The following is a 45,685-nucleotide window of genomic DNA, read 5'->3' as shown; positions in this document are numbered from 1 at the left end:
GACCTGACCGAAGGCACCTTGACCGTTGGCCGCGATGGCAACTGGACCTTCGAGGCCAATAACAACCTCGACCAGGCAGAGAGCCCATCGGTCAACTTCACTATCGAGACCGTCGATAGCGATGGTGATACCGCCTCCGATAGCCACACCGTCACCATTACCGATGGCACTGGTCCGACGGTCACCGTCACCGACAGCGATCCGGCGACCACCAACGCCGCCGTGTCCCTGGATGATGCCGACACCGAAGGCGACGCTTCCTCTACCGACGTAGCTAGCCTGACCTTTACTGCGGGCAGTGATGCCATTGCCTCCATCGGTTTTGGCAGCACAGATAATATTGATGTGGATGGCCTGAATGGCACCCTGACCTGGACCCTGAACTCCGCCGGTCAGCTGGAAGGGCGCACTGAAGCCGGTGGCGAACCGGCCATCACCCTGACGCTGAACAACAACGGCTCGGTTACGGCTGGCCAGTCCGCGGTAGTGACCGTGACCGCCACCCTGGCCGACAGCCTGGTCCACGCCGATGGCGTCGATGCACTGACCATCAGCGGGATCACCGTGGTCGGCACCGACACCGACGGCAGCAGCACCGAGGCAAGCGTCTCGGTCAGCGTCGCCGACGATCAGCCGACGCTGCAGATTGGCGACTCCACTGAGCCGGGTACCGCGACAGTCGTGGAAGGCCAGAGTGTCAATGGCAGCTGGACCACCGATGCCGGTGCTGATGGCGCCACCGTTACCGTCAGCGTGGGCAGCGAGACGCTGACGTTGGGCGACGCCGACAACGACGTCGTGACCTTCAATACCGCCGAGGGCGTGTTGACCGTTGGCCGCGATGGCAGCTGGACCTTCGAGGCGAACAACAACCTCGACCAGGCAGAGAACCCGTCGATCAACTTCACCATCGAGACCGTCGATAGCGATGGTGACACCGCTTCCGATAGCCACACCGTTACCATCACCGACGGCACTGGCCCGACGGTCACCGTCACCGACAGCGATCCGGCGAGCACCAACGCCGCCGTGTCCCTGGATGATGCTGACACTGAAGGCGACGCTTCCTCTACCGACGTAGCCAGCCTGACCTTTACCGCGGGCAGTGATGCGATTGCCAGTATCGGCTTTGGCGATACCGGAGCCATCAGCGTCGACGGTCTGGATGGCACCCTGACCTGGACCCTGAACTCCGCCGGTCAGCTGGAAGGGCGCACCGAGGCCGGTGGCGAACCCGCCATCACCCTGACGCTGAATAACAATGGCTCGGTCACGGCTGGCCAGTCCGCGGTAGTGACCGTGACCGCCACCCTGGCCGACAGCTTGGCCCACGCCGATGGCGTTGATGCACTGACCATCAGCGGGATCACCGTGGTTGGTGCTGATACCGACGGCACCAGCACCGAGGCAAGCGTCTCGGTCAGCGTGGCCGACGATCAGCCGACGCTGCAGATCGGCGACTCCACTGAGCCTGGCACCGCGACAGTGGTAGAAGGCCAGAGTGTCAATGGCAGCTGGACCACCGATGCCGGTGCCGATGGTGCCACCGTGACCGTGTCCGTGGGTAGCGAGACGCTGACGCTGGGCGACGCCGACACCGACGTCGTGACCTTTAATACCGCCGAAGGCGTGTTGACCGTCGGCCGCGATGGCAACTGGACCTTCGAGGCGAACAACAACCTCGACCAGGCCGAGAGCCCGTCGGTCAACTTCACCATCGAGACCGTCGATAGCGATGGTGATACCGCCTCCGACAGCCACACCGTCACCATCACCGACGGTACTGGCCCGACGGTTACTGTCACTGACAGCGATCCGGCGGCCAGCAATGCCGCTGTGTCCCTGGATGATGCTGACACTGAAGGCGCCGCTTCCTCTACAGACGTGGCCAGCCTGACCTTTACGGCGGGCAGTGATGCCATTGCCAGCATTGGCTTTGGCGATACCGGCGCGATCAGCGTTGATGGCCTTAATGGCACCCTGACCTGGACCCTGAACTCCGCCGGTCAGCTGGAAGGGCGTACCGAAGCCGGTGGCGAACCGGCCATCACCCTGACGCTGAACAACAACGGCTCAGTCACGGCTGGCCAGTCCGCGGTAGTGACCGTGACGGCCACGCTGGCCGACAGCCTGGTCCACGCTGATGGCGTTGATGCACTGACCATCAGCGGAATCACCGTGGTCGGTACCGACACCGACGGTAGCAGCACGTCCGCTAGTGTGGGCGTGACGGTGGCCGACGATCAGCCGACTCTGCAGATCGGCGACTCCACTGAACCTGGCACCGCGACAGTGGTGGAAGGCCAGAGCGTCAATGGCAGCTGGACCACCGATGCTGGTGCCGATGGCGCCACTGTTACGGTGACCGTGGGCAACGAGACACTGACACTGGGCGACGCCGACACCGACGTCGTGACCTTCGACCTGACCGAAGGCACCCTGACCGTTGGCCGCGATGGCAGCTGGACCTTCGAGGCCAGTGCCAACCAGGTACAGAACAGCGCCGGTACTCCGGCGATCGACTTCACCATCGAGACCGTCGATAGCGATGGTGATATCGCCTCCGATAGCCACACCGTCACCATCACCGACGGCACTGGCCCGACGGTCACTGTCACCGACAGCGATCCGGCGACCACCAACGCCGCCGTGTCCCTGGATGATGCCGACACCGAAGGCGACGCTTCCTCTACGGACGTGGCCAGCCTGACCTTTACTGCGGGCAGTGATGCCATTGCCTCCATCGGTTTTGGCAGCACAGATAATATTGATGTGGATGGCCTGAATGGCACCCTGATCTGGACCCTGAACTCCGCCGGTCAGCTGGAAGGGCGCACCGAAGCCGGTGGCGAACCGGCCATCACCCTGACGCTGAACAACAACGGCTCGGTCACGGCTGGCCAGTCCGCGGTAGTGACCGTGACCGCGACTCTGGCGGACAGCCTGGTCCACGCCGATGGCGTTGATGCACTGACCATCAGCGGCATCACCGTGGTCGGCACCGACACCGACGGCACCAGTGCGTCTGCCAATGTGGGCGTGACGGTGGCGGACGATCAGCCGACGCTGCAGATTGGCGATACCTCTGAGCCGGGTACCGCGACAGTGGTGGAAGGCCAGAGCGTCAACGGCAGCTGGACCACCGATGCCGGTGCCGATGGTGCCACCGTTACGGTGACCGTGGGTGGAAATTCACTGGCTCTGGGTACCGCAGCAGATGCCACGGTGTCCTTCGACCTGACCGAGGGCACCCTGACCGTTGGTCGTGATGGCAGCTGGACCTTCGAGGCCAGTGCCAACCAGGTACAGAACAGCGCCGGTACTCCGTCGATCGACTTCACCATCGAGACCGTCGATAGCGATGGTGACACCGCCTCCGATAGCCACACCGTTACCATCACCGACGGCACTGGCCCGACGGTTACTGTCACCAGTGGGGACGATGATCCGGCAACCGAGAGCCTGGATCTTACGCTGGACGAAGTGGGTACCATCGGCGGCGCAGAGCAGGACTCTGGCGTGCTGACCTTCACTGCAGGCAGCGACAACCTGACCAGTTTCAGGTTTGCCAATATTGCAACAGACGGCAGCGTGTCAGGCATTACCACCGCTGGGCTGGAGCCAGGGCAGACGCTAGTATGGACAGCGAATGCGAATGGCCAGCTCGAAGGCCGCCTGGGTGGTAGCACTGCTGTCGCGGTGACCCTGTCCCTTGCTGCTCCAGCGTCAGTGGAAGCGGGTGAGGACGGTATCGTGCGGGTTACCGCTGAACTCAGCGAGGCCCTCCCGCATGAGGTGGCCGATGCGCTGGCGAACTCGCTTTCTATTAGCGGCATCGGAGTTGTTGCGACCGAGGCTGACGGTGACAGTGCCACGGCCCAGGTGACCGTCAACGTCGTTGATTCTGCACCGCAGGCCGTAGCCGACGTTAACGCCATCACCGAAGACACGGCCTCCGTCTCTGGCAACGTCATTGACGGTGCTGCAGATGATGCCGGTGCCGACACCCTGGGAGCTGATAGCACCACGGTCACCGCGGTGACCAGCGGCAACGCCAGCGGTAACACCGCCACCACCAATGCGGCTGGTGAGCTGGTGATCCAGGGCGAGTACGGCACCCTGACCATCGCGCCCAATGGCAGCTACAGCTACGCGTTGGACAACACCAACCCGTCGGTCCAGGGGCTGGACGGCAGCGAGTCGGTGACCGAGGTGTTCACCTACACCCTGACCGACGCCGACAGCGACGCCAGCAGCACCACTCTGACCCTGACCATCAACGGCCAGGAAGATGACCTGCCCACCATTACCGTGACCGACAGTGACGGTAACGTGACCGGCGCCGACAACAGCGTGGAGGAGGACAGCGGCGAGACCGTGACCGGCACCTTCACCGTGGGCGGCAGTGCGGGTGTGGCCAGCGTGACCATCGGCGGTGTGGAGCTGGTGGGAGCGGACTTCACCACTCCGGTGAGCATCCCCAACACCGGTGGACAGGGGACCCTTACCATCACCGGCTTTAACGCCGCGACAGGCGAGTTCAGCTACAGCTACACCGAGACCGGGGGGCCGGCCGAGCACAACGCGGCCAACGACAATATCGTCGACAGCTTCGCGATTGTGGTGACCGACAACGAAGGCGATACCGCCAGCGATAGCCTGGATATCCAGATACTGGATACCGCGCCGCAGGCTGTGGCCGACGTGAACGCCATCACCGAAGACACCGCCTCCGTGTCGGGCAACGTCATTGACGGCGCTGCAGATGATGCCGGTGCCGACACCCTGGGCGCCGATGCCACCACGGTCACCGCGGTGACCAGCGACAACGCAAGCGGCAACACCGCCACCACCAATGCGGATGGTGAGCTGGTGATTCAGGGCGAGTACGGCACCCTGACCATCGCACCCGATGGCAGCTACAGCTACGCGCTGGATAACACCAACCCGGCGGTACAGGGGCTGGACGGCAGCGAGTCGGTCACCGAGGTGTTCACCTACACCCTGACCGACGCCGACAGCGACGCCAGCAGCACCACTCTGACCCTGACCATCAACGGCCAGGAAGATGACCTGCCCACCATCACCGTGACCGACAGCGACGGGAACGTGACCGGCGCCGACAACAGCGTGGAAGAGGACAGCGGCGATACCGTCACCGGCACCTTCACCGTGGGCGGCAGTGCGGGTGTGGCCAGCGTGACCATCGGCGGTGTGGAGCTGGTGGGAGCGGACTTCACTACTCCGGTGAGCATCCCCAATACCGGTGGCCAGGGCAGCCTGACTATCACCGGCTTCGATGCCGCGACGGGCGAGTTCAGCTACAGCTACACCGAGACCGGCGGCCCAGCCGAGCACAACGCGGCCAACGACAATATCGTCGACAGCTTCGCGATCGTGGTGACCGACAACGAAGGCGACACCGCCAGCGACAGCCTGGATATCCAGATCCTGGATACCGCACCGCAGGCCGTGGCTGACGTTGACGCCATCACCGAAGACACGGCGTCCGTCTCCGGCAACGTGGTTGACGGAACTGCAGATGATGCCGGTGCGGACACCCTGGGAGCCGATGCCACCACGGTCACCGCGGTGACCAGCGACAACGCCAGCGGCAACACCGCCACCACCAATGCGGCTGGTGAGCTGGTGATCCAGGGCGAGTACGGCACCCTGACCATCGCACCCGATGGCAGCTATAGCTACGCGCTGGATAACGCCAACCCGGCCGTCCAGGGGCTGGACGGCAGCGAGTCGGTGACCGAGGTGTTTACCTACACGCTGACCGACGCGGATAGCGACGCCAGTAGCACCACTCTGACCCTGACCATCAACGGCCAGGAAGATGACCTGCCCACCATCACCGTGACCGACAGCGACGGGAACGTGACCGGCGCCGACAACAGCGTGGAAGAGGATAGCGGTGAGACCGTCACCGGCACCTTCACCGTGGGCGGCAGTGCGGGTGTGGCCAGCGTGACCATCGGCGGTGTGGAGCTGGTGGGAGCGGACTTCACTACTCCGGTGAGCATCCCCAATACCGGTGGCCAGGGAACCCTGACTATCACCGGCTTCGATGCCGCGACAGGCGAGTTCAGCTACAGCTACACCGAGACCGGCGGCCCAGCCGAGCACAACGCGGCCAACGACAATATCGTCGACAGCTTCGCGATCGTGGTGACCGACAACGAAGGTGATACCGCCAGCGACAGCCTGGATATCCAGATCCTGGATACCGCGCCTGTTGCTGCCGATGATCGCGTCGACGGTGTGCAGTCCTCGCAGGTTGTGTCGAAAGACGCCACCGAAGGGCTGCTGTCCAATGATGATCAGGGAGCGGATGGCGCCAGAGTGACGGCGGTAGACCTTTCCTCGCTGCAAGGTAGCCTCGAGTGGAACGCCGACGGCAGCTTCGTCTACACCGCGACGGAGTCAGGCAGCTACACCGAAGTGGTGCGCTACACCATTACGGACGCCGATGGTGATACCAGCGAAGCTACGCTGACCATCCAGGTTGAGAATGGTGTGCCGAGCACCCAGCCCAGCAACGTGCAGGTCAATGAAGCAGGCCTGGACGGCGGCTCCCAGGCGGGGAATGGCTCGGCGACGGTCACCGGGCAGCTGGTCGCGACGGATCCCCAGAGCGACACGCTGACCTTCAAGGCGGAGACCATCAAAGGGGAGTACGGAGACATCGTGATCCGTGCCGATGGCTCATTCACCTACACCTTGACCAAGCCAGTGACGTCCTCCGACAACCCGGTGGACGATGCAGAGAGCTTCACCTACACCGTCACCGACAGCCAGGGCAACTCGGCAACCGGTACCATCACCGTAGATGTGATTGATGACGTACCGCAGGCCGTCAATGACACACCGGCCGCGCTGCAGTCAGGCACATCGCTGACGACCACGGCCGACAATGGCCTGCTGGCCAACGACGTGCAGGGCGCAGATGGTGCCGAGGTGGTGTCGATCGATACCAGCGGACTGCGTGGCGAGCTGACGTGGAATGCCGACGGTAGCTATACCTACACCGCGGAAGCCAACGCCAGCTATGAAGAAGTGGTGACCTACGTGATTCGTGACGCCGACGGCGACACGAGTCAGACCAACGTCAAGTTTGTGGTGACGGATGGTTCCCCGACCGCCAATCAAGCAACAGCAACGGTCAGCGAGGCCGGTCTTGCCGCTGGTAGCGACGCCGGCAGCGGCAGTCACAGCGTTTCCGGGCAGCTGAGTGCAACCGATGCCCAGGGAGATGACCTGAGCTACACCGAAGCGCGGATCGAGGGGGATCATGGCGTACTGGTGATCAGCAGCGATGGTTCCTTTACCTATACGTTGAGCAGCGCTGTGACCGGGAGCCAGGCGGACAATGGCGGCAACACGCTGACCGCCCAGGAGACCTTCAACTACAGCGTGACCGATGCCCACGGCAATACCGCCAGTGCCAGCATCAGCATCAACATTGTGGATGACGTGCCGCAGGCGGTGGATGACACGGCCGCCACGGCTGAGGACACCGCGGTCACCGTTGATGTGCTGGCCAATGACATTGGCGGAGCCGATGGTGCTGTGCTGCAGTCGGCTGCACTGGCGCCTGGACACGAGTCTGCCGGTCGGGTGACGGTGAACAGTAGCACCGGAGAACTGACCTTCATGCCAGGACCTGGGGTCGAGGGAACCGTCGTCATACGCTACACCATCGTCGACGCCGATGGAGATACCAGCGAAGCCACCTTGACCGTCAATGTGGCTGCGGACTCCACGCCGGAGGCCGCCAATGGAGTCGCGCGCGTGGACGAAGATGGCCTGTCGGGTGGCAATGTCGGTGGCCCGGGTGATGTGGCCGGTGAGGCGACCGTCGTCACCGGGACGCTTGGCTATTCCTTTGGCAACGATGGCGCGGCGAGCACAAATGCCTTCAGCTGGAGTCTTGATGGCCTGCCCACGGTCACGGCCAGTGGCCAGGCTGTGTCCTACACGCTGAGCGACGACGGCCGTACGGTCACGGGGCGTGACGCCTCCAACGCGCTGGTCTTGACCGTTGCCCTGACCGGGGTGGCGAACGGCGCCTATGAGGTAACGCTGCACCAGCCGCTGGATCATGGTGAGCAGGGGACGGAAGACTCTCTGGCGTTCAATGTCGGCTACACCATTGTCGATTCCGATGGCAGCCCAGCCAGTGGCCAACTGCAAGTGCTGGTTAACGATGACAGTCCCGAAGCCTTTACGGCCGATGCCGTCGAGCTGGCAGGCGGCCAGAGCGGACAGTTGAACTTTGTCGCTGTCTCCGGGGCCGATGGCGTCAAGGACGTGACCTTTGACAACCTGCAGGGACAGGCTGCGACGGACAGCGATGGCAACACGCTGTATTTCAATGGCGAACCGCTGAGCTACCAGTTGTCCAGCGATGGCCACCAACTTGAGGCGGTGACTGCCGATGGCACCGTCGGCTTCAGCGTGACGCTGGACCCGGCAGGCGATAGCTACAGCATCGAGGTGGCCGATGGCCAGATCAGCAACGGGCGTGTCGAGCGTGCCGATATCTCTGAACTGAATCTCGATGGTGTCGTTAAGTACCACGGCGTCAACTACGACGACGAAGAGGGTGACAACGACGTTCTCTACTCGACCCCCAATGGCGTCGGCATGGTGCCGGTGGACGGTACCCTTGGTGTCTTCGGTGGTGCAAGTTCCGGTATCGAGCTGAACGAGGTCATCCGCATCAGTTTCCTCGACAGCCTGGGTTTCTCCATCAGCGGTGAGCCGAGTTGGCAGGGTCACGAAAGCGTGTCCGAGGTGATCCAGACCATCCATGTTGAAGGTGACGGCGCCAAAGCAGTGGTCACCGTGGCTGCCTTCAACTATGCAAGTGATGTCCCGGGTTCTGGCTCTCCCAGCCAGACGGTGGACAACGATATTCGTCTGAGCGCCGATGACGTGCGCATTCTCGATCAGACCGGCATCGACGTTACTAACAAGGTGACCATAAGCGTCGATGGGGCTGGTCGCCTGATCCTGGACGGCATGAAGGATGGTTGGTCGTTTGAACTCAGCCCGGATGGCGGGCTTGGGGGGATCGAGGTGGTGGGGGGGAGCGATACACCCTTTACCCTGGGAGATATGGACTATCGGCTTGGTGACAGCAGCTCGGGCTTCGAGGTTGAGCTTGCCTTGACCGGTGTCGATGGAGATGGCGACAGCGCTACGGGTTCCCTCATTGTCTCGGGAGCGCCTCCGTCGCAGCTATTTGTCGGCACCAACGACGGTGATACTCATACCGGGTCTGCCGGTGACGATGTGATCGTTGGTGACAAGGGCGGGACCTACACGGAAATCGAGCCGGCGACCAACTATAACGTCGCGATCATGCTGGATATTTCTGGAAGCATGCAGTCAGGCAAGGCGGAGGATGGCAGCACCCGGATTTCGGTCGCCAAGGCGGCAATCGAAAGGCTGATCAACCAGTTGGCCGAGTACGAAGGGGCGGTAAATATTGCAGTCATTCCCTTTGCCTATGGTGCCGATCTGGAAGATGTCGACGATCTCGGACTGGATGCCAATGAGGTTCAGCAACTGATCGACTACGTCAATGACCTGAGCGCCACTGGTGCCACCAATTATGAGGTGGCATTCGATGCAGCACGTGGCTGGTTCCTCAATCAGGACAATGACTACGAAAATGTCAGCTACTTCGTGACCGATGGCAATCCTACCGTCTATGGGACAAGTACCAGTTCGGGAGGAACCACTAACGAAATCGACGTGACACGTGCCCTGCAGGCCTATGAAGGCCTGTCCGATATCAGCCAGGTCAAGGCGATCGGCATTGGCAATGGCATCAATGAAGAGCTGTTGAGGTTGTTCGACAACACCAATGTGGTTGAGCAAAGCGACATCCCGGAGGTGTCCGGAGAGGTGGTACTTCAGTATCGTCTGGCGGACTTCGACAGCCCCGATGACGAGGCGTCTCATCTTCTCGATGATGTCGAAGATGCCTGGACATACTCGGGTGTTGCGACCGGCAATCTCAGTGAGGCCGCCTCCGGCAGCGTGGATTATCTGCGTCTGGAAACAGGTAGTGTACCTGGCGAGGCCGTTGTGACGAGCGATAGTTTCGTCCTCGACGGGTTTAGCAACTACGCTCAGATCCAGTTTGTCTACGCCAATTCAACCTATCGTACCGGTGAGAGTGCGCGCTTCACGCTGCAGCGTCTTGATGGCTCCGGTAACTGGGTCGATGTAGAGACCGAAACGCTTGCCTCAAGTACGACCAGCTGGGCGCTTGAGGGGACATCGTTGATTCGGGAAGCAGGGACTTATCGCCTCGAGTTTGGTGTGACCAACGCTGACTTCTCAAATACGGCTCTCGGTATTTCCGACATCTACGTCAACCTTGGGACCAGCGAAGCCAAGAAGGGGCAAGTGAATATCGTCAATTCGGCCGATGAGCTGAATGCGGTTCTGGATGGCAGTGATACCTTTACCGGTCTCCAGACGCTGGGGAGTGACACCATCGACGGGACGTCCCGTGATGACCTCATATTCGGGGATACCGTCAATAGTGACCGTTTGAGTTGGGTCAATGGCGATACCGGAGAGCGCTTCGATGCCGGTGAGCATGACGGTCTTGGCTACCAGGGCCTCTATGAGTTCCTGACGTGGGGCACTTCGGATGTGCGCCTACAGGACGATGGTAGTCTGGCTGAGACCGGTGAGCCGCCTATCGCCGGAAAGCCCTCGGGTGAGGCGCCTAGCAAGGATGAGGTGCTGAACTATATTCGTGATCATTATCGCGAACTTCTGGACACCGAGCGCAAGGATGGTGGCGCTGACACCCTGAAAGGCGGTGACGGTGACGACGTGCTGATCGGCGGGGGCGGCAATGACACCCTGCACGGTGAGGATGGCGATGACCTGCTGCTGGGTGGTGCGGGTGACGATCTGCTGCTGGGTGGACTCGGTGCCGACACCTTCGCCTGGGTGCTGGGTGACCAGGGCGAGGCGGGCGCTGCCGCCGATGACGTGATCGCGGACTTCCATGTCGCGGCAGCGGGCACGGCGCCTGGCACCGATCCGGAGGCCGATGTGCTGGATCTGAGCGATCTGTTGCAAGGCTTCGATGCAAGTGATGATCAGCAGTCGCTGAACGACTTCATCCACGCTGAGCAGGACGGTGATGACGTGGTGCTGTACATCAAGAGCGACGGTGGGCTGGCTGGCGATAATGCCAATGCCGATCAGTTGATTACCCTGGAAGGGGCGAGCATGTCTGGGCAGTCGGGCGAAGACTTCTTGACCCAGCTGCTGAACCAGGGACAGCTGGACGTCTGATCACGCCAGTGGGCGGGAGACGACGGGACAGTCAACAGTCGTCAGTAGTTGCAGGTCGAGGGGGCCCCATCCGTGGGGCCCTAACGAGAATCGAGCAGCGCCCCTGCAGAGTGAGGTCAGGTGCTGGGGCACAAGAGAAAGTTGATATATGCTCGATCAACGAAGAACAGGGAGAAAGCGGCATGTACGTCCAGCGTGACGGGGAAGGTAAGCTTGTCTGCGTGAGCCGAGAGCCAACGGCCATCTGCGACGAGTTCATGGCACCGGATGATCAGGAGTTGCTGGCATTCCTGTCTGACGGCAGCCCGCGCCATGAGCAGTCGCAGTTTCACGCGTCTGATCTGGCGTTTGTGCGGGTACTTGAGGATGTGTTGGACCTGCTGATGGACAAGGGAGTGATCAGTTTTACCGATCTCCCTGAGGCGGCGCGTCGCAAGATCATGGATCGCCAGTCACTGCGTCGTCGCTACAACGACGTGGACCTGGTGGGCGGCGATGACGACCCTCTGATTTAACAGCGCCGTACGCAACAACAAGGCCACCTTTTCAGGTGGCCTTGTTGTTGCTGCCTAGTGGTGTTGTGCACTCTGGTGGCTTTGTGCTGTCCGTTTGTCAGAGCAAGGCCTGCGTGTAGTCAGGCCTTCGATGGCACTGCGACGAGCCGTCTATCGCCCTGACGCCGCATCCGCACGGGCCGAGACGGCGGGACCGGTCACGCCGTCGAGGCCTAGCTCGAACAGGGTCTCGATGTCCTCGTCTTCATCGATACCTTCAGCAATCGCCTTGATCGCCAGCGAATGACACAGCGTTGCCATGCCCCTGAGGATGGTCTGCTGCTCTGGACGGTGGGAGACACCTCGACACAGGGTGGCATCGATCTTGATGTAGGACAGGCCAAGATCGCGCAGGTCACCGAGCTGGCGGAAGGCGGCACCGACATGCTCCATGCCCAGGTGGCAGCCGAAGGGCGCCAGCGACTGGCACAGGTAGCGGAAGCTCTCCAGGTCGGCCCGGGCAATGGATTCTGGCACCTCGATCCATAGGAAGGGGGCCGAGTCTGGGCGTGCACTCAGTCGTTGCTGCAGGGCAATGACCACGTTGGGTTGGGTGATGGCAGCGTGGGACAGGTTGATGCCGAGCGGCTGACGGTGGTGGTGAATGGTCTCAAGCGCAGTATCGATGACCCGGATATCCAGGCTGTCATGCAGGCGCAGACGTGCGATCCAGGGCATGAAGGTGCCCGCCTGGCGCCACTCGCCCTTGATATTGAGGCGTGCCGGCGCTTCGTGGTGAAGCAGGCTGCCCTGGCGGTCCAGTACCGGGTACTGGCCCAGCAGGACGCCGTGCTCCATGGCCTCGACCAGGGCGGAACGCCATTCGGCGCGGCTATGGTAAAGAGCGGCCTGCTCGGCGTGGCGGCAGGTTTCAATGGCCTGGCCGGGGCGTGTTTCGGCCATGGACAAGGCGCCGTCCAATGCCGACATCAGCGTGGTGCGGCTTTGACCATGATGATAGGTGCCAAGAGCAGCGGGCAGACGCAGCACCGGTGAATTCTGTTCGGCCAGAGCGGAAAGGTTGTCGCTCAGGCGCTCGCGTGCCCAGGCTTCATCGACGTTGCCGCACAGCAGCAGGGCAAAGTCGCTGCCATTGAGGCGGCCCACATAACCTTCACCATGGGCATCGGCGATGGCCGTCAGGCGCTGGCACAGGTCGCTGAGCACGGCGTTGGTGTGCAGGTGGCCGCGGCGTTCGTTGAGCGCGGCCAGGTCGGTGGCACGAATCAGTGCAATGATGCCGTAGCTGGACTCGCCGTCCTGCTCCAGGCTGTAGCTGAGCCGGTCGATAAAGGCGTCGCGGGTCAGGGCGCCGGTGATGGCATCGTGCAGCAGTTGCCGCCTCAGTCGGTCGATCTGCTCACTTTCACGCTCCAGCATCTCACGCACGCTTTCCGACAGACGGTTCATCGCTTCCGACACCTCGCGCAGTTCCAGCGTGCGCGGTAGCGGAGCAATGGTGAAGCGGCGCTCGCCAATGTCGTGAGCCTGACGCGTGACGGTCTTGAGCGGTCGGCTGATGTGACGCACCAGCATATAGGCGATCAGTAGACTCAGTGCGCCGGCGGCGACGAACCAGCCGGCCATGCGCAGTGTGCTTTGCCACAGCGATTGATAGGCGAAGGCGTGGGTGCTGTCCACCTCCAGGGTGCCGAGCAGGGTCCAGCCGTCCTGCACCGCGGCGCTGCCGCTGGGCACATCGAAGGAGATCAGCTGGCGGAACCAGCCGGGAACGCTATGGTCTTCCGCCACTTCCGAGACGCGCTGAATGATCGGTCGTCCTTCGCCGTCGACCAGCTGCAGCTTGCGGTAGTAACCGGTGTCGAACTGCGCCGAGATCATCAGTTCAATGCCCACAAGATCCTGATTGGGAGCATTGCTTATGGCTTGCGCCAGCACATTGGCATTGTCGGTATTCTTGATCTCGAGCTCTTGCTCGATATAGGCACGACTGCCGGTCACCGCCACCAGCAGGCTGCCGCCCAGAGCGATCAGCAGGATGACGATGATGGCGAGCCAGAGTTGTTTGATCAACGACATGGCGGCGTCTCTAGATAAGCGTGAAGCGGAAGATAGGGCATTGGGCTATTGAATCCCTTGTCGGCGCATGCGATCAATCGCATTACGCCAGCGCGAAAGTCGGGCCAGGGGGTCGGCACGCGACTGCGTGGAGCCTCCTGCCCACAGGCCACTACTATTGAAGCTGAATAACGGGTCCAGGTCGGTTCGCAGGCTGGCACGAGAAACGCTGGCGGCAATGTTGTCGAGGATAAGCGGCTCGGCGCTTGGTGTCTCGTAGTACCCCAGGACCATATGGGCCTGGGTAATCTGGCTACGTCCTAGCCTGGCACGTACGTAGATCATGCGCAGTTTGCTGACCGGGATGCCCAGCTCCTTGAGCGTGACGTACTTGGCAATGGAATAGTCTTCGCAGTCGCCGGCACCGCGTCCAAGAGACTCGAGCGGGGTGGCCCAGTAGTCACTCTGGCGCCATATGGTGCGGTCCTCGAGCCAGCGAACCTTGCGATTGAAGAAGTCGTTGACCTCGCGCAGCTGAGTCGCGATATCGGCACCCCTGAGTCGGTTGATCAGGCTTAGCCACTCCTCCAGCACCTGCACCCCTTGAGCGCCAAATTCTGCGCTCATGGCCGAGCGCATTCTGGCGTGGTCCAGGGCGGCACCCGCTGGCTCAGCTGTCGACAGCAGTCCACCGCCAAGCAGGCTCGCAGCGCCCAGTCCCAGCCAGCGCAGCACGCTGCGGCGGGATACAGAGGCGTCGGTCGACGCGGGTGAGGTCATGACAGGGTCCGGGTCGTGGTCAGGCCTTTCCTGGGCCTTGCCACAGCGTCAGCTGTCCCACCCAGGGGAGAGGGGCTAGGTCTCGGCATAATTCGTGAGCTAACTCATCAAGGTCGTCATGATGGATCTGAGAGTCAACGTACAACGAAATATCTACCCGGTCATCCAAATAGTGCAGGTTCAGCGCGAGACGTCGGCGCCAGGCGGGATGTTTTGCCCATCTTTGATCAAGGATTTGCTCGATCTCTGCCCGCAGCGGCAGGCCTGGTCGCAAACTGTGCGCAATCAGGCCTTCATCGTCCTCTGGGTCAATATGGAAGGTCACGTCCTTCAATCGGCGCGAGGACTGGCGCAGCTCACGGCTGACGGCGTTACCGATCTCATGGGCCTCCGACACCGTGACCCTGGGCGCCACGACAATGTGCAGGTCGAGCACCACGTCGCTGCCCAGTCGGCGAGTGCGCAGGTCGTGGACGCTCGTGACCCCTGGCACAGTTTCGGCCAGCCGACGCAGCTGACGTTCATCTTCGGCGGGAAGTGCGGTATCGATCAATTCCCTGGAGGATTGCCACATCAGTCGTCCCCCCACCCAGCCGACCATCAGGCCCACCAGGATGGCGGCTGCGGCATCCATCCAGCCCACACCGAACTGTCCGCCAATCAGGCCGACCAGCACGACCAGGGTGGAGAGGGCATCGGTGCGCGAGTGCCAGGCGTTGGCCTCGAGCAGTGCCGAGTCCAGCCGCCGTGCCGCGTGCAGCGAATAGTGGAAGATTGCTTCCTTGGCGAGCAGCGATACCACCGTGATACCGATGGCCGTGGCCCCTGGTGCGGTGGCGAGCTGGTCGTCGAGCAGACGCTCGACGCTGGAGGCGGCAATGGCACCGGCGACGAAGATCAGCACGCCGCCCAGCCATAGCGTCGCCAGTGTCTCGATGCGGCCGTGGCCATAGGGGTGGTCACGGTCCGGCGCCTGCCGCCCGTAGTGGGTGGCGGCCAGGACGAAGACATCGGTCACGATATCGGAGAAGGAGTGGATGCCGTCGGCAATCAGCGCAGCAGAGCCGACGATCATCCCGGTGATCAGCTTCATGACGCCGACCACCAGGTCCACGCCGGCGCCAATCAGGGTGACGCCCTGAGCCGTCCAGTAAAAACGACGGGGTGCCGGCGAGGAGGGGGTGCTCACGGCGCGATCTCTCGCCCCGCGCAGTTGATGACCGGATTGGCGTACTGTGCCAGCCACCAGGGTTTGAGGTCGTCGGGCACCTGCGCCAATCGCTGTGCAAAGCGCTCCCGGTCGGCGTCGGTGACCTCAGAAAAGTCGAGCAGGTCCGGGTGCGTGCCCAGGGCCTCGAGCGCCAGGTAATGACTGGGGAACAGGTGGTAGTCGCCCAGCACCTGGCGATCGATCTCAGCTGCCACGGCCTCGGGGGTGTCGAAGCTGCGGTCGATGGGCGTCCCGAAGCGCAGGTGAACGCGGCCTTTGTGACCAGTGATGCCCGCCACGATCGAGCTGATATCCTCGAATTCGCTCTTGTTGTAGCCGCCATCCTCGCTGACGGCTTTCAGTTCTCTGGCCTTCTGGATATCGCAAGGGTCGTATTCGTAGCTGATGGCCACCGGGACCAGGCGCAGCGCCTCGACGCCTTCGCCCAGGGGGGCATGACGATTGTCGGCGCGATGGGCCATGGTCATCATCTTGATAATGGCCGGATCGGTACGGTCGATACCGTCCTTGGCGCGGCCCTCGCGCTGGGCCATCCAGATCGAGTGGTTGTCGTCCTGAATCGAGTGGCGAATGTAGCTCGAGAGCTGAAGGTAGGCCTGCAGCATGGCGCGCTTGCCGCGGGCGCTGCGAGGCACGATGAAGCTCTTGTTCAGGCGCATCAGGTCGGTGACATAAGGCTTCTTGAGCAGGTTGTCACCGATGGCGATGCGCACCGTATTGCGGTTGGCCAGGTACAGGGCATAGTTGACGAAGGCCGGATCCAGCGAGATGTCGCGATGGTTGCCGATGAACAGATAGGCCGTGTCGGCATCCAGCGCGTCGAGGCCATCCACTCGGAAGTCGTCGGTGGAGGTGCGCAGCATGCGCTGCATGTAGCTGGCGATGCGCTGCTGGAATTGCGCGACGCTGGTCACATCGCGGGTCTCACGCTTGATCGCCCAGCTGGCTAGGGCACGGGAGACGCGAGGCATCAGCCGCGAGAGGCGCGGCAGGCGATAACGCGTCAACGCGGTCAACAGCTCAGGGTCTTCTGACAGGCGTGCAAGCGTCGCCGCCACCTCGTCATCCTGATAAGGGCGTATGTCGTGCCAGGGATCCTGCCCGGCCTCAGCATTCGAAGTCATGTTGTCGTCGCAGTCAGGTCAGTAGCCGTAACGGAGTTGCTCTGGGCTTCACCGCCCAGCCAGTCGATCAGGCGATCCACGCTGTCACCCAGCGTTTGTGCCATCAAAATAAAGTCGGTTTCCATCCGCAGAACGGCATCGTCACCGTCATCGGCTTGGTTGGCTTCATCAATCAAGGCATCATCAAAGGCCAGCGACTTGACGGCCAGGTCGTCATGCAGCACGAAGCGCAGACGTCCCTCCATGGCCAGTGCCAGCTTGCTGGCCTGGCGCCCACCTTCCAGAAGTTGCTGGATGTCGTCACCGTCCAGGTCCACCTGGCGTGCCTTGAGTACGCCATCGTCGCCCTTGGCCTTCAGCTCCACCTGATCACCCAACAGCATATCGGCGGGACGCGATGAGGCGTCATTGAGCCAGGTGGTCATGGCGCGAATCGGCAGGGTCTGGGCCGCCAGCGGCGTCACCTTGAGGCTTCCCAGGGTTTCGCGCAACAGGTCCAACAGCTCTTCTGCACGCTTGCGGCTGGAGCTGTTGACCGCAATCAGGTTGCGCCGGGTGTCCCACCAAAGGTCAGTCTTCTGGCTGCGGACGAAGGCGCGGGGCAGCAGCTCTTCGTAGACCTGCTCCTTGATCGCCTGTTTTTCCTGGCGGCGCAGCTTGCGGCTCTCCTGGGCTTCGATGACCTCGACCCGCTCCTCGACCTCTTCCTTCACGACGGAGGCCGGCAGAATGCGCTCCTGGCGCAGGGCGGTCATCAGCCGCTGGCCTTGCAATTCGTGCAGGTAGCGATCACTGCCACGACCGGCGGGGGCTGTCCAGCCGCTGCGGCGAGCCTCGCTGCTGCCGAGCGGACGAAAAGCCTGTTCAGCGAGGGCTGTTTCCAGCTGCTCGCTGTCCAGTGTGCTGGCGTCGTGCAGACGATAGAGGTGCAAGTGCTTGAACCACATGAAGCAATTCTCGGGTCGAAAAGGAGGCACATTATGGCGAATGGTGTTCTCGGGTGCCAGTGACCCGCTCAGGTCGGTCGCGATTGCGCCAACGCTGGCGGCCTAGGGTGAAAAAGATGCAGCGGTCAGGCCTGTATCGAAGGCAAGCGTAGCAGCGAAGCGCCGCTTCGCCTCTGCCTCTTTGGGGGCGGTATTGCCAGCAGGCTCGACAGCGCTCAGTATCAAACAGTAGTTTGAATGTTGGGTGTCGGCGTCTTGTTATCGACGTTGAGGTATCGACACCCTCTTTGAGCGGAACATCGACAAGGAGAGCAGCATGCAGGACAAGATCGGCAAGGTGACGGTGGCCGTGCGTGGCTACCACCTGGACGGCTATGGCCACGTCAATCACGCCCGTTACCTGGAGTTCATGGAGGAGGGGCGCTGGGACTATTTCGACCGTCATCCGGCGTTGATGTCGCGCCTGGCGACCGGTGACATCGCCTTCGTCGCGGTGAATCTGAACGTCGACTACCGCGAAGCGGCGGTGACCGGAGACCGCCTCGAGGTGGCAACCCGTCTGTCGGTGCTGGGTGGACGCAGTGCCAAGATGCACCATGAGATCCTGCGACAGCGGGATGGTGCCACGGTGGTCCGCGCTGAGCTGACCTTTGTTCTGCTCGATGTGGCCAGCAACAAGGCAATGACCATCGATGGAGAGCTGCGTGATGCCCTGGCGGCGCTGGTGGTGGTGGACTGACGCTGCCTGCTGCGCCATTGGCGTCTGCGAGCCGCTGAAGAAATGATGACAAGTGCCTGGAAGCAATGACAGACGCTGCGCTATAGCCACCAAGGGTGGTATGCTACGTGGCTGTATTTGTGCGCCTTGTCACGGCTGCGTGACGCGCCTACCTGTTGCTGTGCAAAGGACTTGACGACCCATGGGTGACATCGCCAGAGAGATTCTGCCAGTCAATATCGAGGACGAGCTGAAGCAGTCGTACCTCGATTACGCGATGAGCGTGATCATCGGCCGAGCGCTGCCGGACGTGCGCGATGGCCTGAAGCCGGTTCATCGGCGTGTGCTGTTTGCGATGCACGAGCTGGGTAACGACTGGAACAAGCCGTACAAGAAGTCTGCCCGTGTGGTGGGTGACGTCATCGGTAAATACCACCCCCACGGCGACAGTGCGGTGTACGACACCATCGTGCGCATGGCGCAGGACTTTTCCATGCGCCATGTGCTCGTCGATGGCCAGGGCAACTTCGGTTCCATTGATGGCGACAATGCCGCCGCGATGCGTTACACCGAGGTTCGCATGGCCAAGCTGGCCCATGAGCTGCTGGCTGACCTCGAGAAGGATACCGTCGACTGGGTCGACAACTACGACGGCACCGAGCGTATTCCCGACGTACTGCCGACCAAGGTGCCCAACCTGCTGGTCAATGGTTCGTCCGGTATCGCGGTGGGCATGGCGACCAACATCCCGCCCCACAACATGAACGAGATCATCAACGCCTGTCTGGCGCTGGTCGACGACTACACCCTGAGCGTCGATGATCTGATGGAGCATGTACCGGGGCCCGATTTCCCTACCGGCGGCATCATCAATGGCCGCGCCGGTATTCTCGAGGCCTATCGTACCGGCCGCGGGCGCATCTATATCCGTGCCAAGCACACCATCGAGCATGACGACAAGAGTGGTCGTGACCACATCATCGTCACTGAACTGCCTTACCAGGTGAACAAGGCGCGTCTGATCGAAAAGATCGCCGAGCTGGTCAAGGACAAGAAGATCGACGGTATCGCCGAGCTGCGTGACGAGTCCGACAAGGACGGCTTGCGCGTGGTGATCGAGGTCAAGCGTGGCGAGAGTGGCGAGGTAGTGGTGAACAACCTGTTCGCCCAGACTCAGCTGCAGAACGTTTTCGGCATCAACATGGTGGCGCTGGAAGACGGCGAGCCGAAGACCATGAACCTCAAGGAGGTTCTGGAAGCCTTCATTCGTCATCGGCGTGAAGTGGTGACCCGCCGGACACTGTTCGAGCTGAAGAAGGCCCGAGAGCGCGGCCACATCCTCGAAGGTTTGGCGGTTGCCATCTCCAACATCGATGAAGTGATCGAGCTGATCAAGGCCTCGCCGAACGCTGCCGAAGCCAAGGAAAAGCTGCTGTCGAAATCCTGGCAGCCCGGCCAGGTGACCGGCATGCTCGAGCGCGCCGGCGCCACGTCGTGCAAGCCCGAGGATCTGGAGGAAGGCTTTGGTCTCAACACGGTAGGTACCGAGTACCGCCTGTCGCCGGCTCAGGCCCAGGCGATTCTCGAGCTGCGTCTGCATCGCCTGACCGGTCTCGAGACGGAAAAGCTGCTGGACGAGTACCTGTCGATCCTCGAGAAGATTGCCGAGCTGATGGCCATTCTGGCCTCCGCGGACCGTCTGCTGGAGGTGATTCGCGAAGAGCTGATCGCGGTGCGTGACCAGTTCGGCGATGAGCGTCGCACCGACATCCAGGCCAGCCACCTTGATCTGTCGATCGAGGACCTGATTGCCGAGGAAGACATGGTGGTGACCGTGTCTCGTTCGGGCTACGCCAAGACCCAGCCGTTGTCCGACTACCAGGCCCAGCGTCGCGGCGGACGCGGCAAGTCGGCCACGGCCATGAAGGACGAAGACGTCATCGAGCACCTGCTGGTGGCGTCGACCCATGACACGGTGCTGCTGTTCTCCAACCGCGGCAAGGTGTACTGGCTCAAGGTCTACGAAATGCCGGCCGCCAGCCGAGGCTCCCGTGGCAAGCCGCTGGTCAATCTGCTGCCGCTGGATGAGGGTGAGGCGATCAACGCCATCATGCCGGTGAAGGATTACGATCCGAACTGCTACATCTTCTTCGCCACGGCTCGCGGTACGGTCAAGCGCACCAGCCTGGAGCAGTTCTCGCGCCCGCGCAGCGTCGGTTTGATTGCCATCGACCTCGAGGAGGGCGATCGCCTGGTCGGCGCCGCCATCACCTCGGGCAGTGACCATGCCATGCTGCTGTCGTCCAACGGTAAGGCGATCCGCTTCGAGGAGTCCCAGGTGCGTGCCATGGGACGTACCGCACGTGGGGTGCGCGGCATGCGCCTGCTCGATGATGCGGAAGTGATCAGCCTGATCATTCCCCAGAGCCTGGAAATCGATGCGGACGCCGAAGGCGGAGAGCACGGTGAGGCCAGCGATGTCGAGAGTGTGGGTGATGATGGTCAGATCTATATCCTGACCGCCAGTGAAAACGGTTACGGCAAGCGCACCCGTCTCGAGGAGTTCCCCCTGCGCGGTCGCGGTGGTCAGGGCGTTATCGCCATGCAGACCAGCGCACGTAACGGCGCCATGGTAGCCGCCATGCAGGTGCTGTCCTCCGACGAGATGATGCTGATCACCGACCGCGGCACGCTGGTGCGTACTCGGGTCGAGGAAGTCTCGATCAGCTCACGTAACACGCAAGGGGTGACGCTGATTCGTCTCGGCGATGCCGAATCCCTGGTCAAGACCGTGCGTATTCAAGAGCTCGATGGCGAGGACGCCGAAGACCTCGATGACGAGTCTGCGTCCCCCGAGAGCACTGCAGAAGAGAGCACTGCAGAAGAGAGCACTGCAGAAGAGAGCACTGCAGAAGAGGGCGCTGCTGAGGGAAGCACTTCAGAGGAAGGCTCTGGAGAGGACGGCCCCTTTGACGACAGCGCTGCCGATCACAATAACGACTGATCCCGGGATGGCGCGGCGCCCATAGCGGGTGCCGCCCCCCGCCCTGTGACAGGTCGGCGCCTGCGGGCGCCTCCCCATGACGATCGATCGCCAGGACACCATGACACGCCACTATAATTTCTGTGCGGGCCCAGCCGCCCTGCCTACCGCGGTACTTGAGCGCGCTCAGCGCGAGATGCTGGACTATCAGGGGCGCGGCCTCTCGGTGATGGAGATGAGTCACCGTTCCAGCGAGTACGTTGCCATCGCTGAGCAGGCCGAGGCGGACCTGCGCGAGCTGCTGGCCGTCCCCGACAACTACCGCGTGCTGTTTACTCAGGGCGGAGCGACCCAGCAGTTTGCCGCGGTACCTTACAACCTGCTGGGCCACGGCGGTCAGGCCAACTTCCTCGAGACCGGTATCTGGGGCAAGAAGGCCATCAAGGAGGCGCAACACCTGTTCGGTCGCGCCCACATCGCCGCCTCCAGCGCGTCAAATGGGCATGTGGAGGCGCCTCGCGATAGTGATATTGCGCTGTCCGATGATGCCGCGTACCTGCATGTGACGCCCAACGAGACCATCGGTGGCCTGGCGCTGGACTATCTGCCCAGCGCCCGTCGCGCAGATGGGGTCGAGGTGCCGCTGGTGGCCGACCTGTCGTCCACGATCCTGTCGGGGCCTCTGGATGTGTCGCGCTACGGCGTCATCTACGCAGGTGCCCAGAAGAACATTGGGCCCGCTGGCCTGGTGCTGGTGATCGTGCGTGATGATCTGCTGGACCGGGCGGTGGACAGCATGCCAAGTCTGTTCAGCTATCGTGCCCTGGCTGAGGCCGGTTCGATGATCAACACCCCGGCCACCTACAGCTGGTATCTGGCGGGGCTGGTGTTTGACTGGCTCAAGCGGGACATCGGTGGGGTAGACGCCATGGCCGAGATCAATGCGCGCAAGGCTGGCAAGCTTTACGCCGCCATCGATGCCAGTGACTTCTATTCCAACCCCATCGCCAAGCGCAACCGGTCTCAGATGAATGTGCCCTTCGTGCTGGCGGACAGCGCCCTGGAGGGCGATTTCCTGCGCGAAGCGGACGCGGCGGGCCTGCTCAACCTGAAAGGGCACCGCAGTGTGGGTGGCATGCGTGCGAGTCTGTACAACGCCGTGCCGGAAGCCGCGGTGGATGCGCTGGTGGCCTTCATGAGCGATTTCGAGACGCGGCGCGGCTAGGCAGCAGGGCAGCGATACAACATGTGTCGCGGCCCGCGCCAGGTTGGATCAGCCGTCCTATGCCACATGCCCGTATCTGTGGCAGGGCGTGACAAGGAGACACATGATGAGTGATTCGAAAGAATCGGGACTCGCGTCGCTGCGTCAGCGCATCGACCATATCGATACTGAGATTCTGCGCCTGATCAGCGAGCGTGCCGAGTGCGCGCGCCAGGTGGCCGAGACCAAGACCGCCAGTGACCCACAGGCGGTGTTCTATCGTCCTGAGCGTGAAGCCCAGGTTCTGCGTCGGGTCATGGAGCTGAACCAGGGGCCGCTGGACAGCGAGGAAATGGCCAGACTGTTTCGCGAGATCATGTCCGCGTGCCTGGCGCTGGAGCAGCCGATCAAGGTGGCCTACCTGGGTCCCGAGGGGACCTTTACCCAGCAGGCGGCGCTCAAGCACTTTGGCGACAGTGCCGTGAGTCTGCCGATGGCGGCGATTGATGAAGTCTTCCGCGAGGTGGAAGCGGGCGCGGTCAACTATGGCGTGGTACCGGTGGAAAACTCTACCGAAGGGGTGATCAACCACACGCTGGACTCGTTCATCGACTCTGGTCTGCGTATCAGTGGTGAGGTGGTGCTGCGCATCCATCATCATCTGCTGGTCGCGGACACCACGTTGAAGGATAAGATCTCTCGGATCTATTCCCATCCCCAGTCCTTCGCCCAGTGTCGCAAGTGGCTCGATGCCCACTATCCTCACGCCGAGCGCGTGCCGGTGTCATCGAATGCCGAGGCCGCTCGCCTGGTCAAGAGCGAGTGGCATAGTGCGGCCATTGCGGGAGACATGGCCGCCAAGCTTTACGGCCTGACGCACGTCGCCGAGAAGATCGAGGATCGCCCGGATAACTCCACGCGCTTCTTGATCATCGGTAACCAGGATGTGCCGATGTCCGGTGTCGACAAGACATCGCTGGTGGTGGCGACCCGCAACCAGCCCGGGGCATTGCACGACCTGCTGGAACCTTTCCATCGCCACCAGATCGATCTGACTCGCCTGGAGACGCGTCCCTCCCGCACTGGCGCCTGGAACTATGTGTTCTTCATCGATTTCAGCGGACATGTGGAAGAGCCGAGGGTGTCGGCGCTACTGGAGGAAGTGCGCCTGCGCGTGTCCGAGGTGAAGGTGCTGGGGTCCTACCCCCAGGGGGTTCTGTAGGCATGGGGAGTAGTGGTTCACCTTTGCCATCTTCATCGCGTATCGTCATCGTAGGTCTTGGATTGATTGGCGGCTCCCTGGCCGCCGCCCTGCGCCAGGCAGGCGTCGGTCAGGCTGACGGCAGTACCCTGTTGGCGTGTGATTGCGACGAGCGGGAGGTCGCGCTTGGCGTCAAGATGGGCCTGATTGATGCGGGAGGCCCATCTCTCGAGTCGGTGATCGACGGGGCGACCCTGGTGATCCTGGCGGTGCCGGTGATGGCCATGGGCAAAGTCATGGCGGAGCTGCAGGCGCTGCGGCATCGGGCCGCGGACGACCTGGTGATCACCGACGTAGGCAGCACCAAGGGCGCCATCGCCGAGGCCGCGGTGGCGGCATTTGGCGAGTTGCCGCCGCGCTTCGTCCTAGGACACCCGATTGCGGGTTCGGAGAAGAGCGGCGTGGCGGCGGCCAACCCGGATCTGTACCAGGCCCACAAGGTGATCCTGACGCCCATGGCCGATACCGACCACGAGGCGCTGATGCGGGTTCGCAGCCTGTGGCAGCTGACGGGGGCCGAGGTGCTGGAGATGGACATCGCGCGTCACGACCAGGTGCTTGCTCGCACCAGCCATCTGCCCCATCTGCTGGCGTTCTCCCTGGTCGACACGCTGGCACGCCAGGACGAGCGCCTCGAGATCTTTCGCTATGCCGCCGGTGGCTTTCGCGATTTTACCCGGATCGCCGGCAGCGACCCTGTGATGTGGCGTGATGTCTTTCAGGCCAATCGCGGCGCCGTGCTTGAGGCGCTGGATGACTTCGAGGCCGGACTCGCACAGTTACGTGAGGCGGTGGAGCGCGGTGATGGGGATCATCTGCTGGGGACCTTTGATAGGGCCAGTCACGCGCGCCACTATTTTGATACCTTGCTCAACCAGACCAGTTATCAGGCGGAATATCAGATGCAAGAAACAGCCATGCTGCGCTATCGGGTAGCCCCCGGTGGTAGCGTTACCGGTCGCATTCGCGTGCCTGGTGACAAGTCGGTGTCACATCGTTCCATCATGCTGGGTGCCCTGTCTGAAGGGGTGACCGAGGTGTCCGGTTTCCTCGAGGGCGAGGACAGCCTTGCCACCTTGCAGGCGTTCCGCGAGATGGGCGTGGCCATCGAAGGGCCTCATCATGGGCGAGTCACCATTCATGGCGTCGGCATGCACGGCCTGAAGAAGCCGGCGGGCCCTCTCTATGTGGGCAATGCCGGCACCGCCATGCGCCTGTTTGCGGGTCTCTTGGCCGGCCAGGCATTTGATACCGAGTTGACCGGCGATACCTCGCTGACACGTCGTCCGATGGGGCGTGTGGCAGACCCTCTGCGTCAGATGGGGGCCGTCATCGACACCGCCGAGGGCGGTCGTCCGCCGCTCAAGATCAAGGGTGGTCAGGCGCTCAAGGGAATCCATTACGACATGCCCATGGCCAGCGCCCAGGTCAAGTCGTGCCTGCTCTTGGCGGGGATGTTTGCCGAAGGCGAAACCCGTGTGCGTGAGCCTGCGCCGACCCGGGATCATACCGAGCGCATGCTCAACGGCTTTGGCTACGACGTGCAGCGAGACGGTGACACCTGCTGGCTGCAGGGGGGCGGTCACCTGACTGCGGGTCCCATCGATGTGCCGTCCGACATCTCTTCGGCGACCTTCTTTCTGGTAGCGGCAGCCATCACGCCGGGCTCTGACCTGGTGCTGGAACATGTCGGTATCAACCCGACCCGGATTGGCGTGATCAACATCCTGCTGGCCATGGGGGCGGACCTGCGCCTCGACAATCAGCGTGAGGTGGGCGGCGAACCGGTCGCTGATCTGCATATCCGCTATCGGCCCCTTTCCGGCATCGATATTCCGGTGGACCAGGTGCCGCTGGCCATCGACGAGTTTCCTGCGCTGTTCATCGCGGCCGCCAATGCCCAGGGCGTCACGCGCCTGCGTGGGGCTGAGGAGCTGCGCGTCAAGGAGTCTGACCGCCTGCAGTCCATGGCCGACGGCATGAGCGCGCTGGGTATCGAGAATACCCTCTACGATGATGGCATCGACATCGTCGGCAAGGGCGGCGACGGCGCCAATTACGCTGGCGGCACTGTGGAGAGTCATGAAGATCACCGCATCGCCATGGCGTTCACCATCGCGGCGCTGCGGGCCAGTGCGCCGATCGAGGTCAACGACTGCGCCAACGTGGCGACGTCATTCCCCGGCTTCGTGGAGCTTGCCCGCGGTGTCGGTCTTCAGCTCGATGAGCTGCGTGAAGAGGCGCGTGAGGAGGGGGCATGAGCCAGATCGAACACGCTGACGTCCCGGTATTGACCATTGATGGTCCTGGTGGGGCGGGCAAGGGTACGATCAGCCGCCTGATCGCCGAGCGGCTGGGCTGGCATCTGCTGGACAGCGGCTGTCTGTATCGCCTGACAGCCCTGTCAGCCCTTCAGCGGGGTATTGCGCTGGATGACGAGGGTCAGCTGGAGCGGCTGGCGCGTCAGCTCGATGTGGTGTTTCGGGCGACGGATGGTGAGGTCATCGTCGAGCTGGAAGGCGTGGATGTGACCCGGGAAATTCGCACCGAGCAGGTCGGTAACAGTGCCTCTCTGGTGGCCGCTCTGCCCGCGGTGCGCCAGGCGCTGCTCAAGCGTCAGCGGGACTTCCGCAAGGCCCCTGGGCTGGTGGCCGACGGTCGCGACATGGGCACCGTGGTGTTCACCGCTGCGCCACTGAAGATTTTCCTCACCGCAAGCGCAGAGGAGAGGGCGCGACGGCGCCATCTCCAGTTGCGGGAGGCAGGCGTCGATGCTAGTCTATCGAGTCTTTTGAAGGAGATTCAGGCGCGAGACGACCGCGATACGAATCGCAGTGTCGCCCCGCTGGTGCCGGCCGATGATGCCATCGAGCTGGACACGACAAGCCTGAGCATACCGGAAGTGGTGGATCGGCTGACCCAGCTCTTGTCCCGAAAGGGTCTTTGCTGAGACTTCTGAACTCCCTTGCGGCGTCCCCGGCAAGATGTCACGACGTGCTCGAGTGCATGAAACGGAAAACTCGTTCAGGTCTAACCAGTGTCAACATCCCCGGGGGTTTTTGAATATGGCCCGCACTTGCTGGTGGTGCGGAGAAGCGGCCCTGCCGCACTCAACGTTGATCACGTAGGAACATCATGAGCGAAAGCTTTGCTGAACTGTTTGAACAGTCTCTCCAGGACATCAACATGGAGCCGGGCGCGATCGTCGCGGCGACTGTCGTCGACATCGAAGGTGACTGGGTCACCGTCAATGCCGGCCTGAAGTCCGAAGGTCAGATCCCTGCCGCGCAATTCCGCGACGACAGCGGCGAGCTGACCATTGCCGTTGGTGACGAGGTCCACGTGGCCCTCGAAGCCGTGGAAGACGGCTTCGGTGAAACCCGCCTGTCCCGCGAGAAGGCCAAGCGCGCCGAAGCGTGGAAGGTGCTGGAAGCTGCCTTCGAGAAGGAAGAGATCGTCAAGGGCGTGATCAACGGCAAGGTCAAGGGCGGCTTCACTGTCGACGTCGACTCCATCCGTGCCTTCCTGCCGGGCTCCCTGGTCGACGTTCGTCCGGTGCGCGACACCACGCACCTGGAAAACAAAGAGCTGGACTTCAAGGTCATCAAGCTCGATCCGAAGCGCAACAACGTTGTCGTTTCTCGCCGCGCCGTGCTCGAAGCCGAGAACAGTGCCGAGCGTGAAGCTCTGCTGGCGACCCTGCAGGAAGGTCAGCAGATCATCGGTATCGTCAAGAACCTGACCGACTACGGTGCCTTCGTTGATCTGGGCGGCGTTGACGGCCTGCTCCACATCACCGACATGGCGTGGAAGCGTATCAAGCATCCGAGCGAAATCGTTGCTGTTGGCGACGAGATCAGCGTCAAGGTGCTCAAGTTTGACCGTGAGCGCAACCGCGTTTCTCTGGGTCTCAAGCAGCTGGGCGAAGATCCCTGGGTCAACATCAAGGATCGTTACCCGGAAGGCACCAAGGTGCACGCTCGCGTCACCAACCTCACCGACTACGGCTGCTTCGCCGAGCTGGAAGAGGGTGTCGAAGGTCTGGTTCACGTCTCTGAAATGGACTGGACCAACAAGAACATCCATCCGTCCAAAGTGGTTCAGGTCGGTGACGATGTCGACGTCATGGTGCTGGACATCGACGAAGAGCGTCGTCGTATTTCCCTGGGTATCAAGCAGTGCACTGCCAACCCGTGGGAAACCTTCAACGCCCAGTTCAACAAGGGCGACCGCGTTGCGGGTACCATCAAGTCCATCACCGACTTCGGTATCTTCATCGGTCTGGACGGTGGCATCGACGGCCTGGTTCACCTGTCCGACATCTCCTGGACCGAGACTGGCGAAGAAGCCGTGCGCTCCTTCAAGAAGGGCGACGAAGCGGAAGCCGTCATCCTGTCCATCGATCCGGAGCGTGAGCGCATCTCCCTGGGTATCAAGCAGCTCGATACCGATCCGGTTGCCGAGTTCCTGTCTGTGAACGACAAGGGCACTGTGGTCACTGGTCGCGTTGTTGAGGTTGATGCCAAGGAAGCTCACGTCGAGCTGGCTACCGACGTCATCGCCGTGCTGAAAGCCTCTGAAATCAGCGCTGACCGCGTCGAAGACGCACGCAACGTGCTGAACGAAGGCGACAGCGTCGAGGCCCGCATCGTCGGCGTCGATCGCAAGAACCGCCAGATCGCCCTGTCCGTCAAGGCCAAGGATCAGGACGACACGCGTCGCAACATGACCAAGCTGCGCGAGCAGGAAGTCGAGACCGGTGGCCCGACCACCATCGGCGACCTCATCAAGCAGCAGATGGGTCAGGACTAAGTCGCCTCTCGACTCACGTCGAGCACGACAAGGTTCAAGGCGCCTCCTTCGGGAGGCGCTTTTTTTTGTCTCATCATTTATATGTACCGCTCGCTTGGGGTCTCGGATATAAAGTGACGGCACAATACCAAGTGCACCGACGGAGACATTGGGCGGGTACTTAGCAACCCCGACACGGCGAAGCGAATAGACGGAGTGATACTGGACGTGGGTTCCAAGGCGTCAAGCCGATCTTGCTAGTTGTAAATATATGTCAGATTGGCGACGCCTCGGCCGGGCAAGACGCCCTTCCTGCAAAGACGCTTCTCATAGCAAGACAACCTTCATAGCAAGACAACCTTCATGGCGAGAAGATCTTCATGAACAAAGACCCTTCAGGGAAAGATAGCGCTTTATAAAAGCGCTATCTCCTTTGAATGGGTGTCCTCCGCGAAAACCCTATGCAAACCCCCGTGCAAACCGAGAGGGCAGGGCATAGCGGTCACACCACCATATGCTGAAAGAGGTTGTCAGGGAGAATGAGAGAGCCATCTCTGTGATACCGGCCACGCCTTGCTGGTGAATGCTTCACCAGATCTTGTTCGCCGTAACATGGAGGCACGCTCTTCGTGGCATCTAGATGCCGAGCGTACCCGAAAATAGCGAGCGCCTGGCAATAGACGGTGCCTCGCAATAGAGGATGCCTGGCGATAGATCGTTCTGAGCGGTAGAGAGCTCCTGGTGATAGATCATCCAGAGCCGTAGAGAGCCTGTGTCAGCGGGATGTTTCAGTGCCGTGGGTAGCGTCAAGGAGGGTGGGATAGCCGTGTGTCTGTGCATGCATAGATATGGAGGGAGCCCATAGTAGGCCCACTGCGGTAGGGCGTTGCTGATGTCGTGTGGCGAGGGCGATGACGTCAGGAAAACAGTTAATACTGTTTACTTTGTGAGACAAGGAGGTTGAATGTCGCGCCTGTATCGATATGGCGACATATTGTTCCACGCACCGTTGCCAAATATGCCTCAATTATATTAGTAAAATCTTTAGTGGCTATTTCCTTTTTTTGTTCACGTTGTCATATGTTCGCTCAAGCCAAGTATTCCATTCCGCTTGCCAGATAGTGGGACAGAAGGCGGGGCTGGACAACGTTAGCGATGGGGGTTAGGTTAATTATTGTCCGATCTTGCCCCTACATTGCCGCAGTGTATCTATCATTGTGGTGTCTCGACCTAGTGTGCGTTGTTAAAGATGGTTGTCACACAGAGATGCAAGAGTGATAATACCGCGGCATCCGAAAGCAACTACTACAGGTTTACGCCAATGTCTTCATTGTTGAATGACTACATGCAGATGGAGCAGCAGCTGCAGCAGCTCCAGCAGCGACTCGATCAACTGCAGAATGACGATCGTCTTAAGTCAGAGCTCGAGTTCAAGGGAAAGCTCGAAGAACTGATGAAAGAGTTCGATAAGAGTGCCTCCGACGTTATCGCTATCCTTCAGCCGAAGCCCGCTGCCGCTGGCAAGGCTGCTGCACCCGCCGCTGGTGGTCGCCGCAAGCGCAAGCTGAAGATCTACAAGAACCCGAATACCGGCGAAGTGGTGGAAACTCGTGGTGGTAACCACAAGACACTGAAAGCCTGGAAGGAAGAGCACGGCAACGATACCGTCGAATCCTGGCTGGTTCGTGTTGAAGGCTAACGCCAGCGCTTTGTGACGGAGCGGTGATACAGCCTTTGATGTAGCGTAGCTCCCGTCATGATCGCTCGCCCGGGTAGGGAACGGTGAAATGTCACCGTCATCCTGCTCGGGCGATGTCGTTTTAACGCCGGTAGGGCGAGGCTTGGTGTGTCCTTTAGGCGTTTACTTGATATCGCCTCGCCACCGTCAGGGCACATAGCCCACCAGCGTCACTTGGTTGATACTGTCGCCGGCACCCGGGGGGGGGCTCTCACATCCCGCAGGGTTCTTGTAGAGTCTGATGACGAGGGTGGTATAGAGGGTGGTTCCCCCCGAGATGTGGCCCCTGTGGCGTCCAGGCAGGGCAGCCAAGGCTGTGTCCATTGTGTTCTTAGATGTATCGCTCTATGTCATGGCGTGACATTGCGCTGACAGCATATAGGCGTGGCCGTGCAGCAGGTCAGCCTGATCGCCGTAGCACGATGCCTGCTGTCCGTTGCCTGGGGGAAAGGTCAGGGGTGCAACTGATACAGAGGGGACAGTCGCCTTGGATGTCTTGAAGGTCGTTATCCGGGCAGTCGTCCTGGCTAGCGCCAAGGCTATTGTTGGGGCAGTGGCTCGGGTTGTAGAGTGGCGCAGATTGCTGCAAGCGCCTCGTATTCCCCGCTGTCTGCTTGTGGGTAGCCCCTTGTGGGTAGCCCCTTGTGAGTAGCCGCGTGTGGTAAAGGCAGCGTACAGCCCTCAGTAGTGGCTGACGGTGGCAGCGACGGCGTGAAATTCTGGTATGATGACCGCAGAAAAAAAAGTGGCCACGGAGGTGGCCACTTCAAGGGAAGGCATGAATATTGGTTCGCGGAAGGTCAGTCTTCCTCGAGTAGCGGCAATCTCAGTTCCAGCCCATACTTGCCTTTGACCAGTTGCGGCGCCTCACCGCTGAGGTAGACCCCGTGTTCAGACAGTCCTCTGCAGGCCATGAACAGCATTGCACTGGTGAGGTGTGAACTGTCCTCAAGGGTGATGCAGGCATGACGCTGCGCCGGCAACATGACGAGTCGGAAGGGCAGCGGTAGCGCCAGGCGGTGGGCATGTTCCTCGTCGACATGGACCCCAAGGTCGATACGCGGGGATTCACTGGCCAGCGGATGGTCATGCAGGATGGCGATTGGCGCGGCGTTGGTGAGGCGTGCCGGCAGATCGTAGGCGCCTTCTGCATTGCGTTGCCAGTTATCCAGGTTCTCGATGATTTCCGGCGGCTGATACAGACGGGTGACCGCGGCGCGGCGCAGAGGCAGGTCTGCCATCTTGACCGAGAAGTGGGGCAGGTTGTGGCGCTGGCGGTAGAGCTCCAGGCGCTGATTCTGACGATATTCGCGGGGGGCGACGCGATAGCGACGCTGGAAGGCGCGAGTAAACGCCGAGTGGTTGCGATATCCGCAGCGCCTGGCGATATCATGGACGCCGTGTGGCGTGTGGATCAGGAGCCTGGCGGCTTTTTCCAGTCGCAGCATGTCGCGATAGGCGCTGGGCGAGATGCCAAATGACTGGCGGAAGCGCCTGCGCACCTGAGATGAGGAGTACCCCATACGGGTGGCGAGGTCTTCAATACTGAGCTGGCTGTCCAAGGTCTCCTGGAGCCAGATTTCGGCGCGCATCATCTCGTTGAACATGGTCATGCCTCCCTGAACCATCGCGATGGACCTGACCCCTTGCTGGGTCCTCGGAGGACGAATCCGAGCGTCTGTCCCGTGGTCATTGTTACCGGGACATCCATCTGTCCCGAAATATAATGATGAAAGTTTGTTGCGTTAAGATACATCCTGTTACGTAGTTATGCAGTCTAGCCACTTTGGTTGGCAAGTGCAATGTGCCGTTTTGATTGTTTGTGCACAAAAATCCTGTGCCATTTGAGCAGTTAAGATGCTGTTATAGAGGAAGAAATCGCGATTTCTTGGTCCTTTTTTGATACGCTGGTTTGCCAGCATGCTCGATTCGGCTTATCCCTGTTGATGTTAACGACTGGTAACAAATGAAATCTCAGAGTTCCCCCAAGCCTATGGACGAACGCGAAAAACTGCGCCGCTTTCGTGAGTTGGATGATGCCTTCGCGGAAGCGCTTCGCAGCCTGGACAACCCGAGCAAGGCCGCCGAGATTCCCACCGGACCGCCTGTGCGCACCATTGACAGCGTTGAGGAAGAGGAGCGCCGGCAGCGTGAAGAAGACTTCGAGCGTCGCTTGCATGCGTTGATTCAGGAATACGCTCAGAGTCCGGAAACCGTCACCGAACTCGTCACGCTGCTGCAATCCATGGGGCGCGTGGCCTGATCGCGGTGCCTGCCGGAGCCAGCAGTGGTCAGGTCATCTTTCGCCTGTTGCGTCTCGGTAGTGACGCGAGTGATTACAGTTTGTGACATGATGGCCTGACTGTGCTGTTTCTGCAGTCGTCTTGGGCGACGACTCCTTGTTGGATATTCCGCAAAAGACTGTCAGTGATATCGCACGTCTAGGGCGCACTGACGCCGCCAAGGGGAGTATCGACCCTGACTGGCCTGGCGTCTGTCGCCTTGCTGGCGTACAGGCAGTGGTTGCTGGCGGCACGGAGTGCTGGTGCGATCAACGGTAGCGGTAGGCTCTTAGACTCGGCAGAAAAGGTGTGTCTTCGAGGCGTTCGTCACTGCGCCGGGCGCGCTGACGCTCCAGTGGCGGGGCAAGCGGAGGCAGGTTGTGTCGTGGAAGGTGCTGCTGCGGCAGGAAAAGCGGTAGGGCGACATTCATGGCTCGCCGCATGCGGCCGTCAGTCAGTGGCTCGTGATAGAAGAGATTGGCGCGCATCAGCGGCGCCTGGCGTTGCACCTGTGCCAGCATCTCGCTTGAGGGAATACCCGCTAAACGCTTCAGTTGTATGCGGATATGGGCCGCCTCGCTGTCGAGTGCCAGCAGTTTCTGTTCCGCATCGGCCACACTGATCCGCTTGATCGACCTGCCGCTGCTGTACCATGCCAACCGCACGCGATCCACGGAGGCCTCGGCCACGGGGACGTGGCGCCATGCCTGTTTCAGGTGAAGACGGGCAAGGCCGGCACCGCCTAGATGCTGGTTGAGGTCGGGATGTCGCTGGGGCAGCCGAGCCTTGATCTCTGCCATCAACTGCGGCGAGTGCTGACGAATCTCTGCCAGTTGGTGGGACAAATCACTCTTGGCCTCATTCAATCGTTGCGCAGCGGCGTAGGTGGCGTCGTCGCAGCAGACCAGTCCAACGTGGCTTTGGGTGACTCGGCCATCCTGGCCGTCGACATACCATAGGTCGAGCAAGGACTGGCGAAGCCACTCAGGATCCACCTTATCCCTGCCAAATGCCCATCCGCCGAGCCCGGACGCCGCCCAGGCATCGGCGACCTGATGCGCCCTGTCTACCAGGCGATCAAAGGCCTGATCGAGTGCCGCGAGCCATTGATAGGACGGCGCTGAGGCTGACGTGTCGTGCCCATCGCGTGGCATTGGCTCAGTCCTGCTGGTACAGGTCGCGTTCTGCCCGCGCAACCCATTCGTCAATACTGGTTTCGTCCATCGCGGGCTCTCCCGCAATACGGTGGCTGCCGTCGGCCCATGCGCCCAGATCGAGCAGCCGGCAGCGTTTGCTGCAGAAAGGCCGAAACTCGTTGTCGCTGGTCCAAAGCACCTCTTTGCGGCACTGGGGGCAAGCGACCTTGAGTGGCCCCTGGGATGCCGTTTGGGACATGTTGGGTCTCCTTCTGTCAGGTGGTGGGGCTTGGCACCGTCTTCAGCGGTGCTCGCCATATGTCTCGGAATGCGGTTGGGGCGTGAGTCTGGAGCTGCGAATGGCTATGCGCCAGTACTATTCACCAATGCTATTCACCAGTGCTATTCACCAGTGCTATTCGCTGAGCATCAGTTGTATCAGCTACCCGCCATGGCACGATAGCGTTCATCCAGCGCTTTGACCGCGTCGACTAGTGCGCTGAGATCCCCTTCGTTGACGAGGACGTCATCGGCGAGAGAGAGGCGTTTTTCCCGCGGCATTTGTGAACCCAGAATAGCCTTGGCCTGGTCAGCATCGATCTTGTCGCGGGCCATGGCGCGTTCCATCTGGACGTCCTCGGCCACGTCGACCACAAGCTTGCGCTGGACCATGTCGGCTTGACCGGACTCAAACAACAGCGGAGAAACCAGCAGCACGTAGGGGCTGTCCTGCTGTTGCAGCAGGGCCAGTCGTGTGGTCAGCCGTTCTCTGATCCGTGGGTGGGTGGTGGCTTCGAGCCAGCGACGTTCCTTTTCGTTGGCAAAGACGATGTCACGCAGTGCGCTGCGGTCGAGACGACCTTCACGGTTGAGGATGGTGTCACCGTAGCGATCGACGATGGCCTTCAAGGCCGGTTCACCGGGGGCCACCACTTCACGCGCAATGTCATCGGCGTCGACCCACCTGACACCAAGCTCGCCGAACAGTCTTGCGACAGTCGATTTTCCTGAGGCGATACCGCCCGTCAATCCAATGATCATGCCGCCATTACTCCATTGTTGCCTTTGTGACGACCCTCATGGGTCGCATCATGCGCCAAGCATGGCCTTGTACGTCAATAGCATTTCTTCGCCCGCCAGTAAGGCCAGGCCGCCAGCGATGACCAGGGAGGGCCCGAAGGGCAGCGCCTGTCCTTTGAGATGTGGTCTTTGCCACTGTACCAGCAAGCCCGAAATCACGCCCACTACCGCGGCGACAAGAACGACCAGGGGCAGCAGCTGCCAGCCCAGCCAGGCACCGAGGGCGGCGAGCAGCTTGATGTCGCCACGCCCCATGCCTTCACGCTGGGTGATGGCGTTGAAGATCGCACCTACGGCCCACAGCACGCCATAGCCTGCCACCACCGCGATGACCGCGTCTGCCAAATGCGCGGGGCTGAATAGTAGCTGGTAGAGCAAACCTGCCCATAGTAGCGGAAGGGTCAGTGCGTCCGGCAGCAGCTGGGTGCGCAGATCTATGACGGCCAGTGCCAGCAGGGTCAGGCATGCTGCGAAGATCCATAGCGCGCTCCATTGCAGTCCGAACAGCTTAAGGCAGGTCAGCGCCAGGATGGCGCTGGTCAGTTCGACCAGCGGATACTGGACGCTGATACGTCCCTTGCATTCAGCGCATCGACCGCGGCGCTTGATCCAGCCCACCAGGGGCAGATTGTCGTGCCATGCGATGGGATGTCCGCAGCGGGGACAGCATGAGCCGGGGCGGGCCAGCGAGATGGGAGCCTCGATGTCATCCTCAAGCTCCAGAGCGGCACGTGCCTCGGTGCGCCACTGCTGCATCAGCATGACGGGCAGGCGGACGATGACGACGTTCAGGAAGCTGCCCAGGCAAAGTCCCAGGGTGATGACAATGATGGTGGTGATGACATCCATAGGCAGCAGTGCGGCTCCAGCAGCAGGTAAATCGAGAGAACGGACCCTGAGGTCCGCGGGTGCTATTCTATCGTCGCTGCCATGGGTTGTCTGTGGTCGTGCCTGGCATTGCGCTGTCGGGGTGTCACGACGTAGCCCATTGGTCTAGAATCGTTCCCTTTTTTCCGACCAGGTAAGCGACATGACCCAGACATTCGGACCTGTGATGCTGGATCTCGATGGCCTCGAGCTGTCGGCCGAAGAGCGCGAACTGCTTCTGCATCCCGCCCTTGGCGGAGTCATCCTGTTTGGCCGCAACACCCATGATGCCGATCAAGTCAGGGCGCTGTGCCGGTCGATCCGAGAGCTGCGTCCCGGCCTTCTGCTGGGGATCGACCAAGAGGGTGGCCGCGTGCAGCGGCTCAAGGAAGGGGTGACGCGCTTGCCGCCCATGTCCCGGCTGGGTCAGGAATACCGCAGCGCGCCTGAGGTGACCTTGCGCCTGTGCCAGGATGCCGGCTGGTTGCTTGGCATGGAGATGGCGGCCTGTGGGCTGGATCTCAGCTTTGCTCCGGTGCTGGATGTCGATGTAGGCCTCTCGTCGGTGATTGGTGACCGCAGCTTCGATGCAGATCCCGAGGTGGTGGCGCGGCTCGGTGGTGCCTTTATCGAAGGGCTGCACGAGGCGGGCATGGCGGCCGTCGGCAAGCATTTTCCCGGGCACGGTGGGGTCAAGGCGGATACCCATCACGAGGTCGCCCGGGACGAGCGGAGTCTCGATCAGCTGCGTCAGCACGACCTGGTGCCCTTCGAGCGTCTGGCCGGCAAGCTGGATGGCATGATGCCGGCTCACGTGGTCTATCCGGCGTTCGACCCTCGTCCGGCGGGCTTTTCGCCCTCCTGGCTGGGGATGCTGAGGGAGACCCTGGGCTTCAAGGGCACCATCTTCTCCGATGACTTGACCATGGCAGGGGCGCAGGTCGCCGGTGGCCCCGCTGAGCGCGCCAAGGCTGCTCTGGAGGCCGGTTGCGACATGGTGCTGGTATGCAATGACCGTCCAGCTGCCACGGCGGTGCTTGATGCCTGTGTCGATCAGGCGCCGCGCAGGGCCTCGCGTCTTCGCTATGCCCGAGCCCGCCCCGACCTTGATGCCCTGTCTGCCTTGTCGCGCTGGCGCCGTGTCCACGCGCGCCTGGCGGCGATGACTTCTGATTGATGAATGAAACGAGCTGACTGATATGCCGAAACTTGATCCTGCCCATAGCGCCTCACGTGATGACATGCGTGAGGTAATGGACACCGCCGACTGCCTGATCAGTCATGATGAGGTAGAGCGTGCGTTGGACCGCATGGCGGAAGAGATCACCCGGGACCTGGGTGACAAGCTGCCGGTGTTTTACTGCGTGATGAACGGTGGCCTGATCACCACGGGACATCTGTTGCCCCGGCTCGGGTTCCCGCTGGAGGTGGACTACCTGCACGCCACGCGTTATCGCGGCAAGACCCGCGGCGGAGAGCTGTTCTGGCGAGTGTCGCCAGAGATCCCCATGGCCGGCCGTGATGTGGTGATTGTCGATGACATTCTCGACGAGGGCGCGACCCTGGCGGCCATCCTGGATTATTGCCGTGAGGCAGGGGCCAAGAGCGTGTCTACGGCCGTGCTGGTGGACAAAAGCCACGATCGCAAGGCGGTGCCGGGACTCAAGGCAGACTACTGCAGTCTGGAAGTGGCCGACCGCTACGTGTTCGGCTTCGGCATGGACTTCAAGGGCTACTGGCGCAACGCGCCGGGGATTTTCGCTCCCAAGGGCATGTAGACTCGCCTGCAGATATCCAGGCCAGGCCCGCCCGCCTGGCCAGACAAAAGGCGTCCCATTGATGGGGACGCCTTTTTTGCGGCTGGGTCTCAGCGATTGAGTTTCAGTGCTTGAGTGTCAGCGCTTGAATTTCAGGGAACGCCCACGAGCCAGGGGGCTTATAACCCTAGTTCGTCGGTAGCTTCCTTGCGCATCTTGAACTTCTGAATCTTGCCGGTGACGGTCATCGGGAACTCGTCGACGAACTTCACGTAGCGGGGCACCTTGTAGTGGGCAATCTTGCCTTTGCAGAATGCCTTGAGAGCGTCTTCATCGAGCTGCTCGCCCTCGCTCAGCTTGACCCAGGCCATGACCTCTTCACCGTACTTGCGATCCGGCACGCCGATCACCTGCACGTCCGAAATGGCGGGGTGGGTATACAGAAAGTCCTCGATTTCGCGCGGGTAGATGTTCTCGCCGCCACGAATGATCATGTCCTTGATGCGTCCGACGATCGAGACATAGCCCTCGTCATCCATGGTCGCCAGGTCGCCGGTATGCATCCAGCCTGCCGCATCGATGGCCGCAGCCGTTGCCTCTTCATTGTTCCAGTAGCCGAGCATCACGCTGTAGCCGCGCGTACATAGTTCGCCAGGTTCACCCCTGGGCACGACGGCCCCGCTGTCAGGATGCACCAGCTTGACTTCAAGGTGAGGGTGAATGGTGCCCACGGTGGTCACGCGCTTGTCCAGCGGGGCGTCAGTGGTGGTCTGCAGGCTGACGGGGCTGGTTTCGGTCATGCCATAGCAGATGGTGACGTCTTGCATGTTCATCTGGTCGATGACGCGGCGCATGACCTCGATGGGGCAGATGGAACCCGCCATGATGCCGGTACGCAGTGACGACAGGTCATAGCGCTTGAAGTCGGGATGCTCAAGCTCCGCAATGAACATGGTGGGCACGCCGTACAGGGTTGTCGCCTTCTCCTCGGACACTGCCGCCAGAGTGGTCTCCGGGTCAAAGCCGTCGGCGGGGTAGATCATGGTGGCACCATGTGTCACGCAGCCCAGGTTACCCATGACCATCCCGAAGCAATGGTACAGCGGCACCGGGATGACCATCCGGTCCTGATCGGTGAGGTTCATGGCGCGTGCCACGAACATGCCGTTGTTCAGGATGTTGTGGTGGGAGAGGGTGGCGCCCTTGGGGGCCCCGGTGGTGCCGGAGGTGTACTGAATATTGATCGGTTCATCGAACTGCAGGCCCGCCTGGACCTCGGCAAGCTCCGCCGCGCTGACTTCTTCCGTGCGATCGAAGATGCGCGGCCATGCCAGCATGCCCGGGAGTGCCTTGTCGGCGTCGAGGCAGATGACGCGCTTCAGCTCTGGCAGGCCCTTGAGCGTCAATGGTCCCGCCCCTGGGATATCGTGAAGCTCGGGCGCCAGTTCCGCCAGGGTGGCCACATAGTCCGATGTCTTGAAACTGCCCTGCAGGATCAGGGTCGAGGTGCCGGACTGCTTGAGCGCGTAATCGAGCTCATGGGTGCGGTAGCTGGGATTGATATTGACCAGGATGGCGCCGATCTTGGCCGTGGCGAACTGGGTGATCGTCCATTCGGCGCAGTTGGGCGACCAGATCCCGACCCTGTCGCCTTTCTTTACGCCCATCGCCAGCAGCGCTCGGGCAGCCTGGTCGGTCACTTCTCTGAGCTCTTGCCAGGTGTAGCGCAGTCCCTGATGTCGACTGATGAGGGCGTCCTGGTCAGGGAAGCGAGCGACCGTCTCGTCGAAGCAATCACCAATGGTCTGGCCCTTGAGAGGCTGGTCGCTGATCCCGCTCACATAGCTGGACGGGATCCTGGGGGCTGAATGGGCGGTCTGGCGTGTCATTGTGGGTCTCGTTATGTCGTCGGGTTGTGCTGGATGTTGTCGTTATTGATGGTCAGGTCGTCATTGGCCGACGGGTTGCTGAGGCCGGGGCGAGCCGGCTCAGGTTCGGGCTCAGGTTCAGCCTCTAAGTGAGAGCATCACTCGTCCAGCTGATCGAGAGCCTCTCTGGCGCGCCGGTCGACGTCGTCCATCTCCAGGCGCATCAGGCGGATATCCTCAAGCTGACGATCCAGTTCAGCGCGTTTTTCGGCGATGATTTCCAGAAGTCGCTTCAACTGGCGCGCATTTCCGTCGGGCATGGCGTCGTACATCATGACCACTTCGCGAATCTCGGCCAGGGAGAAGCCAAGACGCTTGCCTCTCAGGGTCAGCTTCAGCCGCACGCGATCCTTCTCGCGATAGATGCGCTTCTGTCCTTCGCGTCGAGGCGCCAGCAGCCCTTCCTGCTCATAGAAACGAATGGTGCGGGGGGTGACTTCGAACATCTTGGCCAGTTCACCGATGGTGTAATGGCGAGACGTCACAGAGACCCCAGTAGAGCCCTTCGCTGTTTGCCCGGCGCTGGCAGCCCCGGGGCGAGTGGTAGAGGGGGCGCTGGCAGGTTTGCTCATGATGCGTTGTCCTGTTGAGGGACCCGATGTACTGGAGTCCTTGGAAGAGACACTAGTCAAAGTTGACGTTAACGTAAAGTGAATGTTGCTGGGTCGGTGACGACCCTCCCCATGCAAGGCCAGGGTTCCGTACTCGCCACCCAGGCGCGGGCGGGGCTGGCGTTTGAGGCTATGGGTCGACACATGGCGTGAGCGATATCGACGGCGTGTACGACTATGGATTGATAGGTACACAACCAAGCAAGTGCTAGGTTGGGGCCGCATAAGGTGCCCGTATGCAGCGCCGTCATCGCGAACACCCCGACGAGCCTGTAGCCACCTGTCGCGCAGTCCCCATGGCTCACGTTGCAGGGGCTTGGCGCAGGGCGTCGTCGGTAGGCTGACACGGGCCGATCCAACATGAATATCCAGGGATGAGGCGGCCACCGCCATCCTGGAGACGAGGAAGCTGTCATGGACTTTGCTCTCACCGATGACCAGAAGGCCTTGGTGGCCGCCGCAGCGGATTTTTCACGTATCGAGCTGGCCGATCATGCGGCCGAATGGGATGCTCAATCACACTTTCCCGTGGATGTGATCCGGCGTGCTGGAGAGGCCGGTTTTCTTGGCATCTATACCCCTGAAGAACAGGGCGGGCTCGGGTTGTCGCGCCTGGACGCCTCGCTGATATTCGAGCAGCTGTCCCAAGGCTGCATCGCCACCACCGCATATCTCACCATTCACAACATGGTGACCTGGATGATCGCCAATTGGGCGGTTGACGAGGTGCGCAGTCAGTATGTGGAGGCCATGGTCAGCGGTGAGCTGCTGGGATCCTACTGCCTCACCGAGCCAGGTGCCGGTTCTGACGCGGCCAACCTGCGAACCAAGGCGGTGCGTGACGGCGATCATTATGTCATTGATGGCGCGAAGATGTTTATCTCTGGTGCCGGTGCGACTCAGGTGCTGGTGGTCATGGCACGCACCGGGGCAGCGGACAGTGGTGCCCGTGGCGTATCGGCCTTCGTCGTGCCGGCCGACGCGCCGGGCATCAGCTACGGTAAGAACGAAGACAAGATGGGCTGGAAGAGCCAGCCGACGCGCTTGGTCAGCCTTGATGGCGTGCGCGTGCCGGCCAATCATCGCCTGGGCGAGGAAGGCGAAGGGTTCCGGTTTGCCATGAAGGGGCTGGACGGTGGCCGTCTCAATATCGCCAGCTGTTCACTGGGCGCTGCGCAGCACGCGCTGACGCTGGCGCGCAATTATCTGGGTGAGCGCAAGCAATTCGGGCGTGAGCTGGCCTCCTTCCAGGCGTTGCAGTTCAAGCTGGCAGATATGGCGACCGAGCTGATGGCCGCTCGCTTGATGGTGCGCCAGGCCGCCTGGCGATTGGATCAGGCCGACCCCGAGGCCACCGCGCATTGCGCCATGGCCAAACGCTTTGCCACCGACATCGGTTTCAAGGTCTGCAACGAGGCGCTGCAGCTGCATGGGGGCTACGGTTATATCAGGGAATACCCCTTGGAGCGCCTGGTTCGTGATACCCGTGTCCATCAGATCCTTGAGGGCACCAACGAGATCATGCGACTGATCGTCGGTCGTCGGCTGCTTGCCGATGGCGTGATCGAAGCGCTGCAGTAAGCGTCGCCGATACATCTAGCCCTGCGCGGTTGGCCATGCCCAACGTCACGGCATGTCCCTACGGCATTGCAATACCGCAAGGCATTTCACTACGGCAAGGCATTTCACTACGGAGAGTATCTTGCATGCATCAGGATCTGGTCAGATTTCAGCGGCGACCTGCAGCGGGTGGCGGCTGTGTCGGTATCGCAACCCTTAACGCGCCCAAGGCACTCAATGCCCTGTCGCTGGAGATGATCGAGCAGCTGGATGAGCGTCTGGAAGAGTGGGCCCAGGATCCCGACGTGCACGCCGTCTGGCTGCAAGGGGAGGGTGACAAGGCATTCTGCGCCGGGGGCGACGTGGTGGCTCTGGTGCGCGAGTTGCAGCGCGAGAAAACGCAGCGGGTCCAGCCAGGTACCTACGCCACCCAGTATTTTGCCGCCGAGTACCGGCTTGACTACCGTCTGCACACTTACCCAAAACCGCTGCTGGTATGGGCCGACGGTATCGTCATGGGGGGAGGCCTGGGGCTGACCGCCGGTGGGCGCCATCGTCTGGTCACCGAGACCACGCGCATCGCCATGCCCGAAGTGACCATCGGGCTGTACCCGGATATCGGGGCCAGCTGGTTCTTGAACAAGATGCCTCCCGGCGTAGGCCTGTACCTGGGCTTGACCGGTGCCAGTATTAACGCGCGTGACGCCCTGGATCTGGGCATGGCCGATCGATTCGTGCCCAGGGAGCGCGGTGACGAACTGTTGGACGCCTTGTGTGACTGCCACTTCGCCGCCGGTCACGTGGTCGATGCTGAGGCACTGGTATGCGAGGTGCTGGCCCGCTTTGAGTCACCCGAGCAGGCTCCCGCAGCGCAGGTCTGGCCGCATCTCGATCACCTGCGTTCGCTGGTGGGCAAGGGGCGGGTCGAGGATGCCGTCGCTGCCATCACCGCCGATCACAGTGACGACGCCTGGCTCGCCGCCAATCGCAAGCGACTCACCCAGGGATGCCCGCTGACCGCGCACCTGGCGTGGCACATGCTTAAGCGACATCGCCACTCGTCCCTTGCGGATACCTTTCGGGATGAACTGGTGGTGTCGGTGCAATGCAACGTGCTGGGAGACTTCGCCGAGGGTGTAAGGGCACTGCTGATCGACAAGGACAAGTCACCGCAATGGCGTCACCGGGACGTATCCAGCGTGCCTGCGGCTGATCTGGCGGCCATGTTCGGCGCGCCCTGGGGCAAGGCTCCCGGCCCGCTTGATGACCTGTAGCGGCCCCCAGCAGCGCGCGCCGGCCTCATAGACATATTCTGATGAAGGGGCGGTCGAAGGTTCTGGCGCTTGTTCAAGCAAGACCAGTCGGCGGATCAGCCTATCGCCAGCAACAACGAAAACAATGCAAACCGTCCTGAGCACAGCCAGGACATGTGGAGACAGCCAATGCACATTGCCTTTATCGGGTTGGGTAACATGGGGGCCCCCATGGCGGCCAATCTGGTCAACGCGGGTCACCAGGTCTGCGTGTACGATCTTGTAGAAAGCGCCATGGCCGCGCTGGAGCAGAAGGGGGCACGGCGCGGGGTGTCGGCCATCGATGCGGCCACCGGGGCCGACGTCGTGGTATCGATGCTGCCGGCTGGCGCCCACGTCAAGGCGCTGTATCTGGGGCGTGACGGAGAAGCGGGCTTGCTGGATGCCCTGGAAGGCACCCCCTTGCTGCTGGATGCCTCCACCATTTCGCCGGATGACGCGCGGCTGGTGGCGGCGGAAGCGGCCAAGCGTGGCTGTACCTATCTGGATGCGCCGGTGTCCGGGGGTATCGGTGGAGCCCAGGCCGGCACCCTGACCTTTATCGTGGGCGGTGACGCAGCAGGCTTCGAGCGCGCCAGGCCGGTGCTCGAGGTGATGGGCAAGAATCTGTTTCACGCTGGCGGCAGCGGTAGCGGCCAGGTGGCCAAGATCTGCAACAACATGCTGCTGGGTATCCTGATGAGTGGCACCGCCGAGGCGCTGGCGCTGGGGGTGAAGAATGGGCTCGACCCCGCGGTGCTGTCCGACATCATGAAGCAGAGCAGCGGCGGCAACTGGGCGCTCAATGTGTATAACCCCTGGCCAGGTGTCATGGAGGGATCTGCGGCCTCGCGTGACTATCAGGGTGGCTTTCTGACGGATCTGATGGCCAAGGACCTGGGGCTTGCCTGGGAACTGGCGCTGGGCTCCCGCTCCAGCGTTCCCATGGGCTCGCAAGCGCGCAATCTCTTCGCGCTGCACAGTGCCCAGGGCAACGGTGGCCTGGATTTCTCGAGCATCCAAACCCTGTATCGCGCCGGAGAGCCAGGTCAGGACTGACGCTTTGGTGTGACGGCTGGGTGATCAAGCGGCACCGCCTGCCCAGGCGGTGCCGCTTTTGTTTGGGGCGCGTTGCGCCGCTCGCGGATGTCCTCAGCGCTTGCCTAGGTTTCAGCATATTGGGGCAGCATCACGTTGGGTTCGACCAAGGTGGTGGTTGGCACCATGGGGAATTAGGTCTACATTTATCCAAAATGTAGATATTTTGGAGTTTGGCTAATGAGCAGCATTACCCCCGTCACCTGGGACGACCCCTTCCGTCTGGTCGATCAGCTGAACGAAGAAGAGCGAATGGTCCAGCAGACCGCTCACGACTATTGCCAGGAAAAGCTGTTGCCGCGGGTGCTCGAAGCCAACCGCCATGAGCATTTCGATCGCGAGATCATGAACGAAATGGGCGAACTTGGCCTGCTGGGCGCCACCATCGACGGCTGGGGTTGCGCTGGCATGAACTACGTCAGCTACGGCTTGATAGCGCGTGAAGTGGAGCGCGTGGATTCCGGCTATCGCAGCGCCATGAGCGTGCAGTCGAGCCTGGTGATGTACCCGATTCACGCCTTTGGCAGCGACGCCCAGCGGGATCGCTACCTGCCTAAGCTTGCCAGCGGTGAGTGGGTTGGCTGCTTCGGCCTGACCGAGCCAGACCACGGGTCTGATCCGGGCAGCATGTCGACGCGGGCCTATCGCACGCAGTCGGGCTGGAGACTGAACGGTACCAAGACCTGGATCACCAATTCCCCGATCGCCGATGTCTTTGTGGTGTGGGCCCGTGACGAGGAAGGGGTGATTCGCGGCTTCGTGCTGGAGAAAGGCATGCCGGGGCTCAGCGCGCCCAAGATCGACGGCAAGTTCAGCCTGCGTGCCTCGATTACCGGTCAGATCGCGATCCAGGACGTCGAGGTCTCGGACGAGCAGCGTCTGCCCGGCGTGCAGGGACTCAAGGGGCCATTTTCCTGTCTTAACCGGGCACGCTATGGCATCAGCTGGGGCGCCATGGGGGCGGCCGAAGCCTGCTGGCACGCGGCCCGTGACTACACCCTCGAGCGCAAGCAGTTTGGTCGGCCGCTGGCGGCGAACCAGCTGATTCAAAAGAAGCTGGCGGATATGCAGACCGAGATTGCCCTGGGCCTGCAGGCCTCGCTGCGAGTGGGGCGGATGATCGACGAAGGCCAGCTGGTGCCGGAAGCGATCTCCCTGATCAAGCGTAACAATTGCGGCAAGGCGCTGGATATCGCACGCCAGTCTCGCGATATGCATGGTGGCAACGGCATCAGCGACGAGTATCACGTGATCCGTCATGTGATGAACCTGGAAGCGGTCAACACCTACGAGGGCACCCACGACGTCCACGCCCTGATCCTCGGGCGCGCCCAGACCGGCCTCCAGGCCTTCAGCGGTTGAGCGAGAGGGTCACGATGAGCGA

At 61.6% G+C, this 45,685-nt stretch carries 29 protein-coding genes; 17 read left to right on the top strand and 12 right to left on the bottom strand.

All coding sequences use genetic code 11. From position 1 onward, the window contains the following. The first annotated feature begins 18 nt into the window (after positions 1-18). Together KUV86_RS09740 and KUV86_RS09735 are read left to right on the top strand one after the other, a co-directional pair. Positions 19-11,340, top strand: a complete 11,322-nt coding sequence (locus tag KUV86_RS09740; RefSeq protein ID WP_222484634.1) for a VCBS domain-containing protein — start codon at positions 19-21, stop codon at positions 11,338-11,340. A gap of 182 nt (positions 11,341-11,522) precedes the next feature. Next, complete coding sequence (locus KUV86_RS09735; RefSeq protein WP_206938103.1) at positions 11,523-11,855, top strand: tryptophan synthase subunit beta like protein; 333 nt, start codon at positions 11,523-11,525, stop codon at positions 11,853-11,855. Between the two features lie 150 nt (positions 11,856-12,005). Here KUV86_RS09735 and KUV86_RS09730 read toward each other — a convergent pair whose 3' ends face one another. The 5 genes from KUV86_RS09730 to KUV86_RS09710 are packed head-to-tail and all read right to left on the bottom strand — an operon-like array spanning position 12,006 to position 17,995. Beyond that, complete coding sequence (locus KUV86_RS09730; protein WP_222484633.1) at positions 12,006-13,934, bottom strand: LapD/MoxY N-terminal periplasmic domain-containing protein; 1,929 nt, start codon at positions 13,932-13,934, stop codon at positions 12,006-12,008. Between the two features lie 45 nt (positions 13,935-13,979). Beyond that, positions 13,980-14,693 (bottom strand): transglutaminase-like cysteine peptidase, encoded by a 714-nt coding sequence (locus KUV86_RS09725; RefSeq protein WP_222484632.1) that lies wholly within the window; start codon positions 14,691-14,693, stop codon positions 13,980-13,982. Positions 14,694-14,712: 19 nt separating this feature from the next. Then, a complete protein-coding gene (locus KUV86_RS09720) occupies positions 14,713-15,882 on the bottom strand; it encodes a cation diffusion facilitator family transporter (protein ID WP_315900979.1) in 1,170 nt (389 codons plus the stop codon). Next, positions 15,879-17,048 (bottom strand): 1-acyl-sn-glycerol-3-phosphate acyltransferase, encoded by a 1,170-nt coding sequence (locus tag KUV86_RS09715; protein ID WP_206938124.1) that lies wholly within the window; start codon positions 17,046-17,048, stop codon positions 15,879-15,881. Before KUV86_RS09715 ends, KUV86_RS09720 begins: the two co-directional genes overlap by 4 nt. Continuing rightward, the gene (locus KUV86_RS09710) at positions 17,045-17,995 is read right to left on the bottom strand and encodes a recombination-associated protein RdgC (protein WP_206938126.1); all 951 of its coding nucleotides are present in this window, start codon (positions 17,993-17,995) and stop codon (positions 17,045-17,047) included. Before KUV86_RS09710 ends, KUV86_RS09715 begins: the two co-directional genes overlap by 4 nt. Before the next feature lie 316 nt (positions 17,996-18,311). On the opposite strand from KUV86_RS09710, the gene KUV86_RS09705 reads away from it, so the two are divergent. The 8 genes from KUV86_RS09705 (at position 18,312) to KUV86_RS09670 (ending at position 30,651) form a co-directional block, all read left to right on the top strand. After that, on the top strand, positions 18,312-18,734 hold the full coding sequence (locus KUV86_RS09705; RefSeq protein WP_206938128.1) for an acyl-CoA thioesterase: 423 nt from the start codon (positions 18,312-18,314) through the stop codon (positions 18,732-18,734). Between the two features lie 181 nt (positions 18,735-18,915). Beyond that, positions 18,916-21,717 (top strand): DNA gyrase subunit A, encoded by a 2,802-nt coding sequence (gene gyrA / locus KUV86_RS09700; protein ID WP_222484631.1) that lies wholly within the window; start codon positions 18,916-18,918, stop codon positions 21,715-21,717. A gap of 100 nt (positions 21,718-21,817) precedes the next feature. Further along, complete coding sequence (gene serC, locus KUV86_RS09695; RefSeq protein WP_222484652.1) at positions 21,818-22,921, top strand: 3-phosphoserine/phosphohydroxythreonine transaminase; 1,104 nt, start codon at positions 21,818-21,820, stop codon at positions 22,919-22,921. A gap of 106 nt (positions 22,922-23,027) precedes the next feature. After that, complete coding sequence (gene pheA, locus KUV86_RS09690) at positions 23,028-24,122, top strand: prephenate dehydratase (RefSeq protein WP_222163157.1); 1,095 nt, start codon at positions 23,028-23,030, stop codon at positions 24,120-24,122. Positions 24,123-24,124: 2 nt separating this feature from the next. Next, positions 24,125-26,422 carry a bifunctional prephenate dehydrogenase/3-phosphoshikimate 1-carboxyvinyltransferase gene (locus KUV86_RS09685; protein ID WP_222484630.1) on the top strand — a complete coding sequence of 766 codons (2,298 nt, stop codon included), beginning with the start codon at positions 24,125-24,127 and terminating at the stop codon, positions 26,420-26,422. Next, the gene (gene cmk / locus KUV86_RS09680; protein ID WP_206938136.1) at positions 26,419-27,111 is read left to right on the top strand and encodes a (d)CMP kinase; all 693 of its coding nucleotides are present in this window, start codon (positions 26,419-26,421) and stop codon (positions 27,109-27,111) included. Before KUV86_RS09685 ends, cmk begins: the two co-directional genes overlap by 4 nt. A 185-nt stretch (positions 27,112-27,296) precedes the next feature. Then, on the top strand, positions 27,297-28,973 hold the full coding sequence (gene rpsA / locus KUV86_RS09675; RefSeq protein WP_206938138.1) for a 30S ribosomal protein S1: 1,677 nt from the start codon (positions 27,297-27,299) through the stop codon (positions 28,971-28,973). 1,300 nt (positions 28,974-30,273) lie between these two features. Next, positions 30,274-30,651 carry a histone-like nucleoid-structuring protein, MvaT/MvaU family gene (locus KUV86_RS09670; protein ID WP_222239353.1) on the top strand — a complete coding sequence of 126 codons (378 nt, stop codon included), beginning with the start codon at positions 30,274-30,276 and terminating at the stop codon, positions 30,649-30,651. Between the two features lie 839 nt (positions 30,652-31,490). On the opposite strand, the gene KUV86_RS09665 is transcribed toward KUV86_RS09670, so the two are convergent. Further along, positions 31,491-32,297, bottom strand: a complete 807-nt coding sequence (locus tag KUV86_RS09665; protein WP_206938142.1) for a helix-turn-helix transcriptional regulator — start codon at positions 32,295-32,297, stop codon at positions 31,491-31,493. 359 nt (positions 32,298-32,656) lie between these two features. Between KUV86_RS09665 and KUV86_RS09660 the strand changes: the two genes are divergently transcribed. Beyond that, a complete protein-coding gene (locus KUV86_RS09660; protein ID WP_222484629.1) occupies positions 32,657-32,953 on the top strand; it encodes a hypothetical protein in 297 nt (98 codons plus the stop codon). Positions 32,954-33,241: 288 nt separating this feature from the next. On the opposite strand, the gene KUV86_RS09655 is transcribed toward KUV86_RS09660, so the two are convergent. The 4 genes from KUV86_RS09655 to KUV86_RS09640 form a co-directional block, all read right to left on the bottom strand. After that, positions 33,242-34,126: a DNA replication terminus site-binding protein gene (locus KUV86_RS09655; protein ID WP_206938147.1), complete on the bottom strand. Its 885-nt coding sequence runs from the start codon at positions 34,124-34,126 to the stop codon at positions 33,242-33,244. Positions 34,127-34,130: 4 nt separating this feature from the next. After that, the gene (gene yacG, locus KUV86_RS09650) at positions 34,131-34,367 is read right to left on the bottom strand and encodes a DNA gyrase inhibitor YacG (RefSeq protein ID WP_206938156.1); all 237 of its coding nucleotides are present in this window, start codon (positions 34,365-34,367) and stop codon (positions 34,131-34,133) included. A gap of 179 nt (positions 34,368-34,546) precedes the next feature. Continuing rightward, complete coding sequence (coaE, locus tag KUV86_RS09645; protein WP_206938158.1) at positions 34,547-35,149, bottom strand: dephospho-CoA kinase; 603 nt, start codon at positions 35,147-35,149, stop codon at positions 34,547-34,549. 48 nt (positions 35,150-35,197) lie between these two features. After that, entirely contained in the window at positions 35,198-36,037 is an 840-nt protein-coding gene (locus KUV86_RS09640; RefSeq protein ID WP_206938160.1) for a prepilin peptidase, read from the bottom strand. Between the two features lie 181 nt (positions 36,038-36,218). Here KUV86_RS09640 and nagZ point away from each other — a divergent pair, with 181 nt between their 5' ends. Both nagZ and KUV86_RS09630 read left to right on the top strand, forming a co-directional pair. Next, positions 36,219-37,232 carry a beta-N-acetylhexosaminidase gene (gene nagZ, locus KUV86_RS09635; protein ID WP_206938162.1) on the top strand — a complete coding sequence of 338 codons (1,014 nt, stop codon included), beginning with the start codon at positions 36,219-36,221 and terminating at the stop codon, positions 37,230-37,232. Between the two features lie 22 nt (positions 37,233-37,254). After that, the gene (locus KUV86_RS09630) at positions 37,255-37,833 is read left to right on the top strand and encodes a hypoxanthine-guanine phosphoribosyltransferase (protein WP_206938164.1); all 579 of its coding nucleotides are present in this window, start codon (positions 37,255-37,257) and stop codon (positions 37,831-37,833) included. 158 nt (positions 37,834-37,991) lie between these two features. Here KUV86_RS09630 and KUV86_RS09625 read toward each other — a convergent pair whose 3' ends face one another. Beyond that, complete coding sequence (locus tag KUV86_RS09625) at positions 37,992-39,701, bottom strand: AMP-binding protein (protein ID WP_222484628.1); 1,710 nt, start codon at positions 39,699-39,701, stop codon at positions 37,992-37,994. 137 nt (positions 39,702-39,838) lie between these two features. After that, the gene (locus KUV86_RS09620) at positions 39,839-40,312 is read right to left on the bottom strand and encodes a MerR family transcriptional regulator (protein WP_206938168.1); all 474 of its coding nucleotides are present in this window, start codon (positions 40,310-40,312) and stop codon (positions 39,839-39,841) included. 453 nt (positions 40,313-40,765) lie between these two features. Here KUV86_RS09620 and KUV86_RS09615 point away from each other — a divergent pair, with 453 nt between their 5' ends. The 4 genes from KUV86_RS09615 (at position 40,766) to KUV86_RS09600 (ending at position 45,663) form a co-directional block, all read left to right on the top strand. Then, on the top strand, positions 40,766-41,932 hold the full coding sequence (locus KUV86_RS09615; RefSeq protein ID WP_222484627.1) for an acyl-CoA dehydrogenase family protein: 1,167 nt from the start codon (positions 40,766-40,768) through the stop codon (positions 41,930-41,932). Between the two features lie 125 nt (positions 41,933-42,057). Beyond that, a complete protein-coding gene (locus tag KUV86_RS09610) occupies positions 42,058-43,185 on the top strand; it encodes an enoyl-CoA hydratase/isomerase family protein (protein ID WP_206938181.1) in 1,128 nt (375 codons plus the stop codon). A 168-nt stretch (positions 43,186-43,353) separates the two neighbouring features. After that, a complete protein-coding gene (gene mmsB, locus KUV86_RS09605; RefSeq protein WP_222484651.1) occupies positions 43,354-44,262 on the top strand; it encodes a 3-hydroxyisobutyrate dehydrogenase in 909 nt (302 codons plus the stop codon). A gap of 219 nt (positions 44,263-44,481) precedes the next feature. Further along, positions 44,482-45,663, top strand: a complete 1,182-nt coding sequence (locus KUV86_RS09600; RefSeq protein WP_222484626.1) for an acyl-CoA dehydrogenase — start codon at positions 44,482-44,484, stop codon at positions 45,661-45,663. Positions 45,664-45,685: the final 22 nt, after the last annotated feature.

Origin of the sequence: Halomonas sp. DP8Y7-3, assembly GCF_019801675.1 — a bacterium.
GTDB lineage: Bacteria > Pseudomonadota > Gammaproteobacteria > Pseudomonadales > Halomonadaceae > Halomonas > Halomonas litopenaei_A.
This window is presented reverse-complemented; position numbering and strand designations above follow the sequence as displayed.

Excerpts from the sequence above, each read along its gene's own strand:
- cmk (WP_206938136.1), top strand. The coding sequence starts at position 26,419 with ATGAGCCAGATCGAACACGCTGACGTCCCGGTATTGACCATTGATGGT.
- KUV86_RS09705 (WP_206938128.1), top strand. The coding sequence starts at position 18,312 with ATGCAGGACAAGATCGGCAAGGTGACGGTGGCCGTGCGTGGCTACCAC.
- KUV86_RS09610 (WP_206938181.1), top strand. The coding sequence starts at position 42,058 with ATGCATCAGGATCTGGTCAGATTTCAGCGGCGACCTGCAGCGGGTGGC.
- KUV86_RS09725 (WP_222484632.1), bottom strand. The coding sequence starts at position 14,693 with ATGACCTCACCCGCGTCGACCGACGCCTCTGTATCCCGCCGCAGCGTG.
- KUV86_RS09670 (WP_222239353.1), top strand. The coding sequence starts at position 30,274 with ATGTCTTCATTGTTGAATGACTACATGCAGATGGAGCAGCAGCTGCAG.
- KUV86_RS09600 (WP_222484626.1), top strand. The coding sequence starts at position 44,482 with ATGAGCAGCATTACCCCCGTCACCTGGGACGACCCCTTCCGTCTGGTC.
- KUV86_RS09620 (WP_206938168.1), bottom strand. The coding sequence starts at position 40,312 with ATGAGCAAACCTGCCAGCGCCCCCTCTACCACTCGCCCCGGGGCTGCC.
- KUV86_RS09665 (WP_206938142.1), bottom strand. The coding sequence starts at position 32,297 with ATGTTCAACGAGATGATGCGCGCCGAAATCTGGCTCCAGGAGACCTTG.
- KUV86_RS09615 (WP_222484627.1), top strand. The coding sequence starts at position 40,766 with ATGGACTTTGCTCTCACCGATGACCAGAAGGCCTTGGTGGCCGCCGCA.
- nagZ (WP_206938162.1), top strand. The coding sequence starts at position 36,219 with ATGACCCAGACATTCGGACCTGTGATGCTGGATCTCGATGGCCTCGAG.
- serC (WP_222484652.1), top strand. The coding sequence starts at position 21,818 with ATGACACGCCACTATAATTTCTGTGCGGGCCCAGCCGCCCTGCCTACC.
- KUV86_RS09655 (WP_206938147.1), bottom strand. The coding sequence starts at position 34,126 with ATGCCACGCGATGGGCACGACACGTCAGCCTCAGCGCCGTCCTATCAA.
- KUV86_RS09660 (WP_222484629.1), top strand. The coding sequence starts at position 32,657 with ATGAAATCTCAGAGTTCCCCCAAGCCTATGGACGAACGCGAAAAACTG.
- KUV86_RS09710 (WP_206938126.1), bottom strand. The coding sequence starts at position 17,995 with ATGTGGTTCAAGCACTTGCACCTCTATCGTCTGCACGACGCCAGCACA.
- KUV86_RS09685 (WP_222484630.1), top strand. The coding sequence starts at position 24,125 with ATGGGGAGTAGTGGTTCACCTTTGCCATCTTCATCGCGTATCGTCATC.
- KUV86_RS09640 (WP_206938160.1), bottom strand. The coding sequence starts at position 36,037 with ATGGATGTCATCACCACCATCATTGTCATCACCCTGGGACTTTGCCTG.
- KUV86_RS09625 (WP_222484628.1), bottom strand. The coding sequence starts at position 39,701 with ATGACACGCCAGACCGCCCATTCAGCCCCCAGGATCCCGTCCAGCTAT.
- KUV86_RS09735 (WP_206938103.1), top strand. The coding sequence starts at position 11,523 with ATGTACGTCCAGCGTGACGGGGAAGGTAAGCTTGTCTGCGTGAGCCGA.
- yacG (WP_206938156.1), bottom strand. The coding sequence starts at position 34,367 with ATGTCCCAAACGGCATCCCAGGGGCCACTCAAGGTCGCTTGCCCCCAG.
- gyrA (WP_222484631.1), top strand. The coding sequence starts at position 18,916 with ATGGGTGACATCGCCAGAGAGATTCTGCCAGTCAATATCGAGGACGAG.
- rpsA (WP_206938138.1), top strand. The coding sequence starts at position 27,297 with ATGAGCGAAAGCTTTGCTGAACTGTTTGAACAGTCTCTCCAGGACATC.
- KUV86_RS09730 (WP_222484633.1), bottom strand. The coding sequence starts at position 13,934 with ATGTCGTTGATCAAACAACTCTGGCTCGCCATCATCGTCATCCTGCTG.
- KUV86_RS09715 (WP_206938124.1), bottom strand. The coding sequence starts at position 17,048 with ATGACTTCGAATGCTGAGGCCGGGCAGGATCCCTGGCACGACATACGC.
- coaE (WP_206938158.1), bottom strand. The coding sequence starts at position 35,149 with ATGATCATTGGATTGACGGGCGGTATCGCCTCAGGAAAATCGACTGTC.
- pheA (WP_222163157.1), top strand. The coding sequence starts at position 23,028 with ATGAGTGATTCGAAAGAATCGGGACTCGCGTCGCTGCGTCAGCGCATC.
- KUV86_RS09630 (WP_206938164.1), top strand. The coding sequence starts at position 37,255 with ATGCCGAAACTTGATCCTGCCCATAGCGCCTCACGTGATGACATGCGT.
- mmsB (WP_222484651.1), top strand. The coding sequence starts at position 43,354 with ATGCACATTGCCTTTATCGGGTTGGGTAACATGGGGGCCCCCATGGCG.